The organism is Microbacterium sp. che218 (assembly GCF_040436305.1).
Lineage (GTDB): Bacteria > Actinomycetota > Actinomycetes > Actinomycetales > Microbacteriaceae > Microbacterium > Microbacterium algihabitans.
On record NZ_AP031501.1, the window covers coordinates 2,271,681 to 2,327,252 of the forward strand.

A 55,572-nucleotide genomic window follows, 5' to 3' on the forward strand; every position below is an offset into this window, starting at 1 on the left:
TCTCGACGAGCATCTCGTCGCCCACCTCGGCGCTCGCCGCGGCGTAGCGACGGGCGAGGCCGGCTCCCGAGAAGTAGACCTCGAGGCATCCGCGCTGGCCGCACGTGCAGAGTTCGCCGCCCGGGACGACCGGGATGTGGCCCAGTTCGCCCGCTCCGGCAATGGCTCCCTCGAGCGCGCGCCCGTCGGAGGTGATCGCGGCAGCGACTCCCGTGCCGATCGCCGCGAACACGACGTCGCGCGAGCCGGCGGCGGCGCCGAACGCCGACTCGGCCGCTCCCGCCGCGCGCACGTCGTGGTCGACGGCGACGGGGATGCCCACGGCGTCGGACAGGATCTGCGCCAGGGGAACGTCTCTCCAGCCGAGGCTCGAGGCGTAGTGCACGGTGCCGGTGGCGGTGTCGATGAGGCCGGGGCTCACGACGCCCGCCCCCACGACAGCGCGGCCCTCGGCCGAACCCGCGGCGACGAGCTCGCGCAGCAGGTCGGCGATGCGCGAGACGGTCTCGGCGCCCGAGCCGGTCGCGACGGACGAGCTGTGCAGCACCCGCCCGTCGGCGTCGACCAGCGCACCCTTGGCCGAGGTGCCGCCGATGTCGACGGCGATCGCGGCGGGGAGCGTCGCGCGCGAGCGCTCGGCGACGGCACGGACGGTGTCGCGGATCAGCGACTCGTCGGTCTCGAGGAATCCGCGGTCGGTCGCGACCTGCGCGCGCACGTGCACCTCGCGGGCGCCCGTGCTCTCGAGCAACGCCGCGACGTTGTGGGCTCGGACCGAGCCGCCGGCGAGCACCGTCGGCATCCGCGAGCCCTCCGACCGGGCGCGCAGGGCCGTGAGCACGTCGGCGCCTTCAGTTGCGGTCGCCGCCCCACCCGAGGTCAGCACGCGCACGACACCGTGGTGGGCGAGCGTCTCGTACGCCTCGAACAGGTCGGCGGTGTCGTCGAAGGCCTTGTGGAAGGTGATCGGCACGTCGCCGGCGGCCGCGCGGATCGCGTCGAGGGCCTGCTCGTCGATGCGCCCGTCGGCGGTGAGGGCGCCGAACACGATGCCCACTGCCACGCTGCTCTCACGGGCGAGGGCCGCGATGGCGGCAGCATCGGCGGCCATCACGCGCAGCTCGTCGGCCGAGTAGACGAAGTCGCCGCCGCGCGAGCGCACCATGATCTGCACACCCACGCGCTCCACCGAGGCGAGCACCGCCCGGATCATGCCCAGACTGGGCGTCGTTCCGCCCTCGAGCAGATCGGCGCAGAGCTCGACGCGATCGGCCCCCGCCCGCTCGGCGGCCAGGACTCCGGTGAGGTCGTCGACGCAGATCTCGACGAGGGCGCGGGCCCCGGCCGGGGTGTTCTCGATGACGGATGCCGACTCGGCGGCCATGCTCACGGTGCGGCGCTCGCGGCGGGGGCGTCGAGCCACGCGCGCACGTCGCCGCCCACCTGGATCGAGCCGACCGGAACGCCGCCGCCGAGGATCGGCAGGTCGACCAGGTCGCCCGCGCTCGAGATGTCGGCGCCGAGCGCCTCGAGCACCGTGAGGGCGACGAGGGTGGTGGCACGCGGGTTGCCGTCGAGGATCTTCATCGACACGGCCGCACCGTCGGCGGTCGCCATGCCGATGACGCCCTCGGCGCCGCCCTTCGACAGCAGACCCGGAACCCGCAGCATCGCGTCGGTGTTGGCGTGATGATCGCCACCGACGAAACGGGGGTGGGTGCGCATGGCATCCGCCACTCTGCGCTCCGGCGTGCCGGGCTCGGCCGTGACGAGGGCGCGGAAGAGGCGGGCGATCCCGAGGGGAGAGACGCTGAACAGCGGAGCGCCGCAGCCGTCGACCGCGTCGTGCGCGACCGTCTCGCCCGACAGGCGCTCGAGCGTCGCACGCACGAGCTGCTGCAGGGGGTGGGCGGGGTCGAGGTAGGTCGCGGTGTCCCACTCGTTGACCGCGCAGGCCAGCAGCATCGCGGCGTGCTTGCCCGAGCAGTTCATGCGCACGCGGGACCGCTGCTCGCCGTCGCGGATCAGTCGCTCGCGCGTCGGCTCGTCTTCGGGCCAGTCGACGGGGCAGCCGAGGGCCGCGTCGTCGAGGCCCGCGCGCGTGAGCATCTCGCGCACCACCTCGACGTGCACGTCTTCGCCGGTGTGGCTGCCCGCGGCGATCGCGAGCTCGGCGCCGTCGATGTCGGCCCCGGCGATCAGGCACGCGAGGGCCTGCACGGGCTTGACGGTGGAGCGGGGCAGGATCTGCTCGCCACTGCCGGTCTGCCACGCGACGGAGCCGTCGGCGGCCAGGGCCGCGATCGAGCCGAGGTGACGGCTCTCGACGACACCCGAGCGGATGACGACGGCCAGATCGGCTAGCGGAGCGGGAACGGGGGGAAGAGAAGTCACGGGGAGTTCTTTCGGTGCCGGGGTGGAAACGGGCGGATCAGCGGTCGACGGGAGCGTTCGGCGTGGTGAGCCCCGCGGGGGCGACCTTGGCGGGAGCCGCGAGACTGCGGCGACCGGGGCGCTTCTGCAGGCGGGCCGCGAGACCCGAGAGGCTGCCGTTGAGGGCGAGGAAGATCGCGGTGACGACCACGAACGTCTGGATGAGCAGGCCGTTGAAGGTCGACAGCACCTGACCGCGGTAGAGCAGCTCGGTGAAGGCGACGATGTAGCCGAGCGAGGTGTCCTTCAACAGGCTCACCAGCTGCACGACCAGCGAGGGGGCGACGAAGCGCAGCGCCTGCGGCAGCACGACCTTGCGGTCGACCTGCCAGCGGGTCATGCCGAGGCTGAGACCGGCCTCGGCCTGGCCGCGGGGGAGGGCGAGCACGCCGGCGCGGATGATCTCGGCGAACGCGGCCGAGTTGGCCAGGGTCAGCGGGATGACGAGCTTCCACAGCACCGGGAAGTTGAGCCCGAGCTGGGGCAGGCCGAAGAGCATGAGGTAGATCAGCAGCAGCACGGGGACCGTGCGGGCGATCTCGATGTAGGCGGTGCAGAACCAGCTGACCCAGCCGACGCGGCTGAGGCGGCCGAGCGCGAGCAGCAGGCCCAGCACGAAGCCGAGCACCGCCGTGAGGGCCCCGGCCTGCAGCGTGCCGAGCAGGCCGACGCCGAGGTACTCCCAGATCGCGATGTCGAGGAAGGGTGCCCAGCGGTCGGCGTCGAGCTGGCCCTTCGACGCGAACTGCATCAGCGCGAGCACGATCAGGCCCACGATGACGACGGCGCTGAGGATCGACCAGAGCAGGATGCGGCGCCGGGCGCGGGGCCCGGGCTCGTCGTAGAGCGAGAGGGTGGCGGTCATCGGCGGATCCTCAACTTCTTCTCGAGACGGCCGGCGGAGAGCCCGATCGCGAGGGCGAGCACCATGTAGATCAGACCCGCCGCGGTGAAGATCAGGATGGGCTGGGCCTGCACCAGGTTGAGCTTGTTCGCGGCGCTCGTCAGCTCGACCACGCCCACGGCCGCGGCGAGGGCGGTGTTCATGGTGAGGGCGATCATGACGTTGCCGATCGGCTGGATCGCCGCCCGGAGCGACTGGGGGATCACGAGCACCCGCAGGGTCTGGCCCAGCGAGAAGCCCAGCGCGCGGCTGGCCTCGATCTCGCCGCGGCTCACGGTGTTCACCCCGCTGCGCACGGCCTCGGCGACGTACGCCGCTTCGTACAGCGTGAGCACGATGATCGCCGTCGGCGTCAGGGGCAGCAAGAACCCGGCATCCGGCAACGCGAACACGGCGAGCACGAGCAGCACCAGCAGCGGGACGTTGACGAAGAACTGCACGTAGGCGAACGCCGCCCAGCGCAGCACCGGCACGGGGCTGATGCGCGCCGCGGTGACGAGCGTGCCGAGCACGATCGACCCGACACCCGCCGACACGGCGAGCAGGATCGTCGTTCCGAGCGCTTGCGCGATCGGCCCGGCGCTGGAGGCGAAGAAGTCCATGGGGTCCTCGGGTCAGCGGATGAACGAGAAGGAGACCGGCGCCCGCCATGTGCGGGACGGGCGCCGGTCGGTCAGCGGCTCAGGAGCCGGGGACACTGCCGATCGCGGGGGGAGTCGGAGCGTTCGACTCGACGGCCTCGCCGAGCGTGGCCTCCCAGATCTTGGCCCACGAGCCGTCGTCCTGGATCTTGGTCAGCCAGTCGTTGATGAACGACTTGAACTGCGCGTCATCCTTCTTCAGGCCGATGCCGTAGGCCTCGGTGGTGAAGGGCTGGCCGACGACCTTGATGCTCTTGTCGTCGATCGCGTGGCTGGCCAGCAGCGTGAAGTCCTGCACGTACGCGTCGCCGCGGCCCTGGGTGAGGGCCTGCAGGGCCTGCGGGTCGGTGGCGAAGCTCACGATGTTCGCGGTCGGCTGCTTCTCGGGCACGGCCGTGACGGCGGGGGTGTTCGCGCCGACGATGACGGTCTTGCCGCCGAGGTCGTCGATGCCGTTGATGTCGGTGTTGTCGCTGCGCACGGCGACGGCCAGACCCGACTCGAGGTAGGGACCGGCGAAGTCGACCTGCTCGGCACGCTGCTCGGTGATCGTGTAGGTGTTGAACACCACGTCGACGGTGCCGTTGGCGAGCAGGGCCTCGCGGGTCTCGGAGGCCGGCGGCACGATCTCGACGCTGGGCTTTCCGAGGATGTAGATCGCGAGCATCTTGGCCAGGTCGGCGTCGAAGCCCTCGACGTCGTCGGGGTTGGTCGGGTCCTGCTGCGAGAGCAGCGGAGCGTCGAGCGCCTCGGCGACGATGAGCTTTCCGCGCTCCTTGATCTTCGCCATGGTCGAGTCGGGGATGAGGGCCGCGGCGTCGGCGACGGGCGCGTTGGAGTAGACCTCGTCGAGGCTGCTGGCGTTGGCCGAGGCGCTCGGGTCGGAACCGGGGACGGCCGCGGTGCCGGACGAGCACGCGGCAAGGGATGCGACCGTGGCCGCGGACGCCAAGAGGACGAGGCCTCGGCGAAGGATCGAGCGAGAGGAGATCACGGGTACTGCCTTTCGTTTGCTGGTGCGTGCGGAACGAGCCGCGTCGGGGGTGGGGAGGATGTCAGTGGGCGAGGATCTTCGACAGGAACGCCCGAGCGCGATCGCTCTCGGCGTGGGTGAAGAAGCGCTCGGGGGTGGTGTCTTCGACGATGCGGCCGTCGTCCATGAAGATGACGCGGTCGGCGGCGCGGCGGGCGAAGCCCATCTCGTGCGTGACGACGACCATCGTCATGCCCTCTTCGGCGAGCGAGGTGATCACGTCGAGCACCTCGCTGACCATCTCGGGGTCGAGGGCCGAGGTCGGCTCGTCGAAGAGCATGAGCTTCGGCTTCATCGCCAGCGCACGGGCGATGGCGGCGCGCTGCTGCTGACCGCCGCTGAGCTCGCCGGGGAAGCGGTCGGCCTTGTCGGCGATGCCGACGCGCTCGAGCAGGGCGAGACCCTCGTCGCGGGCCTTCTTCTGCGACACCTTCGACACGATGCGCGGGGCCAGGGCGACGTTGTCGAGCACGGTGCGGTGCGCGAAGAGGTTGAACGACTGGAACACCATTCCCACCTCGGCGCGGAGGTTCGCGAGGGCCCGACCCTCGCTCGGCAGCGGGACGCCGTCGATGGTGATGGTGCCCGAGGTGATGGTCTCGAGGCGGTTGAGGCAGCGGCACAGCGTGGACTTGCCCGAGCCCGAGGGGCCGACGATGACGACGACCTCGCCGCGGGCGATGTCGAGGTCGATGTCTTTGAGCACGTGGTGGTCGCCGAAGTGCTTCTGCACCTCGCGGACCGCGACGAGGGGCGCGGAGACGGGGGCTGCGGGGGACGCGGGCGTCGACACGGGCGTGGATCCTTCCCGCGGACTCGCCGCGATGTCGGTACAGCCGACGCGGGGAGGTGATTTCCGCGTCGTTGGTGAAATCAAACTAACGAGGCCATGTTACAGAGATAATTCGACACAGATACTCCAACTTTGGACTATGGTGGGGGTGTGCAGCCTCATCCCGTCGCCCTGCCGTCGTTCAGCCCGCAGACTCTCGTGGTGCTGACCCCCCTGCGCACGGGAGCGGCCCGCTCGCGCGCCGAGCTCGCCGCGCACACCGGCCTCTCACCCTCGACCGTGACCGCGCGCATCGATCCGCTGATCGCCGCGGGCGTCGTCGTCGAAGACGGCTCCGACGACTCGAGAGGCGGTCGCCGCCCCCGCCGCCTGGCCGTTCGCGGCGGCCTCGGCACAGTCGGCAGCATCGACCTCGGCGTCGAGCGCAGCACGATCGGCCTCGTCGACTACGCCGGCACCGCCCTCGCGCACCACCACCTCGTGCTGGATCTGGCGGAGGGTCCGGATGCCGTGCTCCGCCGCGTCGCCGACGAACTCGCCGCGCTGGTGCAGGCGAAGGGCACGCCCCCGCTGACGGGCGCCGCAATCGCCCTGCCCGGCCCGGTGTCGGCCGAGACCGGCCGACTCGTCGCCCCCTCGCGCATGCCCGGGTGGCACGACGTCGACGTCGCGGCGCTTCTCGCCGCCACCCTCGGTGTTCCCGCGATCGCCGGCAACGACGCCAACTGCATGGCCGTCGGCGAGCTCGTCGGGGGAGACCCCGACGCCCGCAACCAGGTCTTCATCAAGGCGGGCACGGGCATCGGTTCGGGCGTGATCGCCGACGGGCAGCTCTACACCGGCCGCAGCGGCGCCGCCGGCGACATCAGCCACGTCACCGTGCCGGGGGCCGCCCCCGTGCCGTGCTCGTGCGGACGCGTCGGCTGCCTCGACGCCGTCGCGAGCGGCTCGGCCCTCACCCGCGCCGCGCAAGACGCGGGGCGCGACGTGTCGGACGTCGAGACCGTGATCGACCTCGCCCGCACCGGCGACGCGCTCGCCACGGGCCTGCTGCGCGAGGCCGGCAGCATGACCGGCGGCGTGCTCGCCACGATTGTCAACTTCTTCACCCCCGACCGGCTCGTGGTCGGCGGCTCGCTCAGTGCGTCCGACGTGTTCATCGCCGCGATCAAGTCGAAGCTCTGGGCCGACTGCCTGCCGATGGCCACCGAGAACCTCGAGGTCGCCGTTCCGCGCCACCCGCGCGTCGGCGGCATCCTCGGTGCCTCGCGCCTGTTCCTCGACGCCGCGTTCGGCGCGGAGTCGGCGCGCGCGGCGCTCCGGCTCGCGACGCACTGAGCCGCGGTCGGCGCGAGCCCGCGGACGACACGGTCGAGCCGCTCCCGCACGCGCGCGATCGCCGCGCCGGCGGCATCCGCCCCCTCAGCCCCGACGGGTCGCCGCGGCCTGACCGATCAAGAACACCGCGAGGGCGGCAGCGGCGATCGAGAACGCGAGAGCCGCCGCGCTCATCAGCTCGGTGTCACCGGTCGCCGACGTGGTCGACGCCCCCACGATCAGCGTGACCACGATTCCGACGGCCGCGACGACGAGGGCCGCGAGACGCCCCGCTCGCGCGCCCCGGGCCGCGATGAGCCCCAGGATCGCGAGGACCACGAGCGTCGCGCCCGCGACGAGGAACACCGCCGTCGAGGCTCCGAGTACCAAAAAACCGATACCCAGGAGCGCCACGATCGGCATGACGATGTACGCGAACACGCGCGCCCGACCGGAGCGGTCGACGGGCGCGGCCCCGGATGCCGACACGCTCAGCCCGTGACGATCTCGGGCCACGTCTGCACACCCGAGAACGACTTCTGCATGGTGTCGCGCGCGCTCGCCGTCTGGGCGTACAGGTTCACGGTGGCCGCCCCGATGGCGACGAGTCCCGTCACGATCGCACCGATCGCGGTGGGGGGAACGGCCGGGAGACCCAGGATCGAGATGGCCTCGCCGGTGGCGAGAGCGACACCGGCGATGGCGGCGATGATCGCGAAGCCCACGGCTCCCCAGAAGATCGCGATGGCGTTGCGCATCGTCACCAACGCCGCGGCGATGTTGCTCGCGTAGTCGGTGTCGATCGACTTCATGGCGTCGCGCTGCGACGGCATCGACTGTCGGTACTGGTCGGCGCCCGAGCCCGCCCAGGTGTCGTCGACCCGCAGGTCGCTGTCGTCGATCTCGCGCGTCTGGTTCATCATCACGCCGCCCGCTTCGCGCCAGCCACCCGCGGCCCCGTCGAGCATGAACGGGTTGCCGACGTACGAGAGCTTGTCGGTGAACCAGTTCCAGAACTCCTGCATCTTCTCCAGGAACTGGTTCCAGAGCGTCTGCACGCGGTCCACCACCCACGAGAACACCTCGGGTACGTGCGAGAGCACGCGGTTCACCGCGTCGGTGAGGCGCTGCACTCCGTCTTCCATGCGACGGAGCAGGTCGTTGATCTGCTGGCTGATGTCGGCAGCGGCATCCATCGTTCTCCCCTTACTTCTCTTCCCAGATGCCCGCGAGATCGCTCTGGGTCTGGGTCTCGTTCGTCTCGAAGTCGTTCTTGATGGCGCGCAGCGCGTTCGCCGTACCGGTGGCCTGCGTCTCGGCGTCCGCCAGCAGCGTCAGCACCTTCGCGTGCGCCTCGAGGTACACGTCACCCGCGTCGAGGCCCGCGAACGAGAACGCGCCGCGGTAGATGTCGATGCCGGCCACCTTGGAGTGGGCGCCGTTGATGCTCGTGGCGATGGAGTCCCACCGGGTCGCATCCGACCCGAGCGCCTCGTAGGCGACGTTGATCTGGTCATTCATGGCGGTCACGCTCCTCGCGGATCGGTGATGAAGGGGTCGTCGTGGCCCGCCAGGTAGCGGCCGAACGCCGACGGGTCGTCGAGCATGCGTCCGATGCCCGCCAGCGGCGTGCCCTGGAAGGGGTTGGTGGGCAGCAGTGAGGTGGCCTGCGCGGAGGCGGCGGAGATGGCCTCGTTCACCTCGCGCGAGATCTCGTTCGGGCCGGCGTACTCGAGCCACCGCTCGTCGAGCGTGAGCTCCACCAGCGTGCGCCCGCGCATGGTCGCGCGCACGTGCTCAGGGACGCTGGTGCCGGAGTGCGGGGCCGAGCTGCGCGCGGCGATGGTCTGCACGGTCTCGTCGATTCCGCCGACCATCGTGTCGAGCATCGCCGTCAAGCGGTTGAGCATCGCCGTGCCGTCGAGGTCGTCGCCCGCGCGCTCGAGCTCGATCTGCGCCTGGCCGACCGGGGTGTCCCCCAGCGGTGGTGTCGGGCGGTTGCGCGGAGTGGCCTGCTCCGCGGCGTCGGCGAACTGCTCGAGCCGGCGGGTCGCGAGAGTGGTCAGTACCTGCATGATCGCGGGGCCGAGCGCGTTCGGCTCGTAGGAGCGTCGCCAGCCGTCGTTCACGGTGATCGTGGGCGTGTCGGCGACGACCTCGACCTCGATGCTCCCCGAATCATCGCCGGCCGACTGCGCGGTCGCCGCGGCGGCTCCTGCTTCGAAGCGTTGGGCGTCGGCGTCGATGCCGTCGCGGAGTTCGTACAGGCGTTCCGTGTCGTCCGTCATTGCGCTTCTTCCGGGGGAAAAGAGTGGGGCGAGTACCGCGACCCCGACCTTAAAGGCCCGACCGGAGGCGGATCAACCCCTGGCAGGCGGCCCCGATCGTCCCCCTCTCATGAAACGCTGGATGCGAAGGGGGCCACAATGACCGACTCGACGCCCGCCGACCGGCTGCGCGCCGCCCTCGCGCTGCCCGACTCGTCGGCCCGTCTGCAGACCGCGCTCGCCGCCGGCACCCGGCCCGATGACAGCTACATCGTCGAGCTCGTCGCCCGGTGCGCCGTGGAGTCCGATTTCTTCGTGCGCGACATGCTCACGTGGGCGCTCACCCGCCATGACCCTGCGCGGGTCGTGCAGGCTCTGCTGCCCGAGGTGACCTCCGAGATCCCGCAGGCGCGGAGTCAGTCGCTGCACACCCTGTCGAAGATCGGCCACCCCGCGGCGTACGCGGCGATCACCCCGGCCGTGCTGCGCGATCGGCACCCCGAGGTGGCGCGGGCGGCCTGGCGCACGGCATCCGGACTCGTTCCCGACGACGCACACGAGGCCCTCGCCGACGAGCTCTCGACCCAGTTCGGCCGCGGCGACCACGACACCCAGCGCAGCCTCAGCCGCGCGTTCGCGGCGATCGGTTTCCGCGCCGAGCCGGCCGTCGAGCGCGCCGCGGCCTCTCCGTACGACGTGGTCAGCGCGCACGCCCGAGCGACCGCGATCGTGATGGATGATCCGGATGCCGACTTCGCCGAGGCTGCCGTCGAGGCGCGGCGCCTCGTCGCGCAGCGCGCGCTGCCCGTCGCGGAGTAGACGCCCCGCGGACTCACGTCGCGCGATGCGCGGCGCGCGCAACGGCGGTCACGACGAACAGCGCGAGCGCGAGGAGCGGCAGGATCCCGAACAGCATGGTGACCGCGCCTCCGCCGTCGCTCGGCAGCTGCGTGAACGCCGACACCGCGCACGCCGCGGCACCGACCAGCGTGACGGCGAAGGCGATCCAGCGGATGGCCAGCGAATCGACGAAGGCCGCGACGACTAGCAGCACGGTCAGGAGCGCGAGGGTCAGTCCGCCGTAGAGGAGCGCCGCGAAACCGAGCCCCAGCACGATGTAGCCGACGCTGAGGGCCGCGAACACCACCGCGGTCGCGATCGAGAAGACGCGCGCGCGCCGTGCGGGACGGACCGGTTCCACCATGACGATTCCCCTCAGCCGTCATCGGATCAGCCAGGATATCCGGTGACTCCGCCGTGATCACCCCGGGTCGATCGGTTCCCGTCAAGCCCCTGCCCTCCCAGGCTCTTCATCGGGCGAACGGAGTACGGTCTCCACCGGTCTGCGCGACCCGGTGCGCTCAGGTCGGCTCCACAGGTGTCGTCGACGAGCGGATCATCGCGCGTGTTTCGACGACGGAGGAGGCGGTCACCATCACCACCATGACGGCTCCCGTGGCGACCGCTCGGGTCGCGGCATCCGCCCCCTTCGCCCAGGTGCGGAATCTCCCCTCGCTGACGGGGCTGCGCTGGGCGACGGCGATGCTGATCTTCGGGCACCACCTCATGGCTGTCGAATACTTCGGCGGCCCCGCGGGAACGGTGTGGGCCTTCGTCTTCGAGGCCGGCAAGACCGGGGTGACGCTCTTCTTCATCCTCTCGGGCTTCGTGCTGGCGTGGGGATTCAAGCCGCAGCAGAGCGCCGGATCGTTCTGGTGGCACCGCTTCGCCCGCATCTACCCCCTGCACGTCGTCGGCGTCGGGCTCGCCCTGATCGCCGCAGCCACCCTCGTGCCCGAGATCCGCACCGACGGCGCCGCCCCGCTCGCGGCCAATCTGCTGCTGGTCAACGGCTGGGTGCCCGACTGGTGGCAGGCCGGCAACCCCGCGAGCTGGTCGCTGGTGTGCGAGGCGTTCTTCTACCTCAGCTTCCCGTTCCTCATCCGCCCCCTCGTGCGCATGTCGAACTGTGCCAAGGTCATCACGGTCGGCGTGGCCCTCGCGCTCGTCGCCCTGGCCCCGCAGATCGCCGCGCTGTCGCCGGTGCCGATGTCGTCGGCATCCACCCCTCTGCTCCGCCTGCCCGAGTTCGTACTCGGCGTCACCCTCGCGCTGCTCGTGAAGAGCGGGGCATGGATGCCGCTGCGGCTGCGCTACACCGTGCCGCTGGCCGTCGTCGGGTACGCGCTGTCGGAGGCCCCCGCCGTGCCCGGCACCGACGTGCACCCGGGGCTCGCCGCGACCGTCGGCTTCTTCGCCCTGCTGGTCGCTTCGCTCGCCGTCGCGGACGCCCGGGGACGATCGACCTTCCTCGCCCGCCCGCTGTGGCAGGAGCTCGGCCGCGTGTCGTTCGCCTTCTACCTCGTGCACCTGCTGGTGATCGCGTCGGTGTCGTCGGCGTGGCCCGAAGGGCATCCCGAACTGCCGTGGCGCCAGGCCGTACCGCTCGCGCTCGCCGCGTTCGGTATCGCGCTGGGACTCGCGTTCGCGATGCACCGGTGGGTCGAGATCCCCGCGCAGCGCTGGCTGCTGCGGTACGACCCGTCGCGGCGGGCGACGGCCCCCTCGGTCGGCGCGGCGGAGGCCGTTCGCTAGGCTCGCGCCATGATGCTCGGCGGCGCACACGCGCTCATCCTCCTGCTCGTCTGGATCATCGGCATCGCCGTGATCGGCGCTGCTCTGTACTTCGTGGTGCGCCTCGCGGTGCTGCACGCGCTGAAGGCGCACACGCGCTGGGTCGAGGGCGGGCAGCGCTGACGCCACGGCGGCGTGTGTCACGAGAACAGGAAGCGCGACGAGAACAGGCCGATCCGCAACGGATCGCCCTGTTCTCGTGACATTTCCTGTTCTGGTGCCAGGCGCGGGCGGCGGAGTGATGAGTCGCTCCCAGGTCCATGGCCCGTTCAGCAAGGCCTCGGTACACTTCCCTGTGCCCGAAACACCGCTGAACCCCGACCGCGACACGTCGCCCGCGGCGTCGCGGTCGAACGCGATCGACCCCGACGAGCTCGAGATCGCGCTGCGCGTCATCGACGCCGCCTCCTCGCTCGAACCCGAAGACCCCGCCTACATCGCGCTGCGCCGCCAGACCGGCAAGCTCTACAAAGACGTCAAGCGCCAGTCGCGCAAAGAGAAACGCCAGCGCATCGCGGATGCCGACCGCGCCGTCGTCGCCGCCACCGCGACCGGCGCCGCCGACCGCATCGACGACGAGACCCGCGGCATCCCGCTGCAGGCCCGCACGGAGATGCCGTTCGCCGGAGAGCTCATCAAGGCCCGCGCCTGCTACATCTGCAAGCAGGACTACACGCTCGTCGACGCGTTCTACCACCAGCTCTGCCCCGACTGCGCGGCGATGAGCCACGAGAAGCGCGACGCACGCACCGACCTCACCGGCAAGCGCGCCCTGCTCACCGGCGGCCGCGCCAAGATCGGCATGTACATCGCCCTGCGCCTGCTGCGCGACGGCGCTCACACCACCATCACCACGCGCTTCCCGCGCGACGCGGTGCGTCGCTTCTCGTCGCTGCCCGACAGCGCCGACTGGCTGCACCGCCTCAAGGTGGTCGGCATCGACCTGCGCGACCCCGCCCAGGTGATCGGGCTCGCCGAGTCGGTGGAGGCCGACGGCCCCCTCGACATCCTCATCAACAACGCAGCGCAAACCGTGCGCCGCTCGCCCGGCGCCTACAAGCCGCTCGTCGACGCCGAGCTCGCGCCGCTCCCCGACGGCCCCCTGCCCGAGCTGCTCACCTTCGGCCACACCAACGATGCGCACCCGTTGGCGCTGGCACAGTCGGTGTCGGCGCACCCGATCCTCGCTTCGGCCGCCCGCACCGCCGACGAACTGACCGCCGAGGCCATGGCCGCGGGATCCTCCTCGCTCGAGCGCCTGCTCACCGGAACCGCGATCGACGCGGGCGGGCTCATCCCCGACGAAGACCGCATCAACAGCTGGACGCAGCACGTCGACCAGGTCGAGCCCCTCGAGATGCTCGAGGTGCAGTTGGCCAACATGACCGCGCCGTTCCTGCTCGTCAGCCGCCTGCGGCCGGCGATGGCGGCATCCACCGCGAAGCGCAAGTACATCGTCAACGTCTCGGCGATGGAGGGCGTGTTCGGCCGCGGATACAAGGGCCCCGGCCACCCCCACACCAACATGGCCAAGGCCGCGCTGAACATGCTGACGCGCACGAGCGCGCGCGAGATGTTCGAGACCGACGGCATCCTGATGACCGCCGTCGACACCGGCTGGATCACCGACGAGCGCCCGCACTTCACCAAGGTGCGCCTAGCCGAGGAGGGCTTCCACGCCCCGCTCGACCTCGTCGACGGCGCGGCCCGCGTGTACGACCCGATCGTGCGCGGCGAGGCCGGCGAAGACCTGTTCGGCATCTTCTTGAAGGACTACCGCAAGAGCTCCTGGTGAGCTGACGCGCGGGGTCGCTCGCGCCTGCTCGCGCGGGGCACCGCCCGCTCGCGCTCGGCGCGCGCGAACGGCGTGTCCTGGACACTCGAGGGGGTGTCGGGCGCGGGGCATGTTGAGCGTCCAAGACACGCCGCATCCGGCGCGCACGAACGGCGTGTTCTGGACACTCAACAGGAGGGGGCGACCCCGGCGTGAGGGGGCCGGGCGGCGGCGGGCGACGCGCGGGCCCGTCGGCGGGGCGGCGCGGCCCCCGGCGCGCAGCGGGTCAGCCCGCGGGCAGGAAGAACTCGCGGGCGAGCGGGGCGATCTCGATCCCGGATGCCGTCGCGGCGGTGACCCAGCGGAGCTCGGCGATCTCGGCATCCGGAACCGGCTCCTGATCGCCGATGTTCACCCGGAACACGTCGGCGACCACCTCGAAGCCCGGCTCGTTCGCGGCGCTGGCGGAGAACTCGCCCAGCGACTCGAGGGCGTCGGGGCTCACCCGCAGTCCCACCTCCTCAGCGAGTTCACGCGCGAGGGTTTCGGCCGGCGTTTCACCCTCTTCGGGTTTGCCTCCGGGCTGCATGAACGCCGTCGTCCCGGCCTTCCGTACGACCAGAAGGCGGCCGTCGCCGTCGGTGATCACCGCGGCCGAGACTCTGATGCGGCGAGGGGCGGTGGCATCCGGATTCACCCCCGCACGCTAGCACCCGAGGTCACGACGCACCTGCCGCGGCGGGGCGTCAGGCGTTCGTTCACCGCTCACCGTCCGGTCGCCGCCCGATCACCTCGCTGCGTCAGGCTCTCGTGCGGAAGGGGGGTTCGATGAACCTCGCACGAACGACGGCGGTGGTGCTCGCGGCATCCGCCCTGTGGATACCCGTGGGCGCGCTCACCGTGCCGGCCGACGATCCCGGCGGCGACTCGATGATCATCCAGGTGCAGGTGCCGCAGCGCTCCGACGTTCCCGCCTCTCCGGCCCCGACGGAGCCCACGCGCACGCCGCCCGCGACGACGATCCCGGATGCCGCGCACCCCCGCCCCGAGACCCTTCCGGCCACGGGAGCAGAGGTCGCCGTGCTGGGTGCCGCCCTCGCCCTGGCCGCGGTCGTGACCGGGGCGGTCGTCCGCGCGCGTCGACGCTCGCGCGCCTGAGTCACGAGCCCCGCGTCGCGCGCCTGAGCCGCGGGCTTCGGAGACGCGAGCCCCCGCCGCGCGAGCCCGGGGCTCTTCAGCCGATCCAGAGCACGATGCCGCGTAGGCCCGTGAGCACCGCGGCGACCCCCGCGCGCACCGCGGCCGCGGATCGCTCCGCCGTGAACGAGGCCGGGTCGTAGGCGGAGGCCGTGCCGAGGCCCTCGCCGCGGTAGGCGGCGCCGGTCCAGTCGACGGCGGTGACGTTCTCGGTCGGCTCGGCGAGCTCGGCGCCGACGACGAGGAACTGCCGGTCGAGGTGGTTCGCGGTCACCGTCGCGAGGGGATCGACCAGCGCGTCGCCCGCGCTGATGATGAGGTCGGGGTTGAGGTCCATCGCCCGCACGATCCCGTCGATCATGTCGTCGTCGGCGTGCACGACACGCAGGTCGGCCCTCGTCTCGCTCGCCCAGTCCTCGATCGCGGTGACGAGGGTCGCGGTGAGGGCGTCGTCTCCGACGGTCAGCAGCACCACGCGGTACCCGGCGGGGGCGGTCACGCCGCTCCACGATCCCGGGGTCGGCGAGATCGTCGACTCGGGTGCCGGGGTCGTGGCGGGGACGAACCCCGGAGCGGGTGCGCCGATCGCCGCCGGAGCGGGGCGGGTCTCGGGCCACCCGGCATCCGTCGAGCACCCCGCCAGCGCGAGCACCGCCGCCGCCGTGATCGTGAGGACGGCCGCGGTCGGGACTCTGAGATGCACCCGCTCACCCTGGACCAGCCGGGTGGCGCGCAGGAGAACGACGGTCGCACGTTCCGTTTCCGTTCGCCCCACCGCGGGCAACCGTTCATGACGGGCGCGCACCATCGCCGCGGAAAGGTGTTCATGTCGCTTCTCGTCCGACGCGTGCTCACGCGTCTGCTGTTCCTCGCCGCCCTCGTCTCGGCACTGTTGTATCTCGCCGGTCCCGTGTGGGCCCACGGCTTCCAGTCGGTGGTCTACGCCGATCTCTCGGGCGACGGCCCGGGGGTGGTGCGCACGCAGCTGCAGCTCGAGTACGACCTCCTCGTGGTCTCGGCCGCCGACGCCGAGCGCGACGACCCGCTCTTCCAGGAGGGCACGGCGGCGTTCGAGTCGGGAGACGCCGACCAGCAGGCGGCTGCTCTGGTCGCCCACCACGACACGGTCGCCGCCTACGTCACGAAGCGGTTCGAGATCACCGCCGCCGGAAAGGCGTGCACCGCGCGGATGACCGATGACATCTCGATGACCCGGCAGGACGGGGTCCCGTACGCCGTCCTCACCCTCGAAGACACCTGCCCGCCGTCGGAGAACGGCCACGACATCGCTTCGGGCCTGTTCCCGGATGCCGAGGGCTTCGTGTCCGACACGAAGACGATCCTCACCTTCTCGCTCGACCTGCACGAGGGCAGCACGGTGCTCGACGCGGAGCACCCGTCGTTCTCCACCGCGCAGACGACGCTCGAGCGGTTCTGGGAGTTCTTCCGCCTCGGGGCGGAGCACCTGCTGACCGGGATCGACCACATCCTGTTCCTGCTCGCGCTCATCGTCGGCTCGCGGCGCCTGCGCGAGATCGTGATCGCGGCGACGACCTTCACGATCGCGCACTCGGTGACCTTCATCCTGGCCGCGACCGGGGTGATCGCCGCGCCCCCCGAGGTCGTCGAGCCCACCATCGCCCTGTCGATCGCGGTGGTCGGCGCCTGGTACCTCTGGCGGCTGTGGCGCCGCGGCGAGGTCGATCAAGACCTCTTGAAGGCGCACGGCTTCCTCCGCCTCGACCGTGCGGGGTGGCTGCGGGTGGGCGTCGTGTTCGTGTTCGGGCTGGTGCACGGACTCGGCTTCGCCTCAGCCCTCGGCATCGACGAGCCCTGGTCGTGGACGCTGCTGTGGTCGCTGCTGGTGTTCAACGTCGGCATCGAGGCCGTGCAGATCGGCATCATCGTGGTCGTCTTCCCGCTGCTGGTGCTGCTGCGCCGCCGCGCTCCGCGCATCGGCATGTGGGCGAGCGCCCTCCTGGCGATCGCCGTCACCCTCGCGGGGCTCGTCTGGTTCGTGCAGCGCGTGCTCGGCATCGAGTGACGGTGTTGTCGCTTCGGATACGTGTGCTGGGTCACGCATTCACGTGCGCGTCACCCAGCGGGCGGAGCGTGGGGTGCGCTCCCGACCGGTGAGCGCACCAGAGCCCCCCTCGAAAGAAACGGACACCCATGTTCCTCACCGCATCGACGTCGCACGGGACGCACACGCGTCGCCGTGTCTCGTGGATCGCAGCCGCCGCCGTCGGCGCTTCGCTCGTCCTCGCGGGCACAGCGACCGTCCCGGCGGCGATGGCCGACACCACGGCCACCCTCTCCGGCGTCATCCTCGGTGTCGGAGCCGACGAGTCGCAGCGCATCGTCACGTGGTACTCCTCCGCCGACACGGCGCAGACGGTGCAGATCGCGCCGACCTCGGCCGTGGCGAACGGCCAGTTCCCCGCATCGGCGACGACCTTCTCGGCATCCGGAACCGCCAACATCGCCTCCAGCGGCGGCTTCAACCGTCACGCCACGATCACGGGCCTCGCCGAGAACACGGCCTACTCGTACCGCGTCGGCTCCGACGGCAACTGGTCGAGCACGTACACCTTCACGACGCAGTCGTTCGAGGGCGACTACGACTTCCTGTTCTTCGGCGACCCGCAGATCGGTTCGTCGGGCGACATCGCGAAAGACCAGGCCGGCTGGCAGGACACGATGAACGTCGCGGTCTCGGCCAACCCGAACGCCGAGATGCTCGTCTCGGGTGGCGACCAGGTCGACTCCGCCAACCGCGAAGACCAGTGGAACGCCTTCCTCGCCCCCGACGCGCTGCGCCAGATCCCGTGGGCGGCCACGATCGGAAACCACGACGTGGGCGGCAAGGCCTACGAGCAGCACCTGTACACCCCCAACACCGATCGCTCCGGCGCCTACTACCGCAAGGGCTCGGGCAGCATCGGCACCGAGTCGGGCGGTGACTACTGGTTCATCTACAAGGACGTCCTGTACATCGACCTGAACAGCAACAGCTACGCCACCTCGCAGGGCGGCGGCGGCGACGACGCGCACATCTCGTACGTCACCGACGTCGTGAACACGCACGGGGCGGATGCCAAGTACACGGTGCTCGTGTACCACCACGCGATCTACTCGCCGGCGGATCACGCGAAAGACTCCGACAACAAGGTCCGTCGCACCGACTTCCCGACCGCGTTCTCGAAGCTCGGCGTCGACCTCGTGCTCCAGGGTCACGACCACAGCTACTCGCGCTCGTACGAGATCAAGAACGGCGCCAAGGCGAACGCCGACGAGAAGCCCGGCCAGGACGAGGTCTTCGAGGGCCCCGGCGGCGTCGTGTACGTCACTGCCAACACGGCATCCGGATCGAAGTACTACGACATCACCTCGCCCGACAACAGCGGCACCAGCGGAGCAGGGAACGGCGCCGACCCGCTCAACCCGGCCAACTACTGGTACAACTCCGTGCAGAACCAGGAGCACGTGCGCACGTACGTCAAGGTCCAGGTCAAGAAGGACCAGCTCGTCGTGCAGAACATCCGCTCCGGAACCTGCGCCGCACCCAACGCGGCCGTCGAGCTGAACAAGGTGCTGTGGTGCGGCCCCGAGAACGGCACGAAGCCCGCCGAGGCCGTGGGCTCGATCCAGGACGAGGTCACCATCCACCCCAACCACGGCGACGGTCAGGACATCCAGGTCGACGTCCCCACGGGCGCTCCCGGTGAGTTCGGATGGACCATCAACGGTCACAACGGCCTGGTCGACATGGGCACGGCCGAAGAGAAGAACCTGCAGTACTTCGAGGCGACCGGACAGATCAACCCCATCACGGTGACCGACACCCGCGCGAGCAAGTCGCCGTGGTCGGTCTCGGCCTCGGTGGGCGACTTCGTCGACAACGGCAAGACGTTCACGGGCTCGTACCTCGGCTGGGCGCCGAAGGTCGTCACCCCGGGTGCCGGTGCCACCGCCGGTGACGCGATCGGCTCGGGCTACGACGGCGGTGACGGTCTGGCCGTCTCGCGCGTGCTCGGCTCGGCCGCCGCGGGTCACGACCGCAGCGCCGGTGTCGTCGGCGCCGACCTCGACCTGAAGATCCCCAACACCATCGACAAGGGAAGCTACCGCGCGACCCTGACCCTCACCGCGCTGGCCGGCTGACCAGCGAACAGCGCCGGCGGGGAGTTCCGCTCCCCGCCGGCGTCCCACCCGAAGGACCTGCCATGACCCGTCTCCCCCTTCTCGCGCAGTCGTTGCGCCGCACCGCCGCCACCGCGCTCGCCGCCGCGCTGATCGGCGGCGCCGCGCTCAGCGCCTCGCCCGCCCTGGCCGCCACCGACGACGTGACCTGGACCGTGCGCACCTCGTCGAACGCGCTGGGCGCCGACCGCACGAACTACAGCTACACGCTCAACCCCGGTGGCCACCTCGACGACGGCATCGTCGTCGCCAACCGCGGCACCGAGACCGTCGAGCTCGACGTGTACGCGGCCGACGGGTACACGACCACGACGGGTGCCCTCGATTTGCGCATCGCGGGCGAGCAGTCGGTCGGCGTCGGCGCGTGGATCACCGTGCCGCAGCGCCACGTGTCGGTCCCGGCCGGTCAGAGCGTCGACGTGCCCTTCTCGGTCGACGTGCCCGCGAACGCGACCCCCGGCGACTACGCCGGCGGGGTCGTCACCTCGCTCACGGTCGCCGACGCCTCGACAGGCGTCAACGTCGATCGTCGCCTCGGCATCCGCACCGGCATCCGCGTCGGGGGAGACCTCGCCCCCGCGCTCGCCGTCGACGACCTCCGCGTCGACTGGGACGGCGGCGTCATCCCCTTCCTGACCGGCGATGCGACGGTGCACTACCGCCTGCACAACACCGGCAACGTCTCGCTCGGTGCTGACGAGACCGACGCCGTCACCGGCCCCTTCGGCATCGCCCGCACCGAGGCTGTCCCCGAGTCGGCGGCGCCCGTGCTGCTGCCCGGCGAGTCGTGGGAGCGCGACGTGCGCGTTCCGGCGGTCGCCGCCATGGGCATGCTGATCGCCTCGACCACGGCGACGCCGATCGTCACGGATGCCGCCGGCTCCATCTCGACGCTCGATCCGATCACCGTCTCCACCACCGGGTGGGCGGTGCCCTGGCCCCTGCTGCTCGTGCTCGCCCTGATCATCGCCGCCGCGGTCTTCGGCCCGCGCCTGCTGCGCGAGCGTCGCCGTCGCCGTCAGCAGGCCGAGGACGAGCGCGTCGCCGCGGCGGTCGAACGCACCCTGGCCGAGCAGCGGGAGCGCGAACTCGTCGACTGATTCGACGTCGAGCGTCCACATATTCGCCACAGGTGCCGAGGAATAGACTGGATCGCATCGACACCGTCTCTTCGGGGCCCTCCGTGACCACTCCTTCTTCCGCTCGCGCCTTCGACGCGCGACACGTTCAGTTGGCGCGCGCCCTTTTCGCGGCGCTCGCGGCGACGATGATCACGTTCTCGGGAGACCACTCGGCGGCGCTCGGCCTGAGCGTCTTCTCGGGCTTCGCCCTCGCGACCGGCCTCGTCTTCGGGCTCTCCGCCTGGCTCGTCTCCCCGGCAGGGCAACGCGTGACGCCCGTCCTTCTCGCGGTCGTGTCGGTGCTCGCGGGCCTGGTGGCCAGCGTCACCACCTGGCGCACGACGGGCCTCTTCTTCGGTGTCGTCGTCGCCTGGGCGCTGCTGTCCGGACTCGTCGAACTCATCGGCGCGGTCCGCGACCGCAAGGCGGGCCGCACGGCGGGCGTGCGCGACGGCGTGCTCATCGGCATCGTGACCCTCGTCCTGGGGGCGGCGCTTCTGCTGCCGTTCCAGCAGTACGCACTCGACTACAGCATCGCCGGCGCGGGGTCGTTCACCCTCACCGGCATCACCATCGCCGTAGGACTCTTCGGCGGGTACGCGGCGGTCGTCGCCGTGTTCCTCGCGATCGCCGGCTTCTCGCCTCGTCGCCCCGAACCCGTTCCGGCCGCATCCCCCGAGGAGGCCGCGTCGTGACCGACAAGCCCGCCGACAAGCCCACCACCCGTCGCGACCTGATGAAGCCCGTTCAGCTTCTCGGCCTCGCCTTCATCGCGGCGCTGTTCGCGGGTTTCGTCACGCTGATGTCGATGGGCTTCTTCCAGACGCGTCCCGCCGACGAGATCCAGCGCGCCCTCGTCGTCGGCCTCGTCGCCGCCGGCGCGACGTTCATCATCACGCTCGTCTCGCTCGCGCTGCTGCTGCTCGCCGTCGACCCCTCGAAGGTGACCGCGACGGTCGATCGTCCGCTGCTGCTTCCGAAGGACGCTCCGGATGCCGCGGCACCCGGCGCCTCCGCGACGACCGAGGCCCCGGCGAAGCCCGCCGCCTCGACCGACAGCACCCCCGAGGCGCCGAAGGCCTGACCCCGACCGCCGCTACGCGCGGCGCGGGTCGATCATCGTCATGCCCGCGGGCGACGCCGAGTCCATCGTGGGCAGCAGGTCGGCCGCTTCGCCGAGTCCGACGACGCGCTCGATGAGCTCCTGCGGGCGCAGGGCGCCGCTCTCGATGAGCGACAACATCTCGGGGTAGTCCGCGGCGGCCATGCCGTGGCTGCCGAGCAGGTCGAGCTCCCACGCGATGACGCGGGCCATCGGCATCCGGGTCATTCCGTCGTCGGTGGGCAGGAGGCCGATCTGCACGTGACGGCCGCGGCGGCGCAGGCTCAGCACGGCGTCGCGCGCGGTCTGGGCGCTGCCGACCGCGTCGACCGAGACGTGGCTTCCGCCGCCGGTGATCTCGTGCACGGCGGCGGGGATGTCGGCGCCATCGGCCACCACCACGTGCTCGGCGCCGAGTCGTTTCGCTGCCTCGAGGGCGGCGGCCGTGCGGTCGACGGCGATGACGCGTGCGCCGAGCGCCACGCCGATCATCACAGCGCTGAGGCCCACCCCGCCCGCGCCGACCACGGTGATCCACTCGCCGGCCTGCACGCGCGCGCGTCCGGTCAGCGCGCGGTACGCCGTGGCGAAGCGGCAGCCGAGGGCCGCGGCGGCCTCGAACGACACGTCATCCGGAATCCGCACGACGTTCGTGTCGGCCGCGCGCAGCACCACGCGCTCGGCGAAGCTGCCCCACTGCGTGAAGCCGGGTTGCTGCTGGTCGGGGCACACCTGCGCGTTGCCGCTCAGGCACCACTCGCACGCCCCGCACCCCATGACGAACGGCACCGTCACACGGTCGCCGACGCTCCAGCGCTGAACGCCCGCGCCGACCTCGACGATCAGTCCGGCCAGTTCGTGCCCCGGAACGTGGGGCAGGGCGACGTCGTCGTGCCCGACCCAGGCGTGCCAGTCGCTCTTGCACAGGCCCGTCGCGTGCACCTCGACGACCACGCCGCCGTCGGGCGCCGTGGGGGACTCGACCTCCCGCACCTCGAGCGGTTCGGCCAGGGCGTCCATGATCATCGCGCGCACGGCATCTATTCTGCCGCGTCGGCTCCCGCGGCATCCGCGTGCCCGGGGTGTGCGTTCGACAGGTTGTCGCGCCCACACTCAACGCGAAGGCGAGCGCCGGGTCGCCGTTACCCGTTGAGTGTCCAGGACACGCCGCACCGGGCGCGAGCGTGCGGCGTGTGGTGGACACTCAACCGGGCATGGCGCCCGGCACGCACGGGGCGGGTTACAGCGCGTCGACCACCTGCGACGCCAGGCCCGCGTAGGCGGCGGGAGTCAGCGCGAGCAGGCGCTGCTTCGCGGCGTCGCCGATGTCGAGGCCGCGCACGAACTCCGCGAGCTCGGGCCCGCCGACGCGGCGTCCGCGCGTGAGGTCTTTCAGCAGGGCGTACGGGTCGGTGATCTGCGAGCGACCCGCGGCGATCTCGGCGCGCACGACGGTCTGGATCGCCTCGGCGAGCACTTCCCAGTTCACGTCGAGGTCGGCCAGCAGCACGTCTTCGGCGAGCGAGATCTCGGTCAGACCCCGCTGCAGGTTGTCGAGCGCGAGCAGCGAGTGGCCGAAGGCGACGCCGATGTTGCGCTGGGTCGTGGAGTCGGTGAGGTCGCGCTGCATGCGGCTGGTGACGAGGGTGGATGCCAGGGTGCCGAACAATCCGCCGGCGATCTCGAGGTTCGCCTCGGCGTTCTCGAAGCGGATCGGGTTGATCTTGTGCGGCATCGTCGACGAACCGGTGGCTCCCGCGACGGGGATCTGGGTGAAGTACCCGAGCGAGATGTAGGTCCAGATGTCGGTGGCGAGGTTGTGCAGGATGCCGCCAGCGTGACGCGCGCGGTCGTACAGCTCGACCTGCCAGTCGTGCGATTCGATCTGCGTGGTGACCGGGTTGAAGCCCAGGCCGAGCGACTCGATGAACTCCCGCGTCAGCTCGGGCCAGTCGACGTCGGGCTCGGCGGCGACGTGCGCCGACCAGGTGCCGGTGGCACCCGAGAACTTCGCGAGGTACTCCCCGGCGTCGAGCTGACGGATGACGCGCTCGAGGCGCCACGCGAACACGCCGATCTCTTTGCCCATCGTGGTGGGCGTGGCGGGCTGGCCGTGCGTGCGTGAGAGCATCGCGGCGTCGCGGTGCTGCTGCGCGAGCTCGGTGAGGGCGGCGGTGACCGAGCGGAGCTTCGGCAGCCACACGCGCTCGACCGCGCGCTGCACGGTGAGGGCGTAGGCGGTGGAGTTGATGTCTTCGCTCGTGCACGCGAAGTGGGTCAGCTCGGCGAGGGCGGTGAGGCCCAGGGTGTCGAGGCGGTCGCGCACGAGGTACTCGACGGCCTTGACGTCGTGGCGGGTGACCGCCTCTTTCTCTTTCAGCCACGCGATCTCGTCGGCGCCGAACTCCTCGTAGAGGGCGCGCAGGCGCGCACGGTCGGCGTCGGAGACGGGGGAGGTGCCGAAGAGCGACCGGTCGGTGAGGGCGAGCAGCCACTCGACCTCGACCTCGACGCGGGCGCGGTTGAGTCCGGCCTCCGACAGGTAGTCGCCGAGTTCTGCGACGGTGGCGAAATAGCGGCCGTCGAGCGGGCTGAGGGGCTGCGGGGGCAGAGAGGACACGGGTCTCCCGGTGGTCGCGCGAGCGGTCAGCTCGCGGAACGGATGGCGGGCTCGAGCTGCCGGAACAGGGCCCTGCTGGCGCGTTCGATCATACCGAGCACCTCGTCGAACATCGGCGGCCCGGCGTAGTAGGGGTCGGGCACGTCGAGGGTCTCGGCGTCGGGGAGGAACGACTGCAGCAGAGCGATCTTGTCGGCGTCGTCGTCGTCGCGGGCCCAGCCGCGCAGGACGCGCTCGTGGCTGCGGTCGAGGGCGACGACGAGGTCGTTGCGCTCGAAGTCGGAGTACTGGAACTGCCGCGCGCGATGCGCGGATCCGTCGTATCCGAGGCGGTCGAGGGCGGCGAGCGTGCGATGGTCGGCGCGCTCGCCCACGTGCCAGTCGCCGGTGCCCGCGGAGCTCGAGACCACGTGGGAGCCGAGGCCCGTGGCATCCGCGATCCGACGGAAGACGACTTCGGCCATGGGGGAGCGACAGATGTTGCCGCTGCAGACGAACACGACGCGGAAGGGCGCGTCGGGATTCGCAGTCATCCCTCCATCATGGCGGGGATGCGCCCCCAGCGCATCAGCGGCGATCGCGCTCTTCGCGCCGTGGCCGGAACAGGCCGCCCAGCAGCGCGTTGATGATGCCGATCAGAAGAGCGGCGACGACCGTGAGCCAGAACTCCCCGGTGCGCAGGCCCCAGTCCCAGTTCTCGGTGATGATCGCCGTCAGCCACAGCAGGAAGCCGTTGATGACGAGCGAGATGAGCCCGAGCGTGAGGATGTAGAGCGGGAACGCGACGATCTTCACCACCGTGCCGACGATGGTGTTGACCAGCGCGAAGATGAGCCCGACCAGCAGCACGGTGAGCAGCACCTGCAGCCACTCGCCCGGGGCGAACGGGATGAGCCGCACCTGCAGAGCGGGCAGCAGCGTGACGATCCAGATGGCGAAGGCGTTGACGGCGACGCGGACGACGAAGCGCATGGCCCCATCGTGGCACGCACCCCTGACATCGGCAGCCCCCGCCCGGTTAGGCTCGCGGATGTGAGTGAAGAGTCGGTTCTGCCCCGCATCCGCCCCGAGATCGCCGCGCTGCCCGCGTACCGGCAGGGCCGCCAGGCGAGCCCCGACGCGTTCAAGCTCTCGAGCAACGAGAACCCCTTCGAACCGCTCCCCGGCGTTCTCGACGCGGTGCGGGCCACGGGGGCCTTCAACCGGTATCCGGATGCCACGGCCTCGCGCCTGCGCGAGCGTCTCGCCGCACGGTACGGCGTCTCGCCCGACGAGGTGCACGTCGCCGCCGGCAGCGTGTCGATCCTCGCCCAGCTGCTGCTGGCCACCTCGGGCCCCGGCGACGAGGTCGTCTACGCCTGGCGCTCGTTCGAGGCCTACCCCTCGCTCGTCGCGGTGTCGGGGGCGACGAGCGTGCAGGTGCCGCTGACCGCCGACGCGCGTCACGACCTGCCCGCGATGGCCGCCGCGATCACCGACCGCACGCGTCTGGTGATCGTCTGCAGCCCCAACAACCCCACCGGCCCCACCGTCGGCTACGACGAGTTCGCCGCGTTCGTCGACGAGGTGCCGCGCGACGTGCTGATCGTGCTCGACGAGGCGTACGCCGAGTTCGTCACCGACGCGACCTCGGTCGAGGGCGGCCGCGTGCGCGCGGTGCTCGCCCGGCCCAACATCGTGATGCTCCGCACCTTCTCGAAGGCCTACGGGCTGGCGGGCCTGCGCGTCGGCTACGCGATCGGTCACACGCGCGTGCTCGACGCCGCGCGCAGCACCGCCATTCCGCTGTCGGTCACCGCGGCCGGTGAGGCGGCGGCGCTGGCCAGCCTCGACGCCGAGAGCGAGCTTCTGCACCGCGTCTCGGTCATCGCCGAGCGCCGCGACCGACTGGTCGACCGCCTGCGCGAGAGCGGCTGGGACGTCCCCGACGCGCAGGGCAACTTCGTCTGGCTCGCGGCGGGCGAGCGCACGCTCGAGGTCGCCGCGGCGTTCGAGGAGGCGGGCCTGATCGTGCGTCCGTTCGCGGGAGACGGCATCCGCATCTCGATCGGCGAAGAAGAGTCGCTCGACCGCGTGGTCGAGGTCGCCGCCGCGACGGCCCCGCGCCGCACAGGTCCCTGAGCTTGTCGAAGGGCCCGAGACCCGCGGAGGCCGCGGTGGCTTCGATAGGCTCAGCCACCTCGCCGTCCGAGGTCCCTGAGCTTGTCGAAGGGTCCGGGACCCGCGGTGCCCCGGTGGCTTCGACAGGCTCAGCCACCTCGCCGTCCGAGGTCCCTGAGCTTGTCGAAGGGCCCGAGACCCGCGGTGCCCCGGTGGCTTCGACAGGCTCAGCCACCTCGCGCTCAAAGGTCCCTGAGCTTGTCGAAGGGCCCGGGACCCGCGGAGGCCGCGGTGGCTTCGACAGGCTCAGCCACCTCGCCGTCCGAGGTCCCTGAGCTTGTCGAAGGGCCCGACACCCGCTGTGCCCCGGTGGCTTCGACATGCTCAGCCACCTCGCGCTCAAAGGTCCCTGAGCTTGTCGAAGGGCCCGGGACCCGCAGAGGCCCCGGCGGCGCAGCACGGCCTCTCTTTGTCCGACCTCCACGCCGAATCGCGGCATCCGTTGTGCACCTCATGCGGTCTCGCGCATAGGTCGCGCGTTAGCGTGGGTTCATGACCCCGCTCGACGACCCCGCTCTCGTGCGCGTTCTGGCAGCCGACGGCACGCTGGCGCCCACGCCCGCCGCCGAGCGCTACCTGCCGCTCATCGACGCCCTGACCGACGCCGAACTCGAGACCTTCTACCGCGACATGGTCTCGATCCGCGCGTTCGACGTGCAGGCCACCAACCTGCAGCGCCAGGGGCAGCTCGCCCTGTGGCCGCCGTCCTTCGGGCAAGAGGCCGCGCAGGTCGGCTCCGCTCGTGCGGCCCGCGCGCAGGATCACGTCTTCCCCTCGTACCGCGAGCACGTGGTCACCCGCATCCGCGGCGTCGACCCGCTCGACATCATCCGCCTCATGCGCGGACTCACCCACGGCGGGTGGGACCCGACAGACCCCAAGAACGGCAACACGCACATCTACACGCTCGTGCTCGGTGCGCAGACGCTGCACGCCACGGGCCTGGCGATGGGCCTGGTGTTCGACGGCAAGAGCGGCACCGGAGACCCCGAGCGCGACGAGGCCGTGATCGTCTACTACGGCGACGGCGCCTCGAGCCAGGGCGACGTGCACGAGGCCATGGTCTTCGCCGCGAGCTTCCAGACCCCCGAGGTGTTCTTCCTGCAGAACAACCAGTGGGCCATCTCGGTGCCGGTCGCGACGCAGTCGCGCTCGCCGCTGTACAAGCGCGGTGAGGGCTACGGCATCCCGAGCCTGCAGGTCGACGGCAACGACGTGCTCGCGAGCTACGCCGTGTCGAAGCTCGCCCTCGACGAGGCGCGCGCCGGCGGCGGTCCCCGCGCGATCGAGGCGATGACCTACCGCATGGGCGCGCACACCACGAGCGACGACCCCACCAAGTACCGCACCTCCGACGAAGAGAAGGCGTGGGCGCAGCGCGACCCGATCGCCCGCATGCGCGCCTACCTCGAAGGCCGCGGCGCCCCGCAGCAGTTCTTCGACGACGCGGATGCCGAGGGCGCGGCCCTCGCCGACGACGTGCGCGTGCGCACGAACGAGCTCGGCGGCATCCCGCGCGTGCACATGTTCGAGAGCGTGTACTCCGAAGCCCACGCGCTGATCGCCGAGGAGCAGCGCTGGCTCGACGACTACGAGGCCTCGATGGAAGGGGGCGCGCAGTGACCGACAACATGCCGATCAGCCGCGCGTTGAACGCCGGACTCCGTCGTGCGCTCGAGACCGACGACCGCGTGCTGCTCATGGGTGAGGACATCGGTCCGCTCGGCGGCGTCTTCCGCGTGACCGAGGGCCTGCAGAAGGACTTCGGTCCGCGCCGGGTCATCGACTCGCCGCTCGCGGAGTCGGGAATCGTCGGCACGGCGATCGGTCTCGCGATGGGCGGCTTCAAGCCGGTGCTCGAGATCCAGTTCGACGGCTTCGTCTTCCCCGCCTTCGACCAGATCACCTCGCAGCTGGCGAAGATCACGAACCGCCACGAGGGTGGGGTGCGCATGCCCGTCGTCATCCGCATCCCCTACGGCGGACACATCGGCGCGGTCGAGCACCACCAAGAGAGCCCCGAGGCGTACTTCACGCACACCCCGGGTCTGCGCGTGGTGAGCCCCTCGAACGCGAACGACGCCTACTGGATGATGCAGCAGGCGATCGCCTCGCCCGACCCCATCGTCTTCCTCGAGCCCAAGGCCAAGTACTGGCAGAAGGGCGAGGTCGACCTCGAGGCCCCCGCGCTGCCGCTGCACGCGAGCCGCGTCGTGCGCCGCGGCACCGACGTCACGCTCGTCGGTCACGGCGCGATGGTCACGACCCTGCTGCAGGCCGCAGCGCTCGCCGAGAGCGAGGGGACGAGCTGCGAGGTTATCGACCTGCGATCGCTCTCGCCCGTCGACTACGGCCCCCTGCTCGACTCGGTGCGCCGCACCGGCCGCATGGTCTACGCGCAGGAGGCGCCGGGCTTCACCTCGCTCGGCTCCGAGATCGCCGCGACCGTCATGGAGAAGGCCTTCTTCGCGCTCGAGGCGCCCGTGCTGCGGGTCTCGGGCTTCGACGTGCCCTTCCCGCCCGCGAAGCTCGAGGGCACCTATCTGCCCGACGCCGACCGCATCCTCGAGGCCGTCGACCGGTCTCTGGCGTACTGACCCGCTCTTCCTCTCCCCGCCATGAACCGCGAGACTGCAACTCGCTGACGAATCCGCGACAGCCTGTCACCGTTTCGTCAGCGAGATGAAGTCTCGCGAGCAAAGGACACCACCGTGACCGAGCAGACCTTCGTTCTCCCCGACGTCGGAGAAGGCCTCACCGAGGCCGAGATCGTGCAGTGGCGCGTGGCGCCCGGTGACTCCGTCGCCGTCAACGACGTGATCGTCGAGATCGAGACGGCCAAGTCGCTCGTCGAGCTGCCGTCGCCCTACTCGGGCACGGTCGGCGAGCTCCTGGCATCCGAGGGCGCCACCGTCGAGGTCGGCGCCCCGATCATCACGATCGGATCGGCGGATGCCGGCACCCCGGCCCCCGCAGAACCGGTGAGCGTTCCCGAGCCCAGCGACCCCGGCGGGGCCGTGCTCGTCGGGTACGGCACAGGCGGAGCGGTGTCGTCGCGGCGCCGCACCCTTCGACAGGCTCAGGGACCGTCCGCCGAGCGCCCCGTGAAGGCGTCCGTCGGTGTCGTCGCCAAACCCCCGATCCGCAAGCTCGCCCGCGACCTCGGCGTCGACCTGTCGGCCGTCACGCCCAGCGGACCCGCCGGTGAGGTGACCCGCGACGACGTCGTGAAGCACGCCGAGCAGGCCAGCGTCTTCCGCAACATCGAGACGCCCGAGTGGGGCGCCGTGCGCGAGGAGACGATCGCGGTGGCCGCTCCCGCAGCGCCCGCCCCCGCGGCATCCGCCCCCGCCCCGGCCGCCGACGCCCGCGAGGAGTCGATCCCCGTCCGCGGCGTGCGCAAGGCGACCGCCAACGCGATGACCTCGAGCGCGTACTCGGCGCCGCACGTGTCGGTGTGGGTCGACGTCGACGCCTCGCGCACGATGGAGCTCGTCAAGCGCCTCAAGGCCTCGCCCGACTTCGCCGACGTGAAGATCTCGCCGCTGCTGATCATGGCGCGCGCCGTGATCTGGGCCCTGCGGCGCACGCCGATGATCAACGCCGCGTGGGTCGACACCGAAGACGGCGCGCAGATCTCGGTGCGCCACTACGTCAACCTCGGTATCGCCGCAGCGACCCCCCGCGGCCTGCTCGTGCCGAACATCAAGGACGCGCAGTCGATGAACACACGCGAACTCGCCAAGGCGCTCGAGAACCTCACGCTCACCGCGCGCGAGGGCAAGACCAGCCCCGCCGACCAGACCGGCGGCACCTTCACGATCACCAACATCGGTGTGTTCGGAGTGGATGCCGGCACCCCGATCATCAACCCCGGTGAGGCCGGCATCATCGCGCTCGGCGCGATCCGCCAGAAGCCGTGGGTCGTCGACGGCGAGGTGCGCCCCCGCTGGGTGACCACGGTGTCGGGCTCGTTCGATCACCGCGTGGTCGACGGCGACGGGATCTCGCGGTTCATCGCGGATGTGGCATCCGTGCTCGAGGAGCCGGCGCTGCTGCTCGACTGAGACCGGCGGTCACTCGCCGGCGCACGGATTTTCCGTCGTGCGGAAGCGCCGTCCCATCGCTTCGGCCAGACGAGGTGGAGCGTGCCGAGGCAGAAGACCGCCCAGCCGACCAGGAGAACGAGCCACGCGCTCTGCTCCGATGCGCCTGCATCAGCGGTCGTACGCACGAGGATCGTTCCGAGAACGACGACCGCCAGGCCCGAGCACGCAACACCGAGCGTCGCTCCGCCATGCGACAGCCACCATCGCCGGACCGGAGGAATGAGGCGGATCGGGAGGCCGACGATCAGACCCGCTGCCACCGAGGCCATCGACACGACGACCGGCAAGACGACCATCCCGATGATCGTGAGCAAGCCGTCGTACTCCGTCCACATCGACCAAAGCGAAGCCGCTGCGACGAACGGGATCAGGATGCCCGCGGCCGCAAGCTGAGCCACGGCGAGAGTCCACCCGTTCCCACCCCACGGCGGCGGCGCCCACCGGCGGACAGCCGGCGCTGCCTGTGGTGTTCCCATGGCCTGATCATGGCACCGTCGACGAACTCGGGGGAGCTCGATGTCTCGACGCTGACGCACCATGTGTCCTGCTGCGAAGCCGGCTACGTCGAAGCCGCATCGGCGTCCGCCACCGACTCAACACTCGGACCAGGCTCCGATCCGCTCACAAACGGGCACTGTCCGGTCGCTGACCATGGCGCCCGCGTGCGCGGTGGTCGCGACCGCCCCCGACGATCCGGGGCGTCCGGCACCCTGGCGCGGTTGCTCGCCTGAGGCGTGGGCCTCAGGTCAGATCGACGATCGCCGAATCCGCATTCTTCTTCACCGACTCAATGCCGTTCGCCGCGGCCGCTTTGGTCGTATAGGCCTCGGAACTCGCGATGATCTCACCGTTCGCTGCTTTCAGGCGAAAGCGGAATTGGCCGTTGGGGGATTTGTAGAGCTCGAATTTGCCCGCCACGTCAGCTCCTTTGCTCGACGGGATCATCATCGTCCCGCCGGCATTCCTCGGCAAGAGGGGGCGTGACTCAGGGCAGCGACGGGTGCTTTTCGACCGGCGTCGACCGCGTGGGGATCAGCAGGGCCAGCACCAGCGCGATGGCCGCAGCCCCGATACCCATGAGGAACGACACCTGGAACGCCTGCGAGGTCGGCACGCGCGTCTCACCCGAACCGGTCGATAGCGTCGCGAGCACGACGCCGACGATCGCGGCGGCGGTGCTCGTGCCCAGCGAACGGGCGAGGGCGTTGAGGCCGTTCGAGGCGCCCGTCTCGCTCGGCGGAACGGCGCGCATGATGAGCATGGGCATGGCGGCGTACCCGAACCCGATGCCGAAGCCGATGAGGATGTTCGCGACGACGAAGTGCCAGACCTCGGTCGAGAAGACCAGGCTGAAGCCGTAGGCGAGGATCAGCGAGATCGAGCCGGCGATCAGCAGCACGCGCGGCCCGATCGTGCGGGCGAGGGTGCCCGAGATGGGCGAGAGCACCATCATCACCAGGCCCGAGGGCATGACCACGAGGCTCGCGGCCAGCAGCGACAGGCCGAGGCCGACGCCGGTGGCGACCGGCAGCTCGAGCATCTGCGGATACGCGACGTTCGAGGTGAAGAGGGCGAAGCCCATGGCGACGGATGCCAGGTTGGTGAGCAGCACCGGGCGGCGCGCGGCGACGCGGAGGTCGAGCAGCGGATTGTCGACGCGCAGCTCGTACCAGCCCCACACGAGCAGGACGAGGATGCCGCCGATGGCGAGGCCGAGCGTCAGCGGCGACGTCCAGCCCCACGAGTTGCCGCGCGAGACGGCCAGGAGCACGCCGATCAGACCGATCGCGAGGCCGAAGGCACCGAGGTAGTCGAAGCGTCCGGCGGTGCGCAGCACGCTGACGGGGACGATCCAGAGGATCAGCACGAAGACGATCGCGCCGAGGGCGCCGGCGATCCAGAACAGCCAGTGCCAGTCGGTGTTCTCGGCCACGAGCGCGCTGATCGGCAGCCCCAGGGCGCCGCCGACACCGAGCGTCGCGCTCATGAGGGCGATCGCGCTGTCGACGCGGTTCTCGTGCAGCACGTCGCGCATGATCGAGATGCCCAGCGGCACCACGCCGACCACGGCGCCCTGCAGCGCACGCCCGATGATCATGCCGATGATCCCGGTCGAGAGCGCGGCGACCACCGAGCCGAGCATCATCACGACCAGCAGCACCAGCACGATGCGGCGCTTGCCGTACATGTCGCCGAGGCGGCCCGCGATGGGGGTGATGACGGCCGCTGCCAGCAGCGTCGAGGTCACGACCCAGGCGGTGTCGTCGCGCGAGGCGTTCAAGAGCTGCGGCAGCTGCGATTGAATCGGCACCACGAGGGTGAACATGAACGACGAACACAGGCCGGCGAGGGCCAGGATCGCGACGACCAGACCCTGGGGGCTGTTCCGGGACAATCTCTTACGCGCGTTTTCATCCCGTGACATCGCTGTCCAGGCTACGCCTTCGCTGTGAGCCCGCGGGTCGGTGAAGCCGGCGATCATCGCCCACTCGGCGGCATCCGCCCAATCGATTACCCCGCGTGACAGCCCGTTACCGGCCGTAACGCGTCGAATTCCGATCCCGGATGCCGCGTGCTGACGTGGTCTCATGACTTCACGCCGCACCGCACGCCTGGCCACGATCCTCAGTGCTTCCGCCGCCGCCCTCATGCTGACCCTGACCGGTTGCGCCGGGGGAGCGGCATCCGGGGACGACTCCTCCCGCATCGTGCTCGGAGCCGATGACGGTACTGAGGCGCACTGGACCGTGCTGAAGCAGAAGCTCGCCGACGAGGGCATCGACCTCGAGGTGCGCACCATCAACGACGGCGTGCAGCTCAACCAGGGCGTGCAAGACGGCGAGCTCGACGTGAACCTCTTCCAGCACCTCATCTACCTGTCGCAGTTCAACGTCGAGAACAACGGCTCGCTCGTGCCGGTCGGGGCGACCGCGGTGTACCCGCTGGCGCTGTACTCGGAGCAGTACCGCGACGTGAAAGACCTGCCCGAGGGTGCGACCGTGGCGATCCCCAACAACGCCACCAACCTCGCGCGCGGCCTGCTCAACCTGCAGACCGCGGGGCTGCTCACCCTCAAGGACGGCGGCAACGCCCTCTCGACGCCGGCCGACATCGAGTCGACCAAGGTGAAGCTGCTGCCCGTCGACACGAACCAGACGGTGACCGCGCTCAAGGACGGCAGCGCCCAGGCCGCGATCGTCAACAACACGCAGGCGCAGAAGGGCGGGCTCGGCGACGAGCTCATCATCTTCAAGGAAGACCTCGACAACCCGCAGCTCGCCCCGTACATCAACGCCTTCGTCACGCGCGACGACAAGAAGGACGACCCTCGCTGGGCGAAGCTCGTCGAGGCGTACCACTCGCCCGAGGTCGAGGCGGCGGTGACCGAGCTCAACCAGGGCAACCTGCAGTTCAAGACCGAGTGGACCGGCGCGCAGCTGACCGAGGAGCTCACGAGCCTCGAGGATGCCGTCAAGGCGCAGAACGGATGACCGCGGTCATCGAGCTGCGGGGGGTCACCAAGAGCTTCCGCACCGATCGCCGCACCTCCACCACCGCCGTCGACGACGTGTCGCTGACGGTGGAGGAGGGGTCGATCGTCGGGATCATCGGGTACTCCGGGGCGGGCAAATCGACGCTCGTGCGGCTCCTCAACGGGCTCGAGCAGCCGACGTCGGGCACCGTCGAGGTGCTGGGCGTGGATGTGGGGGATGCCAGCGAGTCGACGCTGCGCGACCTGCGGCGCCGCGTGGGCATGATCTTCCAGCAGTTCAACCTCTTCACCTCGCGCACGGTCGCGGCCAACGTCGCGTACCCGCTGAAGGTGGCGGGGTGGAAGAAGGCCGACCGCGACAAGCGCGTGGCCGAGCTGCTCGACTTCGTGGGGATCGGCGACAAGGCGAAGCAGTACCCGCGGCGCCTGTCGGGCGGGCAGAAGCAGCGCGTGGGCATCGCGCGGGCGATCGCGACCGACCCGCGCATCCTGCTCGCCGACGAGGCGACCAGTGCCCTCGACCCGCAGACCACGGCCGAGGTGCTCGACCTGCTGCGCGAGATTAACCGGCGCCTGGGCATCACGATCGTCGTCATCACGCACCAGATCTCGATCGTGCACGAGCTGTGCGACCAGGTCGTCGTGATGGACGGCGGCCGCGTCGTCGACAGCGGCGACACCTACCGCGTGTTCGCACACCCGCGCGCCGAGCTCACGAAGCGTTTCGTGGCGGCCGTCACCCAGGGCGTCCCCTCGGGCGAGGCGCTGACCGCGCTCGCCGCGGGCGGCGGCGACCTGGTGAGCGTCGAGATCAACGAGTTCTCCAGCGAAGACGTCTCGGCCGTGTTCCACCGCCACGGCGTGCGCCATTCCGTCGTCTACGGCGGGGTGACCGACGTGCTGGGCCGGCAGCTCGGCACCCTCACCTACCGCGTGCACATCGACGACCTCCCGGCCGTCGTGGCGGAGCTGCGCGCGCACACCGACGTCACCGTGCCCGTTCGGGAGGTGACCGCGTGAACAAGTGGGACACCCTCACCCCGGTGCTGCTGCAGTCGATCGGCGAGACCGTCTACATGGTCGCCGTCTCGCTGGCCATCTCCGGCGTCGCGGGCCTCGCGATCGGGGCGCTGCTGTACGCCACGCGGCCGGGCAACCTCTTCGCCAACCGCGTCGTGTTCTTCGTCGCGAACCTGGTGATCAACCTCATCCGGCCGATCCCGTTCATCATCTTCCTCACCGCGGTCGCCCCGGTCACCCGTGCCGTGACGGGATCGACCCTGGGGACGGATGCCGCGATCGTGCCCATCACGATCATGGCCACGGTCGTGATCGCCCGCGTCGTCGAACAGAACCTCGTGGCCGTCGACCCCGGAACCGTCGAAGCGGCTCGGGCCGTGGGCGCGCGCCGCATCGGCGTGCTGTTCGGCGTCGTCATCCCCGAAGCGCTCGCCCCGCTGATCCTCGGCTATACGTTCATGTTCATCGCGGTCGTCGACATGTCGGCGATGGCCGGATACATCGGCGGCGGCGGGCTCGGCAACTTCGCGATCATCTACGGCTACCAGCAGTTCAACCAGCAGGCGACGTGGGTGACGGTCGCGATCATCGTCGTCATCGTGCAGGTCGGCCAACTGATCGGAAACGCGCTGGCGCACCGCATCCTGCGGCGCTGACGGCCGCGCGAGCGGGGGTGGCGCCGGCGGCCGCGCGCCCCCGCGCTCCGCGGTCCCGCACAGCCCGCCTACCCTCGGAGGATGAGCTTCCCCCGCACCTTCGCCCGCTGGCTGCTCGGTGCCGCACTCGTCTTCACCGGCACCGCGCACTTGACGTTCGCCCGTGACGACTTCGTCGCTCAGGTGCCGTCATGGCTTCCGCTTCCGGTGGATGTCACGGTCGTGGCATCCGGCGTCGTCGAGATCGCGCTGGGACTCGCCCTCCTCTTCCTCGGCCGCTGGCGCGTCGCCGTCGGCTGGATCGTCGCGGCCTTCTTCGTCGCGATCTTCCCCGGCAACATCGAGCAGTTCGTCCGGGGCACCGACGCCTTCGGCCTCGACACCGACCTCGCCCGAGGCATCCGCCTGCTCTTTCAGCCCCTGCTGGTCGTCTGGGCGCTCTGGTCGACCGGAGCGTGGAAGGCCTGGCGCACGCGTCGCCGAGCCCGCTGAGTCGCATCCCGCATCCCGCGCGCGCCCGGTATCGATTTCGTCTCGACATTTCCCGCCCACGCATGCTGCATTCGTAATCCGTCCAGGCGCATTCGGCGCGGTCGGTCGACCTGCATTCCCCTGAATAGACTCGCGAGGTTGTCTTAACGGGGGGAAGGGGAATCCGTGCGATTCCGAAACGCAATGATCCACGCGAACGCGGCGGTGGCCGCATGACCGACGCGACCCCGGGCTGGTACCCCGACACCGAGACCCCCGGTCGCCTGCGCTGGTGGGACGGCCGCCAGTGGACGAACGACTTCACGCCGCTGCCGCCGGCTCCCACCGTGACCACGACGCCCCCGCCGGCGACCCGACGCGAAGCGCGCGGCTGGATCTCGCGCGTCCCCACGTGGGGCTGGATCGTCGCCGGCCTCGTGCTGCTCGTCGCCCTCTGGCTGCTCGCCCCCTTCGTCGGGCTGGTCGCCCTCGTGGTGCTCATCACCGGCATCGTCGCGCTCGCGCGCAACACCCCGACCTGGCTGCGCTTCCGTTCGCGCTCGAGCGCCGCGATCTGGACCGTCGCCGCCGTCGTCGCGTTCGCCGTCGCGGGCGGCATCACCACGGCCACCTCGCCGAAGGTCGCGACCCCGGTCGCCCAGGCGGAGCCCGTCGCCACGGCGTCGCAGGAGCCGTCGCCGTCGGCCACGCCCACGGCATCCGCCACCCCCTTCGCCGACGACCAGGCCGCGCTCGCCGCGTTCGCGGGGCAGGCGGGAACCGTCGCCGACGCCTCGGCCACCACCGACAAGGCCGCGCTCGCGGTGCTCGACACGCTCGCCGTGAAGGGCCGCGCGCCCAAGACCGGCTACGACCGCGACCAGTTCGGCCAGCGGTGGCTCGACGTCGACCGCAACGGATGCGACACCCGCAACGACATCCTGGGCCGCGACCTCACCGACGCCGTGCGCTCGGGCGCCTGCCGCGTGACCGGCGGCACCCTCGCCGACCCCTATACGGGCACGAGCATCGCGTTCGTGCGGGGTCAGGGAACCTCCGAGCTCGTGCAGATCGACCACGTCGTGGCGCTGTCGGACGCCTGGCAGAAGGGGGCGCAGCAGCTCACCGCCGACCAGCGCGCGAGCTTCGCGAACGACCCGCTCAACCTGCTCGCGGTCGACGGATCCGCCAACGCGCAGAAGGGCGACGGCGATGCCGCGACCTGGCTCCCGGCGCAGAAGTCGTACCGCTGCACGTACATCGCGGCGCAGATCGCGGTGAAGGCGACCTACGGCCTGTGGGTGACCGAGGCCGAGCGCGACGCCATGAAGCGCGTGCTCGAGGGCTGCCCCGACCAGGTCGTGCCCACCTCGGCCTTCGCGGCTCCCGCACCGGTCGCGGCACCCGAGCCCGCCCCGGTCGTCGAGCCGGTCGCCGTGGAGCCCGCACCGGCTCCCGCTCCCGCGCAGCCCGCTCCCGCCGAGCCCGCACCCGCTCCGGCGCCGGTCGAGCAGGCGCCGGCGCCGGCTCCGGTCGAGAACGTGTACTACGAGAACTGCACGGCCGTACGCGCGGCCGGCGCCGACCCGATCTACGCGGGGCAGCCCGGCTACAGCCGCAAGCTCGACCGCGACGGAGACGGAGTCGCCTGCGAGTGACGCACCCGCCGCTCACCCGTTGAGCGTCCAGGACACGCCGCTCCCTCCGCGGGGACGCGGCGTGTTCTGGACACTCGACAAGAAGGGGGCGGATGCCGGGACCTCGGCCCCGCGCGCAGAGACGGGCCGCGAGGGCCCGGCCCTCAGCCCGCGCGCGTCAGCCCGAGGATGCAGCCCTCGACCGCGGCGACGCGCACCCGCTGGGTGTCGGCGTGCAGCACGCTCTGGCTCACCGCCCCGACGTGGGCCGCGACGACCGCGCGCGTGAAGAGCGCGGGGTCGATCACGGGGTGCAGGCCGATGCGTGCGAGGCACTCGACCAGCAGCGGCTGCAGCGTGTCGTGGAAGTGGTCGGTGTGCGCGGTGAGCAGCATCCGGACCTCCTCGTCGTGACGAGCCCGCGTGATGAGCACCGAGCGGATCGCGTACCACTTCTCCTCGGGCGGGAGCCCCTCGACGACGCCGCGCACGATGTCGTCGAGGGTCGGCTCGTCGCTGCTGCGGGCGTCGCCGAGCATGTCGCTGAGCAACTCGAAGACCAGCTCGGCCTGCTGCTCGTAGACCGCGAAGAACACCTCATCGACCGAGCGGAAGTTCGAGTAGAACGCCCCGCGCGTGTATCCCGCGCGCCGCGTGATGGCCTCGACGCTCACCGACGTGCTGCCGGTCTCGTCGAAGATCGCCTCGGCGGCCGCGATCAGCGCCGTGCGCGTACTGCTGCGGCGTCGCACGGGCTTGGGCGCCTCAGCGGGGGTGGTCGTCACGGGCTCCACGTTACGCAGCGGCGGCGCGGTTCACCTCGTCGAGGTAGTCGAACACCGGGCGGACGGGGGCGAGCGTCAGGTCGGTGACGATGTGCGAGGCGCTGACGATCTCGCGCACGGGGAGGTCGGCCATCGGCGCGAGCGCGTGCTCGAACAGCTGCAGGCGGGCGGGCCCGGTCCACGCCTCCTTCACGACGATGTCGGTGATCTCGGTGCGTACGAGGTGGGCCGCGCGCATGCCCTGCGTGAACACGTCGGGCACGAGCTTGACCATGAAGGTCGGCACGGTGATCTGCGCCTTCGCCTCGTCGAGGTCGAGCGGCTCCCACTTGTAGCCCATGGTGGCCGTGGCCACGCGCTCGCTGCCGCGGGCGAGGGTGCCGACCAGGGCGCCCTGGTCGACGCGCAGGTCGGGGGTGCCGGTCACCTTCGGGTAGGCGCTGAGCTCGCGCCCCGACACGGTGGCGGCGAAGTTGTCGAGGTACATCGCGTGCAGGTATTCGCCGCGCTCTCCGTCGAAGGTGACGGGGATCGCCTGACCCGACTCGACGTAGGGGCCGTAGCCGTCGACCTCGCCCATCTTCATGACCTCGAAGCGCACGAGCGGCTCGCCGATCTCGAGGGGCTCGGGAACCACGGCGCGCAACGCGTCGGCATCCGTTCGATAGACGACGTTGAAGTACTCGCGGTCGACGAAGCGCGTGACCCGCAGGGGGTAGACGGGGGCGGTCAGCGGCGTGGTGCCGCGGCGGAGGATCTCGAGGGGGTTCATCGGTCATCACCTGTTCAGTACGAAGTGTATTGAGTACAGTGTGTATCGAGAGGTTCGCATCCGCAAGGCGACCCTCTGCTCCACGAGAGGAAACGACATGAGCGTCCAGCTGCCCCAGAACATCGACACCCGACCCGTCACCGTGATCGGGGGTGGCACGCTCGGTCGACGCATCGCGCTGATGTTCGCCAGCGGAGGGGCCGACGTGCGCATCTTCGATCTCGCGGATGCCGTGCGCTCCGCCGCCGTCGCCTACGTCGAAGAGACGCTGCCCTCGGTGGTGGCCGCCCGCGAGGGTGCCGTCGCCGGCACCGTGCAGGGCGCCGATGAGTTGGCATCCGCCGTCTCCGACGCCTGGCTCGTCGTCGAGGCCGTGCCCGAGCGCATCGAGCTGAAGACCTCGGTGTTCGGCGACCTCGACCGCCTCGCGCCAGCGGACGCCATCCTCGCCAGCAACTCGTCGTCGTTCGCGTCACGTCTGATGATCGACCGGGTCTCGGCACCCGAGCGCGTGCTCAACATGCACTTCTACATGCCGCCGCAGCAGAACGCGGTCGACCTCATGAGCGACGGCCGGACCGACCCGCAGGTCATCGCCTTCCTGCAGGAGCAGCTGCCGCACTTCGGGGTCTTCCCGTTCGTTGCCCGCCAGGAGTCGACCGGCTTCATCTTCAACCGCATCTGGGCGGCCATCAAGCGCGAGGCCCTCGCGGTCGTCGCCGACGGCGTCTCGACCCCCGAAGACGTCGACGCCATGTGGCGGGTCAACTCCGGCGCCCCGGCGGGCCCGTTCCAGATGATGGATCAGGTCGGCCTCGACGTCGTGCTCGACATCGAGCAGCACTACGCCGACGAGAACCCGCACCTGCCCGAGGGTCCGCGCGAGCTGCTGAAGAGCTACGTGGATGCCGGGAACCTGGGCGTGAAGTCGGGTCGCGGCTTCTACGACTACAGCGAGGAGCGGTCGGGGGCTGCCGCCTGACCCGTGGCGCTGAGCGCCCCTTCGTGGACGCTCGACCTGCGACGGGGCGGTGTCTGAGTCGGCGCGGCGCCCCCGTTTCCCCTTGAGTGTCCAAAACACCCGGGACGATTTTCGAATCCGTCCGGGTGTTTTGGACACTCAGCGTGGGTGCGCGGGGTGCGCGGGCCCGGCGCGGAATGCGCGGCCTGCGCGGCCTGCGCGGCCTGCGCGGGGCGCACGGCCTGCGCGGCCCACGCGGGCCAATCGTGATCGGCGCGACCTGCGCGGCGAGGGGGTCTCAGGCGCGCGCGGCCTCGGCCTGCAGCACCTCGACCAGCACGTCGAGGCCGTGGTGGGCGTCGGCGTCGCCGATCACGGCGGGCGGCACGACGTGCACGCGGTTGTCGGCGGTGAAGCCGAGCACGCCCTTCTCGAGCATCGCGGCCTTGATCGCCCCGATGCGCGCGGCGGGCAGCGGCTCGCGCGTGGCCTGGTCGGCGACGAGCTCGACGGCCCAGAACACGCCGCGGCCGCGCACCTCGCCCACCAGCGGTGAGTCCTCGGCGAGCTGGTGCAGGCGCGGGCCGATGACCTCCTCGCCGATGCGGCGGGCGTTCTCGATCACGCCCTCGTCGGCCATCGCCTGCTGGGCGGCGACGATGGATGCCGCAGCGAGCGGGTGACCCGAGTACGTCAGGCCACCGGGGAACACGCGGTCGTCGAACGTCGAGGCCACGGCATCCGAGATTGCCACTCCCCCCACGGGGACGTACCCGGAGTTCACGCCCTTGGCGAAGGTGATGAGGTCGGGCCGCACGTCGAACGCGTCGAACGCGAACCACTCACCCGTGCGGGCGAAGCCGGCCATGACCTCGTCGAGGATGAGCAGGATGCCGTAGCGGTCGGCGATCGCGCGGACGCCCTCGAGGAATCCGGGCGGCGGCACGAGCACACCGGCGGTGCCGGGGATCGTCTCGAACAGGAACGCCGCGATCGTGTCGGGGCCCTCGGACTGCACGGTGCGCTCGAGGTGGCGCAGAGCGCGCTCGCACTCCTGCTCGGGGGTCTCGGCCCAGAACTCCGACCGGTAGAGGTAGGGGCCGAACACGTGCACGTGGCCGCGCGAGTACTCGTTCGGCATGCGGCGCCAGTCGCCGGTCGCCACGATCGCCGACCCGGTGTTGCCGTGGTACGAGCGGTAGTGCGACACGATCTTGTCGCGGCCCGTGGTCAGACGGGCCATGCGGATGGCGTTCTCGTTGGCATCCGCACCGCCATTGGTGAAGAAGACCTTGGAGAACCCCTCGGGGGCCCGCTCGAGGATCAGTTCGGCCGCGTGCGCGCGCGTCTCGTTGGCGTGCGCGGGGGCGACGGTGGTCAGCTGCGCCGCCTGCTCCTGGATCGCGGCGACGACCCGCGGATGCTGGTGGCCGATGTTGACGTTGACGAGCTGGCTCGAGAAGTCGAGGTACCGGCGGCCGTCGGCGTCCCACACCTCGACGCCCGAGCCGCCCGCGAGGGGGAGCGGGGCGAGGGTGCGCTGGGCCGACCACGAGTGGAAGACGCTCGTGCGGTCGCGCTCGCTGATCTCGGCGTTGCGGGTCGTGGTGAGAGGAGTCGACATGCCACCAGTGTGGGCGCGCCGCGCCGCGCCGGGGAGCGCCGATCTGTCGGTAATCTCGACGGACGATCGACAGTTTGGCCCGCCATGCCCGCGACCCTCCGCACCCTCCTCGACGACCAGTCGTTCCCTCTGCGCGTGCTGACGCGGCCCGACGACGAGGCGCTCGACCGCCCGCTGTCGTGGGTGCACAGCTCCGACCTGCTCGACCCCACGCCGTACCTCGAGGCGGGCAACCTGCTGTTGACCAACGGTGCGCAGTTCTCCTCCGATCCGGATGCCGATGAGGCACTGGCCTACTGCCGCCGCTTGCGCGCGCTCGGGGTCGCGGGCCTGGGTTTCGCGACCGACATCATCCACGACCGCGTGCCCGCGGCCGTGGTGCGCGCGGGGCTGGCCGCCGACCTGCCGATCGTCGAGATCGCGGATCGCGCGCCGTTCATCCGGATCATCCGCTTCGTCGCCGACATCATCGCCGCCGAGGGTGCCGCGCGCCTGTCGTGGCTGCTCGACGCCCAGCGCGCGGTGGCCCGTGCCGCGGTGCGTGACGACGGGCTGCGCGAGATCCTCGCCACCCTCTCGCGCCTGCTCGACGCGTGGGTCGAGCTGTACGACGCGGTCGGTGGGCGCCTGTCGTCGCCGGGTCTGCGGGCCGCGCCGGCCGAGGTCGAGGCGGAGGTCGGCCGCGACGTGCGGCGCCTGCTCGAGCGACGCACCGCGGCGAGCCTCGTCGTTCCGTCGGCCGGACACGCGCTGGTGCAGACGATCGGGCAGAGCGGGCGGCTGCGCGGCGTGCTCGCGGTGGGCGGGCCCGAGCCTCTCGACCCCGCGGGCCGGGATCTCGTGGCCTCCGTCGTGGCGCTCGCCAGCATCGCGCTGGAGCAGCAGCGCGGACTGCAGTCGGCCCTGCGCGGCGTTCGCGCGGGCGTCATCGACTTGCTGGTCGACGGACACGGCGACACGGCGCGGCGGGTGGCCGAGTCGGCGTTCGGGGGGCTGCCCGCGGAGCCGTACCTCGTCGGGGTCGTGCGCGGGGCCGGGGCGCTGCCGGGACTGCTCGACGAGCTCGACCTCGTCTCGAGCGACCCGACCCGCATGTTCTCGGCCGAGCGCGGCGGCGACGTCATCGTGCTCGCGGCCGACGGGGCGGCATCCGCCCTCGCAGCCCTCGCCGAGCGGCGGGGCCTGAGCGTCGGCATCGCCCGTCACGAGGCGGGCGACGACCTCGCCGAGGATCTGCGGCGGGCGGCGCACGCTGCGCGCGATGCCGACACCGGCACCCTCCGCGCCTACGACGAGCTCGCGGGGCGCGGTCTGGTGGGGGCGCTGCGCGAGCGCGGCGGCGAGGTGCTCGCGCGCTCGCTGCTCCGCCCGCTCGAGGCCCTCCCGGCGATCGAGCAGGAGCGGCTGCTCGCCTCGGCGCGGGTCTGGCTCGACGCGAACGGCGCCTGGGATCCCGCGGCGCGGAGTCTCGGCATCCATCGCCACACCCTGAGGGCGCGCATGGCGCAGCTCGAGCAGGTGCTCGAGATCAACCTGTCGAGCTTCGCCGCGCGGGCCGAGCTGTGGGCAGCGCTGGAGCTCGGGGGCTGACGAGTCCGCCGCGCCATCCGCTCGCCGCGACGCCGTCCTGCGGATGGTGGGCCTGACGCGCCGGTGCCGGGTGGTCGTGGGGCGGTGTGTCGGGGTTCGGGTCCGCACGACGGCGGGAGTGGCGCCGGGTCGCCGTCCTGCGGATAGTGGGCTCGACGCGCCGGTGCCGGGTGGTCGTGGGGCGGTGTGTCGGGGTTCGGGTCCGCACGACGGCGGGAGTGGCGCCGGGTCGCCGTCCTGCGGATAGTGGGCTCGACGCGCCGGTGCCGGGTCGTCGCGGGGCGGTGTGTCGGGGTTCGGGTCCGCGCGACGGCGGGCGACGACACGGGCAACCGGGGCGAGCGCGGCGAGACGACGGATGCCGCGGCCCCGAGGCTGCAGAGAGCCCGGGGGCGCGGCATCCGGTGCCGACGACTCAGCTGTTCTGGGGGAAGCCGAGGTTGATGCCGCCGTGGGTGGCGGGGTCGAGCCAGCGGCTCGTGACGGCCTTCTCGCGGGTGAAGAAGTCGAAGCCGTGCACGCCGTAGGCCTTCGCATCGCCGAACAGGCTCTTCTTCCACCCGCCGAACGAGTGGTACGCCACGGGCACGGGGATGGGCACGTTGATGCCGATCATGCCGACCTGCACCTCGTGCTGGAAGCGGCGTGCGGCTCCGCCGTCGTTTGTGAAGATCGCCGTGCCGTTGCCGAACTCGCCGCTGTTGATGAGGGCGAGGCCCTCTTCGTACGTCTTCACGCGCACGACCGAGAGCACCGGGCCGAAGATCTCCTCGGTGTAGGCGCGCGAGCCGGTCGGCACCTCGTCGAGCAGGGTGGGTCCGAAGAAGAAGCCCTCCTCGTGTCCGTCGACCGAGAAGCCGCGGCCGTCGACGACGATCGTCGCGCCGTCGGCCTCGGCGATGTCGACGTACGACGACACCTTGTCGCGGTGCGCGCCCGAGATGAGCGGACCCATGTCGGGCTCGTCGGCATCCGCGCCGTTTCCGATGCGCAGCTTGGCGATGCGCTCGGTGACCTTGGCGATGAGCTCGTCGGCGACGGGGTCGACGGCCAACACGACCGACACGGCCATGCAGCGCTCGCCCGCGGCGCCGAAGCCGGCGTTGACGGCGGAGTCGGCCACGAGGTCGAGGTCGGCGTCGGGGAGCACCAGCATGTGGTTCTTCGCGCCGCCCAGGGCCTGCACGCGCTTGCCGTTCTTCGACGCGTTCTCGTAGATGTACTGCGCGATGGGGGTGGAGCCGACGAACGAGATCGACTGCACCTCGGGTGCCTCGAGCAGTCCGTCGACGGCGACCTTGTCGCCCTGCAGCACCGTGAAGGCGCCGGCGGGAAGACCGGCCTCCTTCCACAGGCGCGCGAGCCAGAGCGAGGCGGAGGGGTCCTTCTCGCTCGGCTTGAGCACGACGGCGTTGCCGGCCGCCAGGGCGATGGGGAAGAACCACATCGGCACCATGGCGGGGAAGTTGAAGGGACTGATGATGCCGACGACGCCGAGCGGCTGCTTGAGCGAGTACACGTCGACGCCGCTGGAGGCGTTCTCGCTGTAGGCGCCCTTGATGAGGTGCGGGAAGCCGGTCGCGAGCTCGACGACCTCCTGCCCGCGGGCGATCTCGCCCATCGCGTCGGAGAGCACCTTGCCGTGCTCGGCGGTGAGGATCGCGGCCAGCTCGCCCTTGCGCGCGTTGAGCAGCTCGCGGAACGCGAACAGCACGCTCTGGCGCTTGGCGATGGAGTAGCCGCTCCACTCGGCGAAGCCGCGGGTGGCCGAGGCGATCGCGGCCTGGATGTCGGCCTCGTCGGCCAGGGCGACGTGCGCCTGCACCGCGCCGGTGGCGGGGTTGTACACGGGGGCGGTGCGTCCGCCCGTCGGGGCGCTCTCGGCGCCGTCGATCCAGTGCGCGATGACGGGGAGGTCGTGGTCGGTCATGCCCCCAGTAAAGGGCCGTCGCTCTCGCCGCGCCGCTGCCAATCCGGCGAGCGGCCCTCAGCGCGAGGGACAGAACGGCAGCGACGAGCCTGGGAGCAGCCGATGAACGCCCTCCTGAGTTTGAGAACGATTATCAGCAGCGTTAGTCTGATCGCATGACCCGTCGCATCCTCGCCCCCGTCGTCCTCGGTGCCGTCTCCGTCCTCGCGCTCGCCGGATGCGCGGGCACGTCGACCTCGACAGGCGCGACCGGGAACGTCGACGGCAAGGTGACGGTCGTGGCATCCACCGACGTCTACGGCTCGATCGCCGAGGCCGTCGGCGGCGACTTCGTCGACGTGCAGTCGATCATCACCTCGCCCTCGCAGGACCCGCACGAGTACGAGGCGAGCGCGCAGGACCAGCTCACCCTCAAGAACGCCGGTCTCGTGATCGAGAACGGCGCCGGCTACGACGCCTTCATGGAGTCGCTCATCGAGGCCAGCGGCACCACCGCCCCGGTGATCACCGCCGTGGAGTTCACCCACGACTACCCGGGTTCGGAGTCGCACGACGATGCGGCCACGCCGGCGGCCAGCGAGGGCGCCGACGACCACGACCACGCCGAGGGCGACGGACACGACCACATCGAGGGCTTCAACGAGCACGTCTGGTACGACCCGCACACCGTCGAAGACCTCGCCGCCGAGATCGCCGAGCACCTGGGCGAACTGGCCCCCGACCACGTCGCCGACTTCAACGCCAACGCCGCCGCGTTCACGCAGCAGGTCGCGGGACTCGAGGACTCGCTCGCGAACATCGAGGCGACGGATGCCGGTGCGAAGGTGTTCGTGACCGAGCCGGTGCCCGTGTACCTGACCACCGCCGCGGGTCTCGACAACGCGACCCCGAACGAGTTCAGCGAGGCCGTCGAAGAGGGCCAGGACGTGCCGCCCGCAACGCTTCTGGAGTCGCTGCAGCTGATCGACTCGGGCGACATCAAGGTCATGATCGTCAACCCGCAGACCGGCGGCGCCGAGGTGACGCAGGTCGAAGACGAGGCCAAGGCGAAGAACATCCCGGTGATCGAATTCACCGAAACGCTCCCCGAGGGACAGACTTACATCTCGTGGATGCAGAGCAACATCACGGCGCTGACCGACGCGCTGGCGGCGTGAGCGCGGCGGTACCGCTGCGCATCCGCGGCGCCGCGCTCGAACGCGGCGGTCGCGAACTGTGGTCGGGGCTGGATCTCGAGGTGCAGCCCGGCGAGCTGGTCGCCGTGCTCGGGCCGAGCGGCTCGGGCAAGACGACGCTGCTGCGCGCGATCCTCGGACTCGAACGGGTCAGCGCCGGCTCCGTCGAGGCCCTCGGCGCCCCGGTGCGCCGGGCAGGCAACCGCCGCATCGGCTACATCCCCCAGCAGCGTCCGCTTCCGCGCGAGACCCCGCTGCGGGGGCGCGACATCATCGGCCTCGGCGTCGACGGGCACCGACTCGGTCTGCCGCTGTCGCGCAAGAAGGATCGCGCCCGCATCGACGAGCTGCTCGAGGCGGTCGGGGCGACGGCGTTCGGCGACCGACCGGTGGGGCTGCTCTCGGGCGGCGAGCAGCAGCGCCTGCGCGTGGGCCAGGCCCTCGCCGACGACCCCGCTCTGCTGCTGTGCGACGAGCCGCTGACCAGCCTCGACCTCGCCAACCAGCAGGCCGTCGTGCGCCTGATCGACCGCCATCGCCGCGAACGCAACGCCGCCGTGCTGCTGGTCACCCACGACATCAACCCCGTGCTGTCGCGCGTCGACCGCATCCTCTACATCGCGAACGGCCGCTTCACCCTCGGCACCCCCGACGAGGTGCTCACGACCGAGACGCTCTCGGCCCTGTACGGCGCCCCCGTCTTCGTCGTGCGCGCGGGCGACCAGCTGATCGTCGTCGGTGCTCCGGATGCCGAGGACCACCACCACCATCACCACGGCGAGGACGACGAATGAACTGGTCCGACGTCGGCGACGCGCTGTTCGGCGGGGTGAGCCAGTACGGCGCGATCCTCGACCTGGTGCAGAACTCCGTGTACGCCGGAGCGGTGCTCGGGCTCGTCGGCGGCCTGATCGGCGTCTTCGTGATGCAGCGCGACATGGCCTTCGCGGTCCACGGCATCAGCGAGTTGTCGTTCGCGGGTGCCGCGGTGGCCCTTCTCATCGGCGCCGACGTCGTCTCGGGCTCGATCGTGGGCTCGCTCATCGCCGCCGCCCTCATCGGGGTGCTCGGCGCCCGTGCCCGCGACCGCAACTCGATCATCGGCGTGCTCATGCCGTTCGGCCTGGGCGTCGGCATCCTGTGCCTGTCGCTCTACAACGGGCGCAGCGCGACGCGTTTCAGCCTGCTGACCGGGCAGATCGTGTCGGTGCAGAGCGGGCAGCTGGGCTGGCTCGTGGTGATCGGCGTCGTGGTGCTCGTGGCCCTGCTGCTCATCTGGCGTCCGCTGCGCTTCGACTCCCTCGACCCGCAGTCGGCGGCCGCGCGCGGAGTGCCCACCACCGCGGTCTCGTTGGCGTTCATGCTGCTGCTCGGCCTGATCGTCGCCGTGGCCGTGCACATCATCGGCGCGCTGCTGGTCATGGCGCTGCTGGTCACCCCGGCCGCGGCCGCGATGCGCGTGGCATCCGGGCCCCTCTCGGTCCCCGTGCTGGCCGCGCTCTTCGGCTTCGTCTCGGCGGTGGGCGGTGTGTTGCTCGCGGTAGCCGGAACGCTCCCCGTGAGCCCCTACATCACGACCATCTCGTTCGCGATCTACCTGGTGTGCCGTCTCATCGGCGCCCGACGCGATCGCACCACGCGGGCTCTGTGAATCGTGCAGGCGCGGGGCGGGCACGGCGCCGTAACCCCCAGCGCATTCACCGAACCCGTCGATAGACTCCCGGCCATGGTCCAGCGCAACACGTGGCAGCGCGAGCGCGTGCGCGAAGCCCTCTCCGGAGCGGGTGGCTTCGTCAGCGCGCAGTCGCTGCACGCCACCCTGCGCGACGAGAACACCGGCATCGGCCTCGCGACCGTGTATCGCACGCTCGCCGGTCTCGCCGCGCGCGGCGACGCCGACTCGCTGCAGAGCCCCGAGGGTGAGAACCTCTTCCGCGCGTGCGAGAGCCGCGGGCACCACCACCACCTCATCTGCCGCTCGTGCGGCAAGGCCGTCGAGATCGCCGCGACCGACGTCGAGGAGTGGGCCCAGCGCACCGCCGCCCAGAACGGGTTCATCGAAGCCGAGCACGTGGTCGACATTTTCGGCCTGTGCACCGACTGTGCCCTCGCACGGGCTCGCGAGCGTGGCGACGAGTAGTCGCACCACGGCCCCCGCGCCGCAGCGGTCGGGGCCCTCCCGCACCCTCGTCGCGCTCGGCCTGGGTGTGCTCGTGGTGACCGCGCTGTTCCTCGTCGACGCGTTCGCGCCGACCTTCTTCGCCCAGCCGCTGCCCACCCGCGCGCAGGACGGACTCACGCTCGCCCTGAGCGTGCTGATCGAGTCGCTGCCGTTCGTGGTGCTCGGCGTCGTGCTGTCGATCCTCGTGCAGGTGTGGGTGCCGCCGGGGGCGATCGAGCGATGGATGCCGCGCGCGCCGTGGGCGCGCCGGGCCGTGCTGTCGCTGCTGGGCATGTTCATCCCGGTCTGCGAGTGCGGCAACGTCCCCTTCGCGCGCGGGCTCATGATGCGCGGGTTCGGGGTGAGCGACACCCTGACGTTCCTCGTGGCTGCCCCCATCGTGAACCCGATCGTCATCATCTCCACGCACGCGGCGTTCGGCTTCAGCGACGGCATCCTGGTGGCGCGCCTGATCGGCGGCTTCCTGGTCGCGAACCTTCTCGGGTGGCTGTACAGCCGGCATCCGGATCCCGACAAGCTGCTCACCGAGCGCTTCCTCGAGACGTGCGAGATCGTCGTGCAGGAGCGCGGCGACCGCGGCCGGCGCACCCTCGCCCAGCTGGTGGTCGAGCTGCGCTCGGTCATGCCGGCCCTGATCATCGGATCGCTCCTGGCCGGCGCGGTGCAGGTGCTCGTGCCGCGCAGCGCCCTGCTGGCGATCGGCTCCGACCCGGCCCTGTCGATCGCGGCGATGATGGTGCTCGCCATCGTGGTGTCGCTGTGCTCCAACGTCGATGCGTTCTTCGCCCTGTCGTTCGCGTCGACCTTTACGCCCGGCTCGATCGTCGCCTTCCTCGTGGTCGGCCCGATCATCGACCTCAAGATGATGGCGCTGCTGCGCACGACCTTCACCACCCGCGTGCTCGCGGGCATGACGGTCGTCGTGGTGCTGTTCGCCTTCGCGCTCGGAACGGTGGTGAACCTGATTGTCTAAGGCATCCGCACTCGCCACGCGCTGGCTCGGGGTGGGGCTCACCGCGTGCTTGTCGATCACGACGATCACGCTGTGGCTCACCGGCCGCATGTCGCTGTACATCAACCCCGACTCCGCCTGGTTCGCGGTCGGCATGTCGGTGGTGGCGCTGATCGGCGCGATCGCGTCGTTCGCCCTGCCGCTCGGGGCCGAAGCCGATCACGGCCACGACCACGAGCACGGCCATGCGCCGGCCTCGGCGTCGGCCCGGCGCGAGGCGTTCGCGCACGCCGATCACGAGCACGCGGATGCCATGGACGACCACGACCGCGTGGCGCACGATCATCTGGCCGCGAGGCCGCGACTGACCCCCGGCGGCATCGCCGCGTTCACCGGGGGAGTGCTGGCCTCGGGCGCCGTGATCGCGGTGCTGCTGACGCCGGCAGCCTCGCTGTCGACCGAGCTCGCCGTCTCGCGCGACGTGGGGGCCCCGCCGCTGTTCGCCGGGTCCGACGTCATCACGCTCGCCGCCTCGGGCGACACCTCGACCTTCGGCATCGGCGACTGGTCGGCGGTGTTCGCGCACGCCACCAACCCCGAGACCTTCGACGGCAAGCCCGTCACCCTCACCGGCTTCATCACTCCGGCCGCCGACGGCTCGACGTTCGACCTGACCCGCCTCGTGATCACGCACTGCGTGATCGATGCGCAGACCGCCCGCCTGCCCATCGCCGCCACCGTCGACGCCCCCTCGACGGGGCAGTGGGTGACGGTCACGGGCACGGTGCGCTCCAGCGGCGACGGCAAGCTCGAGGTGCACGCAGATCAGGTGGCCTCGATCGACGAGCCGGCGGATCCGTATGAGTACTGACAGCCGACGCGCCGCGGGCGCCGGTTCGTCGCGTCGCGCCCGTTCGCGCAAGCGCCGCGGCCGCGGCTTCGCGATGGCCTTCGCCATCGTGCTCGTCGGCCTCGTCGTGGTCGGCGGTCTCGGCGGTGTCGTCGCGGTCGCACAGGGCCCGCGCGTGACAGATGTGCAGGTCGACCCCGCGGCCGCGGTCGCGGCATCGGGGTCGCGCGTGATCCTCACCACGACGCAGTCGCTCGAGACGGTCGACCCCTCGCAGGTCGTGGTCGAGCCAGCTGCCCCCTTCACTGTCGACACGGCCGGCCGCAGCGTCGGCGTGCGCTTCACCCTGCCGCTGCGCGACGACACCGACTACCGCATCACCGTCAACGGCGTGAACGGCCTCGGCGCGGGACCCTCGTCGACCCTCACCGAGAGCTTCCATACCCCGCCGCTGCAGGCCTTCCTCATGCAGCGGGGCACGCCCGAGGGCGACACGATCTTCCGCACCGACCTGAAGGGCGAGGCGGGGCTCCCCGTCTTCGTGCACCCGCACATCGAGGATTTCCGCGCGACCGCCAATCACCTGGTCATCTCGGTGCGCGACGGCGAGACGGCCCGGGTCATCGTGACCGACCTCGACGGCAAGAACCAGCGCGACATCACCTTGCCGGGCCCGGGGTTCGTCTCGAACCTGCAGTCGGCCGACCGCGGAGAGCGGATCGGATTCACGTTCTCGGATGCCGACCTGAGTGCCGCCGGGGGACGCGAGAGCCGTCTGTTCACGGCGTCGGCGGCCGACGACGCCCCTCCCACCGAGGTGGGTCTGAACGGCGGCGACGTGCGCATCGCCGACTACCGCTTCGTGCCCGACACCGACAGCATGCTCGTGCTCACCTTCGACTCGCGTCTGCTGCTCACCGACGCCCAGGGCGGCAATGCGGCGCCGCTCGGCAGCGCCGTGTCGATCGACGGCATCGCCCGCGGGTCGTCGGTGGCGGTGGTGGAACGTCTCGAGGGCATCCGCGAGATCAACCTCACCGACGGGTCCGAGCAGGGGCTCGTCGAGCCCGTCGATCCGCCGGGGCTCGCGGGTCGCGCGACGCCGGTGCCGGGGACCGACGCGGGCACCATCCGCTCGTTCGCCGACATCAGCTCCGACGGGGTCTCGCGCTCGACGATCGTGGCCCACGTGGCCACCGACGGCACCGTCGACCCGCTGGTCGAGGTGCCCGGCGCCGACACCGTGCTGCAGACGTGCGTCTCGCCCAGCGGCCGGTACGCCGCCGTGCTGGTGGCACCGCGCGCGGTCGACAACCCCTACGACCGGTATCAGCTGCCGCTCCCCGAGCGCCTGCTCACGCACCTCGTCGAGATCGACACGGGGCAGGAGGTCGTCGCCCTGCAGGGCTTCGACCTGTCGTGGTGCCAGGTGCCGCCGCAGTGACCCCGGTCGCGAGCCGACCCGCGTCGCGCGACGAGCTGTCGGCCCTGCCCGTCGAGGTCGCCCCGCTGCTGCTCGGCGCGCTGCTCGAGACGGTGGTCGCGGGCGAGCGCGTGGTGATGCGTCTGACCGAGGTCGAGGCCTACCACGGGCTCGGCACCGGCGACCGGCCCGACCCGGGCTCGCACGCCCGCATGGGCCCGACGGCGCGCAACGCCACGATGTGGGGCGAGCCCGGCCACCTCTACGTATACCTGAGCCACGGCATCCACTCGTGCGTCAACGTGGTGTGCGGACCCGAGGGGGTCGCCGGCGGTGTGCTCCTGCGCGGTGCCGAGGTCATCGAGGGCGAGGCGGTGGCCGAGCGTCGACGACTCGAGCGCCGCGGTGCCGTGCGCAGCGCGCGCGACCTCGCCCGCGGACCCGGCCGACTCGGCGACGCCGTGGGCCTGCGGCATCCGGTGCACGACGGGATCGACGCGGTGACCGGTGCGGAGCACGCGGGAGCGCGAGCGCGCCTGCTGCTGCCGGCCGAGCCGGTCGCCCGCGTGGCGACGGGCCCGCGGGTCGGTGTGGCGGGCATCGCGGGGACGGCGGCGTTCCCGTGGCGGTTCTGGATCGAGGGGGATGCCACGGTCTCGACGTTCCGCTGGGGCCGGGGCGCCGCGGAGGCGGGCGGGGCGTGAGGGGGCTGAGCGCGTCGAAGCCCCGGTCCCTTCGACAGGCGCAGGGACCTCGCGTTCGCTCAGAGACCTCGCGTTCGCTCAGGGACCTCGGCGGGTGGGGGTGGGGGTGGGGTGGCTGAGCTTGTCGAAGCCCCCGGTCCCTTCGACAGGCTCAGGGACCTCGCGTTCGCTCAGGGGCCTCGCGTTCGCTCAGGGACCTCGCGTTCGCTCAGGGGCCTCGCGTTCGCTCAGGGGCCTCGCGTTCGCTCAGGGACCTCGCGTTCGATGACCTGATCGGGTCAAGCCGACCCTTCGACAGGCTCAGGGTGGGCACGCTGTCCGTGCTAGACTGACCCCTTGTCTGCGCGCACTCCAGCACGCAGTTCGCATCCCTCTTCCCGATCCCGGCCTTCCGCCGTGCTCGGACGGGGTGCAGACAAGGGATCTTGGGTGGCACCGTCCGGTGTCACGGTACAGAAGGAGACATCACCATGGCAGCAGTGTGCCAGGTGACTGGAGCGGTTCCCGGCTTCGGTCACAACATCTCGCACTCGCACCGCCGGACGAAGCGCCGCTTCGACCCGAACGTGCAGAAGAAGACCTACTTCGTTCCGTCGCTGGGTCGCAACATCAAGCTCAACGTTTCGGCGAAGGGCATCAAGGTCATCGACGCTCGCGGCATCGAGTCCGTCGTCCGTGACCTGCAGGCGAAGGGCGTGAAGCTGTAATGGCGAAGAAGGCTCAGGACGTTCGTCCGATCATCAAGCTGCGTTCGACCGCCGGCACGGGGTACACCTACGTGACGCGCAAGAACCGCCGCAACAACCCCGACCGCATCGTGCTCAAGAAGTACGACCCCGTGGTCCGCAAGCACGTCGACTTCCGAGAGGAGCGCTAAGCACATGGCTAAGAAGAGCAAGATCGCGCGCAACGAGCAGCGCAAGGTCGTCGTCGAGCGCTACGCCGCGAAGCGCGCCGAGCTGAAGAAGACCCTGGTCGACCCCAACGCGACCGACGAGGCCCGCGAGGCCGCCCGCGTGGGTCTGCAGAAGCTCCCCCGCAACGCGTCGCCCGCGCGCGTGCGCAGCCGCGACGTCATCGACGGCCGCCCCCGTGGTGTCCTCACGAAGTTCGGCGTCTCGCGCGTCCGCTTCCGTGACATGGCCCACCGTGGCGAGCTGCCCGGTGTGACCAAGTCGTCCTGGTAAGCACCAGACACCTGTCCGAAGGGCGGGGGTTCCCGAAAGGGACCCCCGCCCTTCGGCGTTCTCAGGCGCGGACGCCCGAGAGATGCTCGACCGCCTCGGTGCGTCCGCTCACGCCGAGCTTGAGGTAGATCGAGCGCACCTGGCTCTTCACGGTGTTCACCGACACGCCTCTCGCGTGCGCGATCTCGGCGAGGCTCAGCGAGGAGTGCAGCTGCGAGACCAGGTCGCGCTCGGTGGGCGTCAGGCGCAGCGGGGGACCGGCCGGGCGGTCGGCGCCGTCGTCTCCGGGCGCCGCCACGAGCGCGATGGTACGGGTGAGCTCCGGCAGCATCGCGGCGAGGTCGGGTCGCGCCCCCGCCACGGCCTCGACCAGCTCCATCGTCTCGTCGCGCGGGAGCATCGAGAACGTCGTCGCCCAGGTTCCGGTCTGCGCCATGATCAGCAGCGCCGCCTCGACGCTCTGGCGCGCGCGACGGTCGTCGCCGAGACGGTTCCACGCGAGGGCCCGGCCGAGCAGTACGGGCATGAGGGTGCGCAGGCAGTGATCGGTCTCGGATGCCACGCAGGCGTCGGTCTCGCGCAGCAGATCGCGCTCGCGACCCAGTTGCAGCAGGGCCGCCGAGCGCTGCATCGAGAAGCAGACGCCGTGGCCCTGGGGGTTGCGGTACGGCTCGAGGACGGCGAGGGCCTGCAGGGGGTCGCCCTGCGCGACGTAAATGTCCGACAGGATGCTCACGACGAACGAGCGGACCATGCGATGGCTCTCGTGGCTGCCGCTCGAGTGCAGCAGCTGCCGGGCTCCGGCGCGCGCGCCGCCGAAGTCGCGTCGCAGCAGCTGCACCATGACCTCGGCCGCCCGCGCGGTGTAGACCGCGTACGGGTTGTCGGCGAAGGCCTCGTCGAGCACCCGCGAGATGCGCGCGAGCCGCTCGATGTCGAGGCTCGCCGCCGAGGTGAGGATCTCGGCCAGCAGCAGGATGTACGCCTGCTCCTGCCGCGGCCAGCCGTGCTCGGCGAAGAGACGATCGGCGGCCTCCCGAGACGACTCCGCCGCCTCGAACTCGCCGTTGATGGCGTGCCCGAGCGACATCACCGTCAGTGCCCGGTAGCGCAGCGCCGGAGCCTCGGCGAACAGCAGCGCCTCGGCGCCGAAGCGCGTCGCGACCTGGGGCCAGCCGAGGGCCGCGCAGTATTCGCCGACGCTGGTGTACAGCAGGGCGCGGGCCCCCGATGACAGGGCGGCGGGTCGCAGCAGGCGCACGTCGTCGAAGTACCGGCGCACCACCGTGGTCCCCTCGGCGAGAGCGTCGCGGCGTGCGCGGGCCGACAGGAGGGCGGCGACGGTCAGGGCGCGCTCGTCGGTCCAGACCGGCGGGGGCTCGGGGAAGTCCGCCTCGGCGAGAAGGGCGAGGTGCCGCGACAGGGGGACGCCGTGGCCCGGCGCGAGGCGCTGGGCGGTCGACAGCGCCGCGGCGCGGAAGGCCGCGCGCGCGTCGACGGAAGACGAGGTTCCGGGCATGACGACTCCAAAGGATCAGCGCCCGCGGGGTCGGGTCGCTACGCGGTCGTGTCCTCGCGGATGAGATGCGCGAAATCATATGTCGCACGCTCTCGGCCGACTTCGGCCCCACCCCCCGCGGGCGGCTCCGCCCTCGGTAGGACACCCGTCGGATCGCCCGCGGGAGCCTAGGCCTTCACCCCCGGGGCGTGGCGGAGGAGGGAGAGGCCGTCGCGCACGGGCCTCACGCGCCCCGTCTGCCCCTCCCGCACCGCGACACGCCGTCGAGAAAGGCGCGAAATCCGTCAAGATCCGCGTAATTCCGCGGTTCGGTTGATACTGTCGAGGCGGTCT

General features: G+C 71.1%; 57 protein-coding genes (1 of these 57 cut by a window edge). 33 read left to right on the plus strand and 24 right to left on the minus strand.

Translation table 11 applies throughout. The annotated features are described in order from the left end of the window. The 6 genes from ABXS86_RS10715 to ABXS86_RS10740 all read right to left on the minus strand — a co-directional run. Positions 1-1,423, minus strand: the 5' portion of a protein-coding gene (locus ABXS86_RS10715) for a copper homeostasis protein CutC (protein ID WP_353664432.1). It extends 395 nt beyond the left edge of the window; the window shows 1,423 of its 1,818 coding nt (coding positions 1-1,423); the start codon lies at positions 1,421-1,423; the stop codon falls past the left edge of the window. Then, the gene (locus tag ABXS86_RS10720) at positions 1,387-2,394 is read right to left on the minus strand and encodes an asparaginase (protein WP_353664433.1); all 1,008 of its coding nucleotides are present in this window, start codon (positions 2,392-2,394) and stop codon (positions 1,387-1,389) included. The genes ABXS86_RS10715 and ABXS86_RS10720 overlap by 37 nt, the downstream gene beginning before the upstream one ends. Positions 2,395-2,431: 37 nt before the next feature. After that, positions 2,432-3,298 (minus strand): amino acid ABC transporter permease, encoded by an 867-nt coding sequence (locus tag ABXS86_RS10725; protein WP_353664434.1) that lies wholly within the window; start codon positions 3,296-3,298, stop codon positions 2,432-2,434. Then, the gene (locus ABXS86_RS10730) at positions 3,295-3,939 is read right to left on the minus strand and encodes an amino acid ABC transporter permease (RefSeq protein ID WP_144831171.1); all 645 of its coding nucleotides are present in this window, start codon (positions 3,937-3,939) and stop codon (positions 3,295-3,297) included. Before ABXS86_RS10730 ends, ABXS86_RS10725 begins: the two co-directional genes overlap by 4 nt. A gap of 79 nt (positions 3,940-4,018) precedes the next feature. Then, positions 4,019-4,972, minus strand: coding sequence for a glutamate ABC transporter substrate-binding protein (locus ABXS86_RS10735; protein WP_230703870.1), 954 nt, complete (start codon positions 4,970-4,972; stop codon positions 4,019-4,021). 61 nt (positions 4,973-5,033) lie between these two features. Beyond that, entirely contained in the window at positions 5,034-5,804 is a 771-nt protein-coding gene (locus ABXS86_RS10740) for an amino acid ABC transporter ATP-binding protein (protein ID WP_353664435.1), read from the minus strand. 150 nt (positions 5,805-5,954) lie between these two features. Between ABXS86_RS10740 and ABXS86_RS10745 the strand changes: the two genes are divergently transcribed. After that, a complete protein-coding gene (locus ABXS86_RS10745) occupies positions 5,955-7,142 on the plus strand; it encodes an ROK family transcriptional regulator (protein ID WP_307207440.1) in 1,188 nt (395 codons plus the stop codon). Between the two features lie 84 nt (positions 7,143-7,226). Here ABXS86_RS10745 and ABXS86_RS10750 read toward each other — a convergent pair whose 3' ends face one another. The 4 genes from ABXS86_RS10750 to ABXS86_RS10765 are packed head-to-tail and all read right to left on the minus strand — an operon-like array spanning position 7,227 to position 9,409. Further along, entirely contained in the window at positions 7,227-7,637 is a 411-nt protein-coding gene (locus tag ABXS86_RS10750; RefSeq protein ID WP_353664436.1) for a hypothetical protein, read from the minus strand. Beyond that, positions 7,613-8,317 carry a hypothetical protein gene (locus ABXS86_RS10755; RefSeq protein WP_307207436.1) on the minus strand — a complete coding sequence of 235 codons (705 nt, stop codon included), beginning with the start codon at positions 8,315-8,317 and terminating at the stop codon, positions 7,613-7,615. Before ABXS86_RS10755 ends, ABXS86_RS10750 begins: the two co-directional genes overlap by 25 nt. A gap of 10 nt (positions 8,318-8,327) precedes the next feature. After that, positions 8,328-8,642: a hypothetical protein gene (locus tag ABXS86_RS10760; RefSeq protein WP_307207434.1), complete on the minus strand. Its 315-nt coding sequence runs from the start codon at positions 8,640-8,642 to the stop codon at positions 8,328-8,330. Positions 8,643-8,647: 5 nt separating this feature from the next. Further along, a complete protein-coding gene (locus ABXS86_RS10765; RefSeq protein ID WP_353664437.1) occupies positions 8,648-9,409 on the minus strand; it encodes a hypothetical protein in 762 nt (253 codons plus the stop codon). Between the two features lie 138 nt (positions 9,410-9,547). On the opposite strand from ABXS86_RS10765, the gene ABXS86_RS10770 reads away from it, so the two are divergent. Beyond that, complete coding sequence (locus tag ABXS86_RS10770) at positions 9,548-10,207, plus strand: HEAT repeat domain-containing protein (protein WP_353664438.1); 660 nt, start codon at positions 9,548-9,550, stop codon at positions 10,205-10,207. 13 nt (positions 10,208-10,220) lie between these two features. Here ABXS86_RS10770 and ABXS86_RS10775 read toward each other — a convergent pair whose 3' ends face one another. Continuing rightward, the gene (locus ABXS86_RS10775; protein WP_353664439.1) at positions 10,221-10,592 is read right to left on the minus strand and encodes a hypothetical protein; all 372 of its coding nucleotides are present in this window, start codon (positions 10,590-10,592) and stop codon (positions 10,221-10,223) included. Positions 10,593-10,831: 239 nt separating this feature from the next. Between ABXS86_RS10775 and ABXS86_RS10780 the strand changes: the two genes are divergently transcribed. From ABXS86_RS10780 to ABXS86_RS10790, 3 genes are all read left to right on the plus strand, one after another. Beyond that, positions 10,832-11,983, plus strand: coding sequence for an acyltransferase family protein (locus tag ABXS86_RS10780; protein ID WP_353664440.1), 1,152 nt, complete (start codon positions 10,832-10,834; stop codon positions 11,981-11,983). A gap of 9 nt (positions 11,984-11,992) precedes the next feature. After that, positions 11,993-12,145, plus strand: a complete 153-nt coding sequence (locus ABXS86_RS10785; RefSeq protein ID WP_307207422.1) for a hypothetical protein — start codon at positions 11,993-11,995, stop codon at positions 12,143-12,145. Positions 12,146-12,263: 118 nt separating this feature from the next. Next, positions 12,264-13,817 (plus strand): SDR family NAD(P)-dependent oxidoreductase, encoded by a 1,554-nt coding sequence (locus tag ABXS86_RS10790; protein ID WP_409988219.1) that lies wholly within the window; start codon positions 12,264-12,266, stop codon positions 13,815-13,817. 265 nt (positions 13,818-14,082) lie between these two features. Here the strand turns inward: ABXS86_RS10790 and ABXS86_RS10795 are convergent, their stop codons facing one another. Continuing rightward, positions 14,083-14,493: an NUDIX hydrolase gene (locus tag ABXS86_RS10795; RefSeq protein ID WP_353664442.1), complete on the minus strand. Its 411-nt coding sequence runs from the start codon at positions 14,491-14,493 to the stop codon at positions 14,083-14,085. A 131-nt stretch (positions 14,494-14,624) separates the two neighbouring features. Between ABXS86_RS10795 and ABXS86_RS10800 the strand changes: the two genes are divergently transcribed. Next, positions 14,625-14,954, plus strand: coding sequence for an LPXTG cell wall anchor domain-containing protein (locus ABXS86_RS10800; RefSeq protein WP_353664443.1), 330 nt, complete (start codon positions 14,625-14,627; stop codon positions 14,952-14,954). Between the two features lie 76 nt (positions 14,955-15,030). Here ABXS86_RS10800 and ABXS86_RS10805 read toward each other — a convergent pair whose 3' ends face one another. Beyond that, positions 15,031-15,696, minus strand: coding sequence for a hypothetical protein (locus ABXS86_RS10805; protein ID WP_353664444.1), 666 nt, complete (start codon positions 15,694-15,696; stop codon positions 15,031-15,033). Between the two features lie 123 nt (positions 15,697-15,819). Here ABXS86_RS10805 and ABXS86_RS10810 point away from each other — a divergent pair, with 123 nt between their 5' ends. The 5 genes from ABXS86_RS10810 (at position 15,820) to ABXS86_RS10830 (ending at position 21,401) form a co-directional block, all read left to right on the plus strand. After that, positions 15,820-17,037 (plus strand): HupE/UreJ family protein, encoded by a 1,218-nt coding sequence (locus ABXS86_RS10810; RefSeq protein WP_353664445.1) that lies wholly within the window; start codon positions 15,820-15,822, stop codon positions 17,035-17,037. A 128-nt stretch (positions 17,038-17,165) separates the two neighbouring features. Next, positions 17,166-19,157 (plus strand): metallophosphoesterase family protein, encoded by a 1,992-nt coding sequence (locus ABXS86_RS10815; RefSeq protein WP_353664446.1) that lies wholly within the window; start codon positions 17,166-17,168, stop codon positions 19,155-19,157. Positions 19,158-19,219: 62 nt separating this feature from the next. After that, on the plus strand, positions 19,220-20,296 hold the full coding sequence (locus ABXS86_RS10820) for a WxL protein peptidoglycan domain-containing protein (RefSeq protein WP_353664447.1): 1,077 nt from the start codon (positions 19,220-19,222) through the stop codon (positions 20,294-20,296). 83 nt (positions 20,297-20,379) lie between these two features. After that, a complete protein-coding gene (locus tag ABXS86_RS10825; protein ID WP_353664448.1) occupies positions 20,380-21,012 on the plus strand; it encodes an acyl-CoA synthetase in 633 nt (210 codons plus the stop codon). After that, the gene (locus ABXS86_RS10830; RefSeq protein ID WP_353664449.1) at positions 21,009-21,401 is read left to right on the plus strand and encodes an amino acid transporter; all 393 of its coding nucleotides are present in this window, start codon (positions 21,009-21,011) and stop codon (positions 21,399-21,401) included. The genes ABXS86_RS10825 and ABXS86_RS10830 overlap by 4 nt, the downstream gene beginning before the upstream one ends. Positions 21,402-21,413: 12 nt before the next feature. Here the strand turns inward: ABXS86_RS10830 and ABXS86_RS10835 are convergent, their stop codons facing one another. From ABXS86_RS10835 to ABXS86_RS10850, 4 genes are all read right to left on the minus strand, one after another. Beyond that, the gene (locus ABXS86_RS10835; RefSeq protein ID WP_353664450.1) at positions 21,414-22,454 is read right to left on the minus strand and encodes a zinc-dependent alcohol dehydrogenase family protein; all 1,041 of its coding nucleotides are present in this window, start codon (positions 22,452-22,454) and stop codon (positions 21,414-21,416) included. A gap of 205 nt (positions 22,455-22,659) precedes the next feature. Then, positions 22,660-24,039, minus strand: a complete 1,380-nt coding sequence (purB, locus tag ABXS86_RS10840) for an adenylosuccinate lyase (protein ID WP_353664451.1) — start codon at positions 24,037-24,039, stop codon at positions 22,660-22,662. 26 nt (positions 24,040-24,065) lie between these two features. After that, positions 24,066-24,572 carry a low molecular weight protein-tyrosine-phosphatase gene (locus tag ABXS86_RS10845; RefSeq protein WP_144831221.1) on the minus strand — a complete coding sequence of 169 codons (507 nt, stop codon included), beginning with the start codon at positions 24,570-24,572 and terminating at the stop codon, positions 24,066-24,068. A 34-nt stretch (positions 24,573-24,606) separates the two neighbouring features. After that, positions 24,607-25,011 carry a phage holin family protein gene (locus ABXS86_RS10850; protein WP_307207403.1) on the minus strand — a complete coding sequence of 135 codons (405 nt, stop codon included), beginning with the start codon at positions 25,009-25,011 and terminating at the stop codon, positions 24,607-24,609. 60 nt (positions 25,012-25,071) lie between these two features. Between ABXS86_RS10850 and ABXS86_RS10855 the strand changes: the two genes are divergently transcribed. The 4 genes from ABXS86_RS10855 to ABXS86_RS10870 all read left to right on the plus strand — a co-directional run bounded on the left by ABXS86_RS10855 (position 25,072) and on the right by ABXS86_RS10870 (position 30,266). Beyond that, complete coding sequence (locus ABXS86_RS10855) at positions 25,072-26,160, plus strand: histidinol-phosphate transaminase (protein WP_353664452.1); 1,089 nt, start codon at positions 25,072-25,074, stop codon at positions 26,158-26,160. A gap of 531 nt (positions 26,161-26,691) precedes the next feature. Beyond that, positions 26,692-27,822, plus strand: coding sequence for a thiamine pyrophosphate-dependent enzyme (locus ABXS86_RS10860; RefSeq protein ID WP_353664453.1), 1,131 nt, complete (start codon positions 26,692-26,694; stop codon positions 27,820-27,822). 8 nt (positions 27,823-27,830) lie between these two features. Beyond that, positions 27,831-28,796, plus strand: coding sequence for an alpha-ketoacid dehydrogenase subunit beta (locus tag ABXS86_RS10865; RefSeq protein ID WP_307213960.1), 966 nt, complete (start codon positions 27,831-27,833; stop codon positions 28,794-28,796). Positions 28,797-28,910: 114 nt separating this feature from the next. Next, positions 28,911-30,266 carry a dihydrolipoamide acetyltransferase family protein gene (locus ABXS86_RS10870; protein ID WP_353664454.1) on the plus strand — a complete coding sequence of 452 codons (1,356 nt, stop codon included), beginning with the start codon at positions 28,911-28,913 and terminating at the stop codon, positions 30,264-30,266. Positions 30,267-31,049: 783 nt separating this feature from the next. Here ABXS86_RS10870 and ABXS86_RS10875 read toward each other — a convergent pair. Both ABXS86_RS10875 and ABXS86_RS10880 read right to left on the minus strand, forming a co-directional pair. Beyond that, positions 31,050-31,226, minus strand: a complete 177-nt coding sequence (locus ABXS86_RS10875) for a YegP family protein (RefSeq protein WP_144831236.1) — start codon at positions 31,224-31,226, stop codon at positions 31,050-31,052. Between the two features lie 67 nt (positions 31,227-31,293). Next, a complete protein-coding gene (locus ABXS86_RS10880; protein WP_353664455.1) occupies positions 31,294-32,733 on the minus strand; it encodes an MFS transporter in 1,440 nt (479 codons plus the stop codon). Positions 32,734-32,896: 163 nt separating this feature from the next. On the opposite strand from ABXS86_RS10880, the gene ABXS86_RS10885 reads away from it, so the two are divergent. From ABXS86_RS10885 to ABXS86_RS10905, 5 genes are all read left to right on the plus strand, one after another. After that, complete coding sequence (locus ABXS86_RS10885; protein WP_186325448.1) at positions 32,897-33,799, plus strand: MetQ/NlpA family ABC transporter substrate-binding protein; 903 nt, start codon at positions 32,897-32,899, stop codon at positions 33,797-33,799. Then, positions 33,796-34,821: a methionine ABC transporter ATP-binding protein gene (locus ABXS86_RS10890; RefSeq protein WP_353664456.1), complete on the plus strand. Its 1,026-nt coding sequence runs from the start codon at positions 33,796-33,798 to the stop codon at positions 34,819-34,821. The genes ABXS86_RS10885 and ABXS86_RS10890 overlap by 4 nt, the downstream gene beginning before the upstream one ends. Further along, positions 34,818-35,477, plus strand: a complete 660-nt coding sequence (locus ABXS86_RS10895; RefSeq protein WP_144831245.1) for a methionine ABC transporter permease — start codon at positions 34,818-34,820, stop codon at positions 35,475-35,477. The genes ABXS86_RS10890 and ABXS86_RS10895 overlap by 4 nt, the downstream gene beginning before the upstream one ends. Positions 35,478-35,558: 81 nt before the next feature. Beyond that, complete coding sequence (locus ABXS86_RS10900; RefSeq protein WP_353664457.1) at positions 35,559-35,969, plus strand: hypothetical protein; 411 nt, start codon at positions 35,559-35,561, stop codon at positions 35,967-35,969. A gap of 212 nt (positions 35,970-36,181) precedes the next feature. Continuing rightward, positions 36,182-37,606, plus strand: coding sequence for a DUF1524 domain-containing protein (locus ABXS86_RS10905; RefSeq protein WP_353664458.1), 1,425 nt, complete (start codon positions 36,182-36,184; stop codon positions 37,604-37,606). 143 nt (positions 37,607-37,749) lie between these two features. On the opposite strand, the gene ABXS86_RS10910 is transcribed toward ABXS86_RS10905, so the two are convergent. Continuing rightward, complete coding sequence (locus ABXS86_RS10910) at positions 37,750-38,370, minus strand: TetR/AcrR family transcriptional regulator (RefSeq protein WP_186325449.1); 621 nt, start codon at positions 38,368-38,370, stop codon at positions 37,750-37,752. Between the two features lie 10 nt (positions 38,371-38,380). Next, entirely contained in the window at positions 38,381-39,142 is a 762-nt protein-coding gene (locus ABXS86_RS10915) for an acetoacetate decarboxylase (protein ID WP_353664459.1), read from the minus strand. Positions 39,143-39,239: 97 nt separating this feature from the next. Here ABXS86_RS10915 and ABXS86_RS10920 point away from each other — a divergent pair, with 97 nt between their 5' ends. After that, the gene (locus tag ABXS86_RS10920) at positions 39,240-40,124 is read left to right on the plus strand and encodes a 3-hydroxyacyl-CoA dehydrogenase family protein (protein WP_353664460.1); all 885 of its coding nucleotides are present in this window, start codon (positions 39,240-39,242) and stop codon (positions 40,122-40,124) included. A gap of 277 nt (positions 40,125-40,401) precedes the next feature. Here ABXS86_RS10920 and ABXS86_RS10925 read toward each other — a convergent pair whose 3' ends face one another. Then, a complete protein-coding gene (locus ABXS86_RS10925; protein WP_353664461.1) occupies positions 40,402-41,727 on the minus strand; it encodes an aspartate aminotransferase family protein in 1,326 nt (441 codons plus the stop codon). An 84-nt stretch (positions 41,728-41,811) separates the two neighbouring features. On the opposite strand from ABXS86_RS10925, the gene ABXS86_RS10930 reads away from it, so the two are divergent. Continuing rightward, positions 41,812-43,317, plus strand: a complete 1,506-nt coding sequence (locus tag ABXS86_RS10930; RefSeq protein WP_353664462.1) for a PucR family transcriptional regulator — start codon at positions 41,812-41,814, stop codon at positions 43,315-43,317. Between the two features lie 415 nt (positions 43,318-43,732). Here ABXS86_RS10930 and ABXS86_RS10935 read toward each other — a convergent pair whose 3' ends face one another. Further along, positions 43,733-45,247, minus strand: coding sequence for a CoA-acylating methylmalonate-semialdehyde dehydrogenase (locus ABXS86_RS10935; RefSeq protein ID WP_353664463.1), 1,515 nt, complete (start codon positions 45,245-45,247; stop codon positions 43,733-43,735). 155 nt (positions 45,248-45,402) lie between these two features. On the opposite strand from ABXS86_RS10935, the gene ABXS86_RS10940 reads away from it, so the two are divergent. From ABXS86_RS10940 to rpsN, 11 genes are all read left to right on the plus strand, one after another. Beyond that, complete coding sequence (locus ABXS86_RS10940; RefSeq protein ID WP_353664464.1) at positions 45,403-46,404, plus strand: metal ABC transporter solute-binding protein, Zn/Mn family; 1,002 nt, start codon at positions 45,403-45,405, stop codon at positions 46,402-46,404. Further along, positions 46,401-47,216 carry a metal ABC transporter ATP-binding protein gene (locus tag ABXS86_RS10945; RefSeq protein WP_144831277.1) on the plus strand — a complete coding sequence of 272 codons (816 nt, stop codon included), beginning with the start codon at positions 46,401-46,403 and terminating at the stop codon, positions 47,214-47,216. Before ABXS86_RS10940 ends, ABXS86_RS10945 begins: the two co-directional genes overlap by 4 nt. Next, positions 47,213-48,073: a metal ABC transporter permease gene (locus ABXS86_RS10950; RefSeq protein ID WP_144831280.1), complete on the plus strand. Its 861-nt coding sequence runs from the start codon at positions 47,213-47,215 to the stop codon at positions 48,071-48,073. The genes ABXS86_RS10945 and ABXS86_RS10950 overlap by 4 nt, the downstream gene beginning before the upstream one ends. 75 nt (positions 48,074-48,148) lie before the next feature. Further along, positions 48,149-48,562 carry a Fur family transcriptional regulator gene (locus tag ABXS86_RS10955; RefSeq protein ID WP_144831283.1) on the plus strand — a complete coding sequence of 138 codons (414 nt, stop codon included), beginning with the start codon at positions 48,149-48,151 and terminating at the stop codon, positions 48,560-48,562. Beyond that, the gene (locus ABXS86_RS10960; protein WP_353664465.1) at positions 48,549-49,577 is read left to right on the plus strand and encodes a permease; all 1,029 of its coding nucleotides are present in this window, start codon (positions 48,549-48,551) and stop codon (positions 49,575-49,577) included. The genes ABXS86_RS10955 and ABXS86_RS10960 overlap by 14 nt, the downstream gene beginning before the upstream one ends. Then, on the plus strand, positions 49,570-50,427 hold the full coding sequence (locus ABXS86_RS10965; RefSeq protein WP_307207354.1) for a DUF1980 domain-containing protein: 858 nt from the start codon (positions 49,570-49,572) through the stop codon (positions 50,425-50,427). Before ABXS86_RS10960 ends, ABXS86_RS10965 begins: the two co-directional genes overlap by 8 nt. Then, a complete protein-coding gene (locus tag ABXS86_RS10970; protein ID WP_353664466.1) occupies positions 50,417-51,850 on the plus strand; it encodes a hypothetical protein in 1,434 nt (477 codons plus the stop codon). Before ABXS86_RS10965 ends, ABXS86_RS10970 begins: the two co-directional genes overlap by 11 nt. Continuing rightward, complete coding sequence (locus ABXS86_RS10975; protein WP_353664467.1) at positions 51,847-52,533, plus strand: DNA-3-methyladenine glycosylase; 687 nt, start codon at positions 51,847-51,849, stop codon at positions 52,531-52,533. Before ABXS86_RS10970 ends, ABXS86_RS10975 begins: the two co-directional genes overlap by 4 nt. 470 nt (positions 52,534-53,003) lie before the next feature. After that, positions 53,004-53,240, plus strand: coding sequence for a 50S ribosomal protein L28 (gene rpmB, locus ABXS86_RS10980; RefSeq protein WP_055832508.1), 237 nt, complete (start codon positions 53,004-53,006; stop codon positions 53,238-53,240). Then, positions 53,240-53,410, plus strand: coding sequence for a 50S ribosomal protein L33 (gene rpmG / locus ABXS86_RS10985; RefSeq protein WP_013584775.1), 171 nt, complete (start codon positions 53,240-53,242; stop codon positions 53,408-53,410). Before rpmB ends, rpmG begins: the two co-directional genes overlap by 1 nt. A 4-nt stretch (positions 53,411-53,414) precedes the next feature. After that, positions 53,415-53,720, plus strand: a complete 306-nt coding sequence (gene rpsN, locus ABXS86_RS10990) for a 30S ribosomal protein S14 (RefSeq protein ID WP_022878196.1) — start codon at positions 53,415-53,417, stop codon at positions 53,718-53,720. A 61-nt stretch (positions 53,721-53,781) separates the two neighbouring features. Here rpsN and ABXS86_RS10995 read toward each other — a convergent pair whose 3' ends face one another. Next, complete coding sequence (locus ABXS86_RS10995; RefSeq protein ID WP_353664468.1) at positions 53,782-55,239, minus strand: LuxR C-terminal-related transcriptional regulator; 1,458 nt, start codon at positions 55,237-55,239, stop codon at positions 53,782-53,784. Between the last annotated feature and the right edge of the window lie 333 nt (positions 55,240-55,572).

Bases quoted from the DNA above. Each gene is read 5' to 3' on its own strand.
- ABXS86_RS10725 (WP_353664434.1), bottom strand. From the start codon at position 3,298: ATGACCGCCACCCTCTCGCTCTACGACGAGCCCGGGCCCCGCGCCCGG.
- ABXS86_RS10730 (WP_144831171.1), bottom strand. From the start codon at position 3,939: ATGGACTTCTTCGCCTCCAGCGCCGGGCCGATCGCGCAAGCGCTCGGA.
- ABXS86_RS10755 (WP_307207436.1), bottom strand. From the start codon at position 8,317: ATGGATGCCGCTGCCGACATCAGCCAGCAGATCAACGACCTGCTCCGT.
- ABXS86_RS10760 (WP_307207434.1), bottom strand. From the start codon at position 8,642: ATGAATGACCAGATCAACGTCGCCTACGAGGCGCTCGGGTCGGATGCG.
- ABXS86_RS10765 (WP_353664437.1), bottom strand. From the start codon at position 9,409: ATGACGGACGACACGGAACGCCTGTACGAACTCCGCGACGGCATCGAC.
- ABXS86_RS10770 (WP_353664438.1), top strand. From the start codon at position 9,548: ATGACCGACTCGACGCCCGCCGACCGGCTGCGCGCCGCCCTCGCGCTG.
- ABXS86_RS10775 (WP_353664439.1), bottom strand. From the start codon at position 10,592: ATGGTGGAACCGGTCCGTCCCGCACGGCGCGCGCGCGTCTTCTCGATC.
- ABXS86_RS10780 (WP_353664440.1), top strand. From the start codon at position 10,832: ATGACGGCTCCCGTGGCGACCGCTCGGGTCGCGGCATCCGCCCCCTTC.
- ABXS86_RS10785 (WP_307207422.1), top strand. From the start codon at position 11,993: ATGATGCTCGGCGGCGCACACGCGCTCATCCTCCTGCTCGTCTGGATC.
- ABXS86_RS10790 (WP_409988219.1), top strand. From the start codon at position 12,264: ATGAGTCGCTCCCAGGTCCATGGCCCGTTCAGCAAGGCCTCGGTACAC.
- ABXS86_RS10800 (WP_353664443.1), top strand. From the start codon at position 14,625: ATGAACCTCGCACGAACGACGGCGGTGGTGCTCGCGGCATCCGCCCTG.
- ABXS86_RS10810 (WP_353664445.1), top strand. From the start codon at position 15,820: ATGTCGCTTCTCGTCCGACGCGTGCTCACGCGTCTGCTGTTCCTCGCC.
- ABXS86_RS10815 (WP_353664446.1), top strand. From the start codon at position 17,166: ATGTTCCTCACCGCATCGACGTCGCACGGGACGCACACGCGTCGCCGT.
- ABXS86_RS10820 (WP_353664447.1), top strand. From the start codon at position 19,220: ATGACCCGTCTCCCCCTTCTCGCGCAGTCGTTGCGCCGCACCGCCGCC.
- ABXS86_RS10845 (WP_144831221.1), bottom strand. From the start codon at position 24,572: ATGACTGCGAATCCCGACGCGCCCTTCCGCGTCGTGTTCGTCTGCAGC.
- ABXS86_RS10850 (WP_307207403.1), bottom strand. From the start codon at position 25,011: ATGCGCTTCGTCGTCCGCGTCGCCGTCAACGCCTTCGCCATCTGGATC.
- ABXS86_RS10860 (WP_353664453.1), top strand. From the start codon at position 26,692: ATGACCCCGCTCGACGACCCCGCTCTCGTGCGCGTTCTGGCAGCCGAC.
- ABXS86_RS10865 (WP_307213960.1), top strand. From the start codon at position 27,831: ATGCCGATCAGCCGCGCGTTGAACGCCGGACTCCGTCGTGCGCTCGAG.
- ABXS86_RS10880 (WP_353664455.1), bottom strand. From the start codon at position 32,733: ATGTCACGGGATGAAAACGCGCGTAAGAGATTGTCCCGGAACAGCCCC.
- ABXS86_RS10885 (WP_186325448.1), top strand. From the start codon at position 32,897: ATGACTTCACGCCGCACCGCACGCCTGGCCACGATCCTCAGTGCTTCC.
- ABXS86_RS10890 (WP_353664456.1), top strand. From the start codon at position 33,796: ATGACCGCGGTCATCGAGCTGCGGGGGGTCACCAAGAGCTTCCGCACC.
- ABXS86_RS10900 (WP_353664457.1), top strand. From the start codon at position 35,559: ATGAGCTTCCCCCGCACCTTCGCCCGCTGGCTGCTCGGTGCCGCACTC.
- ABXS86_RS10905 (WP_353664458.1), top strand. From the start codon at position 36,182: ATGACCGACGCGACCCCGGGCTGGTACCCCGACACCGAGACCCCCGGT.
- ABXS86_RS10915 (WP_353664459.1), bottom strand. From the start codon at position 39,142: ATGAACCCCCTCGAGATCCTCCGCCGCGGCACCACGCCGCTGACCGCC.
- ABXS86_RS10920 (WP_353664460.1), top strand. From the start codon at position 39,240: ATGAGCGTCCAGCTGCCCCAGAACATCGACACCCGACCCGTCACCGTG.
- ABXS86_RS10925 (WP_353664461.1), bottom strand. From the start codon at position 41,727: ATGTCGACTCCTCTCACCACGACCCGCAACGCCGAGATCAGCGAGCGC.
- ABXS86_RS10930 (WP_353664462.1), top strand. From the start codon at position 41,812: ATGCCCGCGACCCTCCGCACCCTCCTCGACGACCAGTCGTTCCCTCTG.
- ABXS86_RS10935 (WP_353664463.1), bottom strand. From the start codon at position 45,247: ATGACCGACCACGACCTCCCCGTCATCGCGCACTGGATCGACGGCGCC.
- ABXS86_RS10940 (WP_353664464.1), top strand. From the start codon at position 45,403: ATGACCCGTCGCATCCTCGCCCCCGTCGTCCTCGGTGCCGTCTCCGTC.
- ABXS86_RS10950 (WP_144831280.1), top strand. From the start codon at position 47,213: ATGAACTGGTCCGACGTCGGCGACGCGCTGTTCGGCGGGGTGAGCCAG.
- ABXS86_RS10955 (WP_144831283.1), top strand. From the start codon at position 48,149: ATGGTCCAGCGCAACACGTGGCAGCGCGAGCGCGTGCGCGAAGCCCTC.
- ABXS86_RS10970 (WP_353664466.1), top strand. From the start codon at position 50,417: ATGAGTACTGACAGCCGACGCGCCGCGGGCGCCGGTTCGTCGCGTCGC.
- rpmB (WP_055832508.1), top strand. From the start codon at position 53,004: ATGGCAGCAGTGTGCCAGGTGACTGGAGCGGTTCCCGGCTTCGGTCAC.
- rpmG (WP_013584775.1), top strand. From the start codon at position 53,240: ATGGCGAAGAAGGCTCAGGACGTTCGTCCGATCATCAAGCTGCGTTCG.
- rpsN (WP_022878196.1), top strand. From the start codon at position 53,415: ATGGCTAAGAAGAGCAAGATCGCGCGCAACGAGCAGCGCAAGGTCGTC.
- ABXS86_RS10995 (WP_353664468.1), bottom strand. From the start codon at position 55,239: ATGCCCGGAACCTCGTCTTCCGTCGACGCGCGCGCGGCCTTCCGCGCC.